This window comes from Lysobacter defluvii IMMIB APB-9 = DSM 18482, from assembly GCF_000423325.1.
In the GTDB taxonomy this organism is placed as follows: Bacteria; Pseudomonadota; Gammaproteobacteria; order Xanthomonadales; family Xanthomonadaceae; genus Novilysobacter; species Novilysobacter defluvii.
Genome location: NZ_AUHT01000007.1, coordinates 169,100 through 225,845, shown reverse-complemented (window position 1 = coordinate 225,845; position 56,746 = coordinate 169,100). Strand labels below are relative to the sequence as shown.

Annotated in this window: 46 protein-coding genes and 1 pseudogene (2 of these 47 cut by a window edge); 29 read left to right on the top strand and 18 right to left on the bottom strand. The window is 72.1% G+C overall.

Going from position 1 to position 56,746, the window contains the following annotated elements; translation table 11 throughout:
• The 3 genes and pseudogenes from G545_RS0107545 to G545_RS0107535 form a co-directional block, all read left to right on the top strand.
• A protein-coding gene (locus G545_RS0107545; RefSeq protein ID WP_027069851.1) for a M16 family metallopeptidase crosses the window boundary here: on the top strand, positions 1-1,851 show its 3' portion. It extends 1,014 nt beyond the left edge of the window; the window shows 1,851 of its 2,865 coding nt (coding positions 1,015-2,865); the start codon falls outside the window, past its left edge; the stop codon is at positions 1,849-1,851.
• Between the two features lie 108 nt (positions 1,852-1,959).
• A pseudogene (locus G545_RS14015) lies at positions 1,960-2,277 on the top strand (DUF4156 domain-containing protein); the annotation flags it as partial.
• A 164-nt stretch (positions 2,278-2,441) separates the two neighbouring features.
• The gene (locus G545_RS0107535; protein WP_027069850.1) at positions 2,442-3,458 is read left to right on the top strand and encodes a 3-oxoacyl-ACP synthase III; all 1,017 of its coding nucleotides are present in this window, start codon (positions 2,442-2,444) and stop codon (positions 3,456-3,458) included.
• Positions 3,459-3,496: 38 nt separating this feature from the next.
• Here the strand turns inward: G545_RS0107535 and G545_RS0107530 are convergent, their stop codons facing one another.
• Positions 3,497-4,309: a hypothetical protein gene (locus G545_RS0107530; RefSeq protein ID WP_027069849.1), complete on the bottom strand. Its 813-nt coding sequence runs from the start codon at positions 4,307-4,309 to the stop codon at positions 3,497-3,499.
• A 141-nt stretch (positions 4,310-4,450) separates the two neighbouring features.
• Between G545_RS0107530 and G545_RS0107525 the strand changes: the two genes are divergently transcribed.
• The 6 genes from G545_RS0107525 (at position 4,451) to G545_RS0107500 (ending at position 13,171) form a co-directional block, all read left to right on the top strand.
• Complete coding sequence (locus G545_RS0107525) at positions 4,451-5,344, top strand: M15 family metallopeptidase (RefSeq protein ID WP_244874620.1); 894 nt, start codon at positions 4,451-4,453, stop codon at positions 5,342-5,344.
• A gap of 148 nt (positions 5,345-5,492) precedes the next feature.
• On the top strand, positions 5,493-7,004 hold the full coding sequence (locus G545_RS0107520) for a hypothetical protein (protein WP_027069847.1): 1,512 nt from the start codon (positions 5,493-5,495) through the stop codon (positions 7,002-7,004).
• Positions 7,005-7,020: 16 nt separating this feature from the next.
• A complete protein-coding gene (tssM, locus tag G545_RS14010) occupies positions 7,021-10,776 on the top strand; it encodes a type VI secretion system membrane subunit TssM (protein WP_052106830.1) in 3,756 nt (1,251 codons plus the stop codon).
• Positions 10,776-11,783, top strand: a complete 1,008-nt coding sequence (tagF, locus tag G545_RS0107510) for a type VI secretion system-associated protein TagF (protein WP_036137655.1) — start codon at positions 10,776-10,778, stop codon at positions 11,781-11,783. Before tssM ends, tagF begins: the two co-directional genes overlap by 1 nt.
• A gap of 1 nt (position 11,784) precedes the next feature.
• Positions 11,785-12,585 (top strand): OmpA family protein, encoded by an 801-nt coding sequence (locus G545_RS0107505; RefSeq protein ID WP_052106829.1) that lies wholly within the window; start codon positions 11,785-11,787, stop codon positions 12,583-12,585.
• A 55-nt stretch (positions 12,586-12,640) separates the two neighbouring features.
• Complete coding sequence (locus G545_RS0107500; RefSeq protein ID WP_027069844.1) at positions 12,641-13,171, top strand: gamma carbonic anhydrase family protein; 531 nt, start codon at positions 12,641-12,643, stop codon at positions 13,169-13,171.
• Between the two features lie 54 nt (positions 13,172-13,225).
• On the opposite strand, the gene aroE is transcribed toward G545_RS0107500, so the two are convergent.
• The 4 genes from aroE to G545_RS0107480 form a co-directional block, all read right to left on the bottom strand.
• Positions 13,226-14,080, bottom strand: a complete 855-nt coding sequence (aroE, locus tag G545_RS0107495) for a shikimate dehydrogenase (RefSeq protein WP_027069843.1) — start codon at positions 14,078-14,080, stop codon at positions 13,226-13,228.
• Positions 14,081-14,207: 127 nt separating this feature from the next.
• Positions 14,208-15,200 carry a porphobilinogen synthase gene (gene hemB / locus G545_RS0107490; RefSeq protein WP_027069842.1) on the bottom strand — a complete coding sequence of 331 codons (993 nt, stop codon included), beginning with the start codon at positions 15,198-15,200 and terminating at the stop codon, positions 14,208-14,210.
• Between the two features lie 22 nt (positions 15,201-15,222).
• The gene (locus G545_RS0107485) at positions 15,223-15,471 is read right to left on the bottom strand and encodes a membrane protein (protein WP_036137738.1); all 249 of its coding nucleotides are present in this window, start codon (positions 15,469-15,471) and stop codon (positions 15,223-15,225) included.
• A gap of 56 nt (positions 15,472-15,527) precedes the next feature.
• Positions 15,528-16,517 carry a chorismate transformation enzyme, FkbO/Hyg5 family gene (locus G545_RS0107480; RefSeq protein ID WP_027069840.1) on the bottom strand — a complete coding sequence of 330 codons (990 nt, stop codon included), beginning with the start codon at positions 16,515-16,517 and terminating at the stop codon, positions 15,528-15,530.
• Positions 16,518-16,665: 148 nt separating this feature from the next.
• On the opposite strand from G545_RS0107480, the gene G545_RS0107475 reads away from it, so the two are divergent.
• The 9 genes from G545_RS0107475 (at position 16,666) to G545_RS0107435 (ending at position 23,715) form a co-directional block, all read left to right on the top strand.
• Entirely contained in the window at positions 16,666-16,935 is a 270-nt protein-coding gene (locus G545_RS0107475) for a phosphopantetheine-binding protein (RefSeq protein ID WP_027069839.1), read from the top strand.
• Positions 16,936-16,942: 7 nt separating this feature from the next.
• Complete coding sequence (locus G545_RS0107470) at positions 16,943-17,641, top strand: COG4648 family protein (RefSeq protein ID WP_052106840.1); 699 nt, start codon at positions 16,943-16,945, stop codon at positions 17,639-17,641.
• 39 nt (positions 17,642-17,680) lie between these two features.
• Complete coding sequence (locus G545_RS0107465; RefSeq protein ID WP_036137746.1) at positions 17,681-17,965, top strand: dehydratase; 285 nt, start codon at positions 17,681-17,683, stop codon at positions 17,963-17,965.
• On the top strand, positions 17,962-18,936 hold the full coding sequence (locus G545_RS0107460; protein ID WP_027069836.1) for an LpxL/LpxP family acyltransferase: 975 nt from the start codon (positions 17,962-17,964) through the stop codon (positions 18,934-18,936). Before G545_RS0107465 ends, G545_RS0107460 begins: the two co-directional genes overlap by 4 nt.
• On the top strand, positions 18,857-19,522 hold the full coding sequence (locus tag G545_RS0107455; protein ID WP_244874619.1) for a LolA-related protein: 666 nt from the start codon (positions 18,857-18,859) through the stop codon (positions 19,520-19,522). The genes G545_RS0107460 and G545_RS0107455 overlap by 80 nt, the downstream gene beginning before the upstream one ends.
• A complete protein-coding gene (locus G545_RS0107450) occupies positions 19,519-21,882 on the top strand; it encodes an MMPL family transporter (protein WP_027069834.1) in 2,364 nt (787 codons plus the stop codon). The genes G545_RS0107455 and G545_RS0107450 overlap by 4 nt, the downstream gene beginning before the upstream one ends.
• Complete coding sequence (locus tag G545_RS0107445) at positions 21,879-22,313, top strand: phosphotransferase (protein ID WP_027069833.1); 435 nt, start codon at positions 21,879-21,881, stop codon at positions 22,311-22,313. Before G545_RS0107450 ends, G545_RS0107445 begins: the two co-directional genes overlap by 4 nt.
• Before the next feature lie 122 nt (positions 22,314-22,435).
• Positions 22,436-23,164 carry a 3-oxoacyl-ACP reductase FabG gene (gene fabG, locus G545_RS0107440; protein ID WP_231553166.1) on the top strand — a complete coding sequence of 243 codons (729 nt, stop codon included), beginning with the start codon at positions 22,436-22,438 and terminating at the stop codon, positions 23,162-23,164.
• Between the two features lie 86 nt (positions 23,165-23,250).
• The gene (locus G545_RS0107435; protein ID WP_027069831.1) at positions 23,251-23,715 is read left to right on the top strand and encodes a hypothetical protein; all 465 of its coding nucleotides are present in this window, start codon (positions 23,251-23,253) and stop codon (positions 23,713-23,715) included.
• 18 nt (positions 23,716-23,733) lie between these two features.
• Here the strand turns inward: G545_RS0107435 and G545_RS0107430 are convergent, their stop codons facing one another.
• The 4 genes from G545_RS0107430 to G545_RS0107415 are packed head-to-tail and all read right to left on the bottom strand — an operon-like array spanning position 23,734 to position 28,208.
• On the bottom strand, positions 23,734-25,374 hold the full coding sequence (locus G545_RS0107430; RefSeq protein ID WP_027069830.1) for an NAD(P)/FAD-dependent oxidoreductase: 1,641 nt from the start codon (positions 25,372-25,374) through the stop codon (positions 23,734-23,736).
• Positions 25,371-26,198 carry a glycosyltransferase family 2 protein gene (locus G545_RS0107425; protein WP_027069829.1) on the bottom strand — a complete coding sequence of 276 codons (828 nt, stop codon included), beginning with the start codon at positions 26,196-26,198 and terminating at the stop codon, positions 25,371-25,373. The genes G545_RS0107430 and G545_RS0107425 overlap by 4 nt, the downstream gene beginning before the upstream one ends.
• A complete protein-coding gene (locus G545_RS0107420) occupies positions 26,188-27,009 on the bottom strand; it encodes a beta-ketoacyl synthase chain length factor (protein ID WP_407059630.1) in 822 nt (273 codons plus the stop codon). Before G545_RS0107420 ends, G545_RS0107425 begins: the two co-directional genes overlap by 11 nt.
• Positions 27,006-28,208, bottom strand: coding sequence for a beta-ketoacyl-[acyl-carrier-protein] synthase family protein (locus G545_RS0107415; RefSeq protein ID WP_027069827.1), 1,203 nt, complete (start codon positions 28,206-28,208; stop codon positions 27,006-27,008). The genes G545_RS0107420 and G545_RS0107415 overlap by 4 nt, the downstream gene beginning before the upstream one ends.
• Before the next feature lie 244 nt (positions 28,209-28,452).
• Here G545_RS0107415 and G545_RS0107410 point away from each other — a divergent pair, with 244 nt between their 5' ends.
• Complete coding sequence (locus tag G545_RS0107410) at positions 28,453-30,774, top strand: S9 family peptidase (protein ID WP_027069826.1); 2,322 nt, start codon at positions 28,453-28,455, stop codon at positions 30,772-30,774.
• 28 nt (positions 30,775-30,802) lie between these two features.
• Here G545_RS0107410 and G545_RS0107405 read toward each other — a convergent pair whose 3' ends face one another.
• Entirely contained in the window at positions 30,803-32,500 is a 1,698-nt protein-coding gene (locus G545_RS0107405) for an energy transducer TonB (protein ID WP_161625778.1), read from the bottom strand.
• 71 nt (positions 32,501-32,571) lie between these two features.
• On the opposite strand from G545_RS0107405, the gene G545_RS15625 reads away from it, so the two are divergent.
• The 3 genes from G545_RS15625 to uvrD are packed head-to-tail and all read left to right on the top strand — an operon-like array spanning position 32,572 to position 37,069.
• A complete protein-coding gene (locus tag G545_RS15625) occupies positions 32,572-33,111 on the top strand; it encodes a biliverdin-producing heme oxygenase (protein WP_154656536.1) in 540 nt (179 codons plus the stop codon).
• Complete coding sequence (locus tag G545_RS14005; protein ID WP_052106571.1) at positions 33,108-34,844, top strand: GAF domain-containing protein; 1,737 nt, start codon at positions 33,108-33,110, stop codon at positions 34,842-34,844. The genes G545_RS15625 and G545_RS14005 overlap by 4 nt, the downstream gene beginning before the upstream one ends.
• A gap of 26 nt (positions 34,845-34,870) precedes the next feature.
• On the top strand, positions 34,871-37,069 hold the full coding sequence (uvrD, locus tag G545_RS0107390; protein ID WP_027069823.1) for a DNA helicase II: 2,199 nt from the start codon (positions 34,871-34,873) through the stop codon (positions 37,067-37,069).
• An 87-nt stretch (positions 37,070-37,156) separates the two neighbouring features.
• On the opposite strand, the gene chaB is transcribed toward uvrD, so the two are convergent.
• The 4 genes from chaB to G545_RS0107370 all read right to left on the bottom strand — a co-directional run bounded on the left by chaB (position 37,157) and on the right by G545_RS0107370 (position 39,674).
• On the bottom strand, positions 37,157-37,384 hold the full coding sequence (gene chaB / locus G545_RS0107385; protein ID WP_027069822.1) for a putative cation transport regulator ChaB: 228 nt from the start codon (positions 37,382-37,384) through the stop codon (positions 37,157-37,159).
• A gap of 67 nt (positions 37,385-37,451) precedes the next feature.
• Positions 37,452-38,921, bottom strand: coding sequence for an MFS transporter (locus G545_RS0107380; RefSeq protein ID WP_269429825.1), 1,470 nt, complete (start codon positions 38,919-38,921; stop codon positions 37,452-37,454).
• A 41-nt stretch (positions 38,922-38,962) separates the two neighbouring features.
• Positions 38,963-39,358: a cupin domain-containing protein gene (locus G545_RS0107375; protein ID WP_027069820.1), complete on the bottom strand. Its 396-nt coding sequence runs from the start codon at positions 39,356-39,358 to the stop codon at positions 38,963-38,965.
• A gap of 25 nt (positions 39,359-39,383) precedes the next feature.
• Positions 39,384-39,674: a DUF2782 domain-containing protein gene (locus tag G545_RS0107370; protein WP_027069819.1), complete on the bottom strand. Its 291-nt coding sequence runs from the start codon at positions 39,672-39,674 to the stop codon at positions 39,384-39,386.
• 77 nt (positions 39,675-39,751) lie between these two features.
• Between G545_RS0107370 and polA the strand changes: the two genes are divergently transcribed.
• Positions 39,752-42,562, top strand: a complete 2,811-nt coding sequence (gene polA, locus G545_RS0107365; protein WP_027069818.1) for a DNA polymerase I — start codon at positions 39,752-39,754, stop codon at positions 42,560-42,562.
• A gap of 379 nt (positions 42,563-42,941) precedes the next feature.
• On the opposite strand, the gene hemF is transcribed toward polA, so the two are convergent.
• Together hemF and G545_RS0107355 are read right to left on the bottom strand one after the other, a co-directional pair.
• Complete coding sequence (gene hemF, locus G545_RS0107360) at positions 42,942-43,886, bottom strand: oxygen-dependent coproporphyrinogen oxidase (protein ID WP_027069817.1); 945 nt, start codon at positions 43,884-43,886, stop codon at positions 42,942-42,944.
• 68 nt (positions 43,887-43,954) lie between these two features.
• The gene (locus G545_RS0107355) at positions 43,955-46,354 is read right to left on the bottom strand and encodes a S9 family peptidase (RefSeq protein ID WP_027069816.1); all 2,400 of its coding nucleotides are present in this window, start codon (positions 46,352-46,354) and stop codon (positions 43,955-43,957) included.
• A 150-nt stretch (positions 46,355-46,504) separates the two neighbouring features.
• On the opposite strand from G545_RS0107355, the gene G545_RS0107350 reads away from it, so the two are divergent.
• From G545_RS0107350 to G545_RS0107340, 3 genes are all read left to right on the top strand, one after another.
• On the top strand, positions 46,505-46,777 hold the full coding sequence (locus G545_RS0107350; RefSeq protein WP_027069815.1) for a YcgL domain-containing protein: 273 nt from the start codon (positions 46,505-46,507) through the stop codon (positions 46,775-46,777).
• Positions 46,770-50,234, top strand: coding sequence for an ankyrin repeat domain-containing protein (locus tag G545_RS0107345; protein ID WP_027069814.1), 3,465 nt, complete (start codon positions 46,770-46,772; stop codon positions 50,232-50,234). The genes G545_RS0107350 and G545_RS0107345 overlap by 8 nt, the downstream gene beginning before the upstream one ends.
• A gap of 84 nt (positions 50,235-50,318) precedes the next feature.
• Positions 50,319-51,176 (top strand): energy transducer TonB, encoded by an 858-nt coding sequence (locus G545_RS0107340; RefSeq protein WP_036138667.1) that lies wholly within the window; start codon positions 50,319-50,321, stop codon positions 51,174-51,176.
• 109 nt (positions 51,177-51,285) lie between these two features.
• Here G545_RS0107340 and rho read toward each other — a convergent pair whose 3' ends face one another.
• On the bottom strand, positions 51,286-53,112 hold the full coding sequence (gene rho / locus G545_RS0107335; protein ID WP_027069812.1) for a transcription termination factor Rho: 1,827 nt from the start codon (positions 53,110-53,112) through the stop codon (positions 51,286-51,288).
• A gap of 254 nt (positions 53,113-53,366) precedes the next feature.
• A complete protein-coding gene (gene trxA, locus G545_RS0107330) occupies positions 53,367-53,693 on the bottom strand; it encodes a thioredoxin TrxA (RefSeq protein ID WP_027069811.1) in 327 nt (108 codons plus the stop codon).
• 221 nt (positions 53,694-53,914) lie between these two features.
• On the opposite strand from trxA, the gene rhlB reads away from it, so the two are divergent.
• The 3 genes from rhlB to ftsX all read left to right on the top strand — a co-directional run.
• On the top strand, positions 53,915-55,747 hold the full coding sequence (gene rhlB / locus G545_RS0107325) for an ATP-dependent RNA helicase RhlB (protein ID WP_027069810.1): 1,833 nt from the start codon (positions 53,915-53,917) through the stop codon (positions 55,745-55,747).
• Between the two features lie 69 nt (positions 55,748-55,816).
• A complete protein-coding gene (gene ftsE / locus G545_RS0107320) occupies positions 55,817-56,503 on the top strand; it encodes a cell division ATP-binding protein FtsE (RefSeq protein ID WP_027069809.1) in 687 nt (228 codons plus the stop codon).
• Positions 56,500-56,746, top strand: the beginning of a protein-coding gene (gene ftsX, locus G545_RS0107315; protein WP_027069808.1) for a permease-like cell division protein FtsX. Its footprint extends 692 nt past the window's final position; only the first 247 of its 939 coding nucleotides appear in the window; the start codon lies at positions 56,500-56,502; its stop codon lies beyond the right edge, outside the window. Before ftsE ends, ftsX begins: the two co-directional genes overlap by 4 nt.

Sequence of the window (56,746 nt, the reverse complement as noted above, 5' to 3'; positions counted from 1 at the left end):
TCGCAGCTGGGCTCGAACTTCATCGTCATGGCCAACGTCAAGGCAGGCGTCGAGCCGGAGCGGGTCGAGGCGATCATCGAGGAGGAGCTGCAGCGCCTGATCACCGGCGGCCTGACCGACGAGGAGCTGGAGCAGTCCAAGACCGTGTTCCGCAGCGGCTTCATCCGCGGCCTTGAGCGCATCGGCGGCTTTGGTGGCAAGGCCGACGCGCTGGCGCGCTGCGAGATCTACACCGGCAACCCGGGCTGCTTCCGCGAGCGGATGCAGAACATCGCCACGGCCACGCCCGCCGACCTGCAGGCGCTGGCCGGCAAGTGGCTGGACGAGGGTTCGCACACCCTGGTGATCGTCCCCGGCGAGCGCACCCCGCTGCCGGAGGAACCGGCGGTGGATCCGGAGCCGCTGGCGATCCCGGAGGTGGACCCGCAGTACTCGACCGTGCCCTCCACCGTCGACCGCAGCGCCGGGGTGCCGCTGCCGGAGAGTTTCCCGGAGCTGGTGTTCCCCGATCTGCAGCGCGCCACGCTGTCGAACGGGCTGCAGGTCATCCTGGCCGAGCGCCACACGGTGCCGGTGGTGCAGTTCAACCTGCTGATGGACGGCGGCTACAAGGCCGACGCCGCCGGCGGGCGTGAGCTGGGTACCTCCAGCTTTGCCATGGGCATGCTGGACGACGGCGCCGGCGAATACGACGCGCTGGGTTTCGCCGCGCGCGCCGAGTCGTTGGGCGCCAGCCTGTCCGCCGGCGCCTCGCTGGATGGCGGAAGTGCGTCGCTTTCCGCGCTGAAGGACCAGCTCGACCCGTCGCTGGAGCTGTTCTCGCAGATGCTGCGCGAGCCGCGCTTCGAGCAGTCGGAGATCGACCGGGTGCGGGCGAGCTGGATCGCCGGCATCCAGCAGGAGAAGGCCAACCCGAACTCCGCGGCGCTGCGCGTCCTGCCGCCGCTGCTGTACGGCGAGGGCCACGCCTACGCGATGCCGTTCAGCGGCTCGGGCACCGAGGAGTCGATCGCCGCGCTGACCCGCGAGGACCTGGTCGACTACCACCGCGACTGGGTGCGTCCGGAAGGCGCCACGCTGGTCGTGGTCGGCGACACCACCCTGGACGAGCTGGTGCCGATGCTCGAGCGGCACCTGGGCGACTGGCGCGGCGAGGGCGAGGCCCCGGCACCGGTCGAGGTGGAGCCGGTCGCGCTGCCAGAGGGGCCGCGCGTGTTCCTGATCGACCAGCCGGGCGCGGTGCAGGCCAACATCTTCGCCGGCCAGCTGGTGCCGTCGACCCGTTCGCCCGATGCCACCGAGTTCGAACTGGCCAACACCATCCTGGGCGGCCAGTTCAGCTCCCGCCTCAACATGAACCTGCGTGAGGACAAGCACTGGGCCTACGGCGCCTACAGCTTCGCCAGCGGGGCGGTGGGGCAGCGTCCGTGGATCGCGTTCTCGCCGGTGCAGATCGACCGTACCGCCGATGCGCTGGGCGAGCTGCAGCGCGAGATCAGCGAGTTCGCCACCGGCGTGGCGCCGCCGACCGTGGAGGAGACCGAGAAGGTGCGAGCCACCGAGATCCGCAGCCTCCCCGGCGCCTACGAGACCTCGCGCTCGGTCGCCAGCACCATCGCCGGCATCGTCCGCTACGACCGTCCCGACGACTACGTGTTCCAGCGCCGCGACGAGATCGCAGGGCTGACCGCGCAGCAGCTGGACGCGGTGGTGCAGCGCACCCTCGACCCCTCCGCCCTGACCTGGGTGGTCGTGGGCGACCTGGGCGAGATCGAGGTGCCCGTGCGCGAGCTGCAGCTGGGCGAGGTGCAGGTGCTCGACGCCGACGGCCGTCCGGTCTCCGCCGACTGACCGCGTGCCGCCGGCGCAGGCGACCGTGGGGACACGGTTCAGCCTGCGTCCGGCGGCGCCGTCCAGAATCCGAACCAACCAAAGTCCAACAGGAAACACGACATGCGCCTGCCCGTCCTGGTATCCGCCGCTCTTGCCGCCGCCGTGCTGTCGGCCGGCTGCACCTGGGTGCACATGGCGCCGGGCGCCAGTGCCGTGCGGGTCATGGCCGCCGGCAACCCCCCTGCCTGCGAGAAGCGTGGCGAAGTGGCGGTTTCGGTGAAGGACTCGGTCGCGTTCTACGACCGCAACCCGCTGCGCGTGCGGGAGGAGCTGGAAACCCTGGCGCGCAACGAGGCCCCCGGGCTGCAGGCCGACACCGTCCAGCCGCTGGGCCAGCCCGTGGACGGCGAGCAGCGCTTCGCGGCGTATCGCTGCGGTAGCAACCCGCCCGTCCCCGCGCCGGTGCAGGAGCGCCGCGGCGAGGCCACGACCTACCCGGTCGGCGGTTGACACGCCCCGCCGCCCGGCCCTGGCCGGGGGAGCGTTAATGCAGCCCCCCGCCCGAACCGTTAATCTGGCGTGATCCCTGCGGTACGGTTGCCCCGCCCATGCTCTTCCAACATGTTGCCATCGCCGGCCTGGCCCACATCGACGCTCCGCGCCGGCTGAGCTCGGTGGAGCTCAATGCCCGCCTGAAGCCCACGCTCGATCGCCTGGGCATCCGGGCCGACGTGTTCGGCGACATCGCCGGCGTGCACGAGCGGCGCCTGTGGGACGGCGACGTCACTGCGTCCGACGCGGCCACACTGGCCGGCGTCAAGGCGCTGGCGGACGCCGGCGTCGATCCGGACAAGGTCGGCCTGCTGGTGAACACCTCCGTCAGCCGCGATTACCTGGAGCCGTCCACTGCCTCGATCGTGTCCGGCAACCTTGGGCTGTCCGAGGACTGCCAGAACTTCGACGTCGCCAACGCCTGCCTGGCCTTCATCAACGGCATGGACATCGCCAGCCGGATGATCGAGCGCGGCGAGATCGACTACGCCCTGGTGGTCGACGGCGAGACCACCAACCTCGCGTACGAGAAGACGCTGGAGCGCATGATGCGCGCCGACTCCACCGCCGAGGACTTCAAGAGCGAGATGGCCACGCTCACCCTGGGCTCCGGTGCCGCGGCCATGGTGATGGCCCGCGCCGAGCTCGTCCCGGGCGCGCCGCGCTACCGCGGTGGCGTCAGCCGCGCGGCCACGCAATGGAACAAGCTGTGCCGCGGCAACCTGGACGGCATGGTCACCGACACCCGCATGCTGCTGGTGGAGGGGATCAAGCTGGCGCAGAAGACCTTCCAGGTCGCCGGGCAGAAGCTGGGCTGGGCCGCGGATGGGCTCGACGAGTACGTCATCCACCAGGTCAGCAAGGTCCACACCGCCGCCTTCACCAAGGCCATGGGCATCGACCCGCGCAAGGTGCTGACCATCTTCGGCGAGCACGGCAACATCGGACCGGCCTCGGTGCCGATCGTGCTCAGCAAGCTGCGCGAGATGGGCCGGCTGCAGAAGGGCCATCGCATCGGCCTGCTGGGCATCGGCTCGGGCCTGAACTGCTCGATGGCCGAGGTCGTCTGGTAACCACGGCCGCGTAGTACCCCCTGCGACGGGGGAAGACGCTACCCGGCCGGGCAGGCCGGGTCCCGCCCCGCGTACACCTCGCAGATGCGTGCCCGGCACGCCACCCCCTCGGTGGTGTTGGCCGGCGGGCAGTCGCGCAGGTTCATCTGGATCTGGAACGAGCGGAACTGCACGGGCGGGGTGGACGCTTGCGTGGCCGCCGCCGGCGTGGTCGTCGCCTCCTCCCGCGCCAGCCGCTCCACCATGCGGTCCATCGGCGTCTCCGGTCCGGGCGTGGAGTGGATGTGCCCGAGGAGCGTGGCCAGCAGTGCCTCCGAGCCATCTGCGGGCGGGACCTGGGCAGCACGCTCGCGCCGATCCACCGCGGCCGGTCGCGACCCGCCGAAGGGGTTGGGTGCATTGCCCGCCGGCGCCATCGCGGCGAAGGGCGAGGCGGCCGTGGTGGCGGGGCCTGCTCCCTCCAACCCGTCCACGGGGGCGGGCGCGTCCGCGCGTGCGGCCGGCGCGCGGGAAGGCCCGACGCCGCTGGTCGCCGCCGCGTCGTCGATGATCGTGGCTGCGCTGGACGGCTGAGGCGGTGCGGACCGGTCACCGCTTGCCGCAAGCGGCGGCAGCGTTTCTCTCCCGCCAGGTCCCTCCGGCCACGGCACCAGCAGGGCAACGGCGGCCAACGCGAGCACGACGGCCAGCAGCCACGACCACGCGCGTGGGGACGGCCGGGCGGTGCGGGCCGCCGCGTCGGCGGTGTCGATCGAGGGGAGGATGCGCTCGCGCGACCTCCGGGCGCCCGTGGGCTCCTTGCCGCCCGCCAGAAGGCTCGGGCGGCGGGTGATGGCATCGTGCCGTTCCACCTGGTCTCCTTTCCTGGCCGGTCGCCCGGCGCGCCGCGCGTGTGAGGGCGCGGGCGCCGGCATTCTGTGCCGTCCGGAACGGGGGCGTCAAACGCGGTGCTGGCCCCGCGGGCGCAGGGCAGTGACAATCCGCGCCGGACCATGGAGGGCCGACGGATGGTGCTATGGATGGCGGTGTTCTTCCTGCTGGGCGTCGCGCTGGCGTGGCTGGCGCTGTTCCCGGCGGCGCGCGACGGCGTGGGGGCGGGCCTTGGCCGCGCGTGGGGGCGGCTGGCGAGCGCAGGTGGCCGGGTGCAGGCCGTTTCCGGGCACCACGCCGGTGAGGCCGGGCGGGCGCTGGGCGCACGTGTCCGTTGGACCTGGCAGGCGCTGCAGCGGCATCGCGTCCCGGCCGTCGCGGCACTGGTCCTGTTGCTCGCCCCCGCCCTGGTGGTGATGACCGCGCGGCGGACGGTGGTGCTGGAACGGCTCGACCCCGGCGTCGTCGCCGAAGCCGACCGCCACGTGCTCGAGCTGCTGCGGGGCGAACGCCTGGCGCCGCCGCCCGAACTCCCGCCGGCCGTGTTCACCGCCGCCGAGGCGGAATTGCATCAGGCCGGCGCGGATGCCGCCACGCCGCAGGCGATCGCGAGCGCCGACCGGCGCTGGGACCGGGTCGCACCCGGGCTGCGCCAGAGCGTGCTCGCCATCCACCAGGCGATGGCGCGGCAGGGCTACCGCATGGTGCTCGTGGAGGGCTACCGGAGTCCGGAGCGGCAGGCCGCGCTGGCGCGCCGTGGCAGCGGGACCACCCTGGCCGGGGCGGGCCGCAGCTGCCACCAGTACGGCCTGGCCGTGGACAGCGCCCTGTATCGCGACGGCCGGCTGCAATGGGACATGGACGATCCGTGGACCCGCCGCGGCTACCTGCTCTACGGCCGGCTCGCGGTGGACGCCGGGCTGGAGTGGGGCGGCAACTGGCGCCGGCTCAGGGACTACGTGCACGTGGAGATGCGCGACGCCTGCCGCCGGGCGCGCCGCGCCGCAGGCTACTGACCCCGCGTGGGCGCGGGGTGAACCCCGCCGCCGGTCCTGCTATCTTCCCGCGTCGGCGCACGGAAGTCGCCGCATTCCCGTTTCCCGACGGGACCGCCAGGGAGCAAGGCATGTCCGCATCCAGTGCTGGTGCACACCGGAGTCTGTCGTGAGTGCGCGCGCGTTCCTGCGCGTGCTTGCACTCGCCGTGCTGGTATTCGGTGCCGCGTGGCTGGTGGCGGTGCTGTACTGGCGTGCGCGCGCCGTCGAGGTGACCGCGGGCCAGCTCGTGGGATGGCTGCTGGTGCTGCCGCTGCTGCTGTTCGCGGCGCTGCTGGCACTGCGCGCCATGCTGCGCCGCAGGCGCGCCCGGAACGTGGCACGGAGCGGGCAGGCCGTTGCCGGCGGGGAGAACGCTGCGGGCGATCCCGTGCGTCCTCCAGACCGGCCCCTGTACCTGCACGCGGCCGCCGTCCGCACCCGCGCCGGCGACGACCCCGCCGCGGTCGTCGCGGCGCTCGCACAACCCGTGCGGCCACCCCTTCATCCAGGCCTGCGCGACTCGATGGGGCTGCCGGTGTTCGCCGCTGCGGTCGACGAGGCCGATCCGGATCGCATGGCCGGCGTGCTCGCCGGAACGGCTGCCGGCATGCCGCCGCGGGCACTGCGTGCGCTGTCGCTCCTGGACGCGGTGGCGGAGGAGCTTTTCCTCGCGGCCCAATCGCTCCAGGCAAGCGCATCCTCAGCCATCGTCCACGATGCATTGGAACGCCGGGGGCTGCACCCCCACGCGCTGCACCATTCGCGTTCCGCGCAGGCACCGGAAGCCGCACCGGTCGCACCGCCGCTCCAGGTGCGGCTGCTGCTGCCGGCCGACTGGCCCGCGCCCGCCCACGTGGCCGCCGCGGCCCGGGTCGCGGAGGTTGCCCGCATCAGCGGGATGGCGGACGACGGGTTCACGGTGGTCCCGCACGCGAGCCGCGACGGGGGCGAGGCGTGGCGCCAGCTCGAGCGGATCGCCGCCGCGGACGGGGAGCGGGACATGCCGCATCTGCTGCTCGCGGCCGAGTCAATGCTCGACCCGGTCGTCGTGGAACGGCTGGAAGCCGGCAACCAGTTGCTGGTCAGCGGGCACCTGGAAGGCCGCATCCCGGGCGAGGCCGCGGCCGGCCTGCTCCTCGCCTCCTCGCCGGCCGCGCGCGTGGAGAACGAGGAGCCGGTGCGCGTGCACCGCGCCACCCGGGGCAAGGCAGCCGTCGGCCGCGCCGCCGCCGCGGGTTCCGCGTGGCTGCTGCAGGACGCGCTCGACATCGCGGCGCTGGAGCGCGGCGCCACGACGGTGTTCACGGATGCCGACCATCGTCCCAGCCGGGCCGTCGAGGCCGCCAGGGCGATCAACGGGGCATTGCCCGACGGGGAGCCGGGTAGCGTCGCGCGTCACCTCGGCCTGTCGTGTGGCGACATCGGGCTGGCCGCGCCGATGGTCCTGCTGGCCGCCGCCGCCGCCCAGGTACGCGCAACGGATCACCCCTCACTGGTGCTGAGCCTTGCGGACGGCGACGAACGCATCGCCCTCGCCGTGTCGCCCCTGCCCTCGCCGGCTTTGGAACCGGGTCCGGCAGGCGCGCCGGGCGCGAACGCCACCGCCACCGGTGCCGCCGCCGCGGCGGCCACCGCCTGAACATGGACGTGCCGCGATGAGAAGCTTCTGGATGAACCTGCGTTACTGGCTCGGCGACTACCGGGTGCTCGCCGCCCTGGCAGTGCTGGGCGCGGCCGTGGTGGCGTACTTCGGCAAGGACGGCCTGCTCGCCGCCGGCGGCTGGTTGCTGGCCCCGCTGGTCGCCGGGGCCCTGGCCTGGCTGCTCGTGCTCGCGGTGCGGCGCTACCGCGCACGCCGCGCCGCCGAGGGACTGGACGCGATGGTGGCGGGGCAGGCCGACCAGGCGGTCGCCGACGCCGAACCCGCGGGGAAGGCGCAGGCCGAGGCATTGCGCGAGCGCATGGGCGAGGCGGTCCGGGCGATCAAGTCCTCGCGCATCGGCCAGGCCAAGGGCACCGCGGCGCTGTACGAACTGCCGTGGTACGTGATCATCGGCAACCCCGCGGCCGGCAAGAGCACCGCGATCCTCAATTCCGGCCTGCGCTTTCCATTCGAGGACAACCGCAGCGCCGTGATCCACGGGCTGGGCGGCACCCGCAACTGCGACTGGTACTTCACCACCGAGGGGATCGTGCTCGATACCGCCGGGCGCTACTCGGTCAGCGCCGAGGACCGGCTGGAGTGGCTGACCTTCCTCGACCTGCTGAAGAAGCACCGCCCGCGCGCACCGATCAACGGGATCATCATCGCCGCCTCCATCGCCGAGCTGTCGGGCAGCAAGCCCGAGTTCGCCATCGACCTGGCCAAGAACCTGCGCCAGCGCGTGCAGGAGCTGACCGAGCGGCTGGAAGTGCACGCACCGGTGTACGTGGTGTTCACCAAGGCCGACCTGATCAATGGCTTCTCCGACTTCTTCCACGGGCTGGACCCGTCCGAGCGCGAGAACGCGTGGGGCGCCACGCTGCCCTATGAGGCCGGGTCGCAGGAGGACGCGCTGGCAAGTTTCGACCGCCACTTCGACGAGCTCGCCGAGGGCCTGCGCGAGGCCGGCCTGGCGCAGATGGCGATGGCGCGCGGGCGAGGGGTCGCGCCGGGGCTGCTGACCATGCCGATGGAGTTCAACGGCATCAAGCCGGCGCTGCGCACCTTCATCGCCACCCTGTTCGAGGACAACCCCTACCAGTTCAAGCCGGTGTTCCGCGGCTTCTATTTCACCAGCGCCCTGCAGGAGGGCGTGGCGGTGCAGCCGGCGACCGAGCGCGTCGAGCGGCAGTTCGCACTGGCCGGCGCCGAGGGGGGCGGACGGGAGCCGGTGGCGCCGGCGGATTCCAGCTATTTCCTGCAGGGGCTGTTCCGGCGCGTGATCTTCGCCGATCGCGGGCTGGTGCGGCAGTACTCCAGCCGCGGCCGCACCCGGTTGCGCCACGCCTCGTTCTTCGCCGCCGTCCTCGTGCTGGGCGCGGTGCTCGCGGCCTGGACCTGGTCCTACACGGGCAACCGCCAGCTGGTGGCCGACGTCGCGGCGGACCTGGAGCACGCTACGGCGGTGCAGGCCGGCTCGGTCGACCTCGGCTCCCGCATCCAGGCACTGCTGGTGCTGCAGGACCGCCTCGAGCAGCTCGAGCGCTACCGCAGCGAGCGCCCCCCGGGCCTGGGTTTCGGCCTGTACCAGGGCCGCGCGCTGGAGGCGAAGCTGCGTGCGGAGTACTTCCATGGCATGCGCCAGGTGATGCTGGAGCCGGTCACCGCGCGGCTGGAGGACTTTCTGGCGCAGGTGGTGGACAACCGGGCGTCGCTGCGCACGCCCGCGGTTCCGGCGGAAGGGGAGCCGGGACCCGGGGCGGACGAGCGCGGTGAGCCACGGCTGTACGAGGAAGCCTCCCCGATCGACCCGCAGGATGCCTACAACGCGCTCAAGGCCTACCTGATGCTCGCAGACCCGGCCCGGGTCGAGGCGCTGCACCTGGGCGATCAGCTGACCCGCTTCTGGCGTGGCTGGCTGGAGGCGAACCGGGGCGACATGCCGCGCGAGGAGATGCTGCGCGCGGCCGGCAGGCTGATGAGCTTCCACGTGCGCCAGTCCGGTGAGCCCGGGTGGCCGCGCACCGAGGCGCGCTACAGCCTGGTCGACGACAGCCGCCAGGCGCTGCGCGAGGTGATGCGGGGGGCATCGGCACGCGATCGCGTGTATGCGCAGATCAAGGCCCGTGCGGCCACCCGCTTCAGTCCGGTTACCGTGGCCGGGCTGCTCGGCGACGAACATTCCGGGGGCCTGCTGGTGGGCAGCCACCAGGTCCCCGGCGCCTTCACCCGCCGGGCGTGGGAGGAGTACGTATCCGACGCGATCGCCGAAGCGGCCGGAGCCGAACTCAGCAGCACCGACTGGGTGCTGGAGTCCACCGTGCAGAGCGACCTCACCCTCGCCGGCAGCCCGCAGCTGATCACCGCAGAGCTGGCCGCGCTATACAAGGCCGAGTACGCGCGCGAGTGGCAGCGCTTCGTCCAGGGCGTGAGCGTGGCCGGCTTCGGCGATTTCCCGGACGCGGTGGAGCGCATGAACAGCCTCGGTGATCCCGCCGCGTCGCCGCTGCGCGCGCTGCTGGAGGCGGTGCACCACGAGACGGTCTGGGACAACCCGGCCGCTGCCAGCGAACTGGCGGGCGTGGCGCGCGGGGGCCTCGTCGCCTGGTTCAACCGGGTGATCATGCGCCGCAACCCGACCGGCGTAGCCATGCAGGTGGATCCGGAAACCGGCCAGGCCGCACCGCCCGCGGCAGGCCCGGTCGGCACGCGGTTCTCCGGCCTGGCGCGCCTGCTGGCATCGCACGAGGGCGGCCCGCCACTGCTGGACCGTTACTTCGAATCACTCGGCGGGGTACGCAGCCGCTTCAACGCCATCCACAACCAGGGCGACCCCGGGCCCGGTGCCCGCAAGCTGATGCAGCAGACGCTGGACGGCGAGGGGTCGGAACTCTCCGCCACGCTGCGCCTGGTGGACGAGCACATGCTCAACGGACTGGCGGCGGAGGAGCGCGCCATGCTGCGTCCGTTGCTGTTGCGGCCGCTGGTGCAGGGCTTCGCGGCCCTGGTGGGCCCGACCGAGGACGAACTCAACCGGACCTGGATGGCGCAGGTCCACCAGCCGTTCGAGGACGGCATCGGCCGCCGCTACCCGTACGCGGCCGATGCGGACGTGGAGGCGGCGAAGGCCGACATCGACCGGATCTTCGGTCCCGCCGGCGCGATCGCCCGCTTCGGCGAGGACGCACTGGGGGCGCTGGTGATCCGCCGCGGCAACACGCTGGCGCCGCGCCGCTGGGCCGACATCGGCATCGGACTGGGTCCGGAGCTGGTCGCCGGCTATGGACAATGGGTCGGCGGCAGCGCGGCGGACGGCCCTCGGATGGTCTTCCAGGTGCTGCCGATGCCGGCGCGCGGGCGCGAGTACACGCTGGTGGTGGACGGCCAGCGCTTGCGCTACCGCAACACCCCGCCGCAGTGGCACACCTTCGAGCTGCCCGGGGACGGCGTGCCCGGCGTCGAGATCACGGCCGTCACCGGTGACGGGCGCGAGGTGCAGGTCTTCAACGCGCCCGGCAGCGGCGCGGCCGAGGCGATGTTCGCCGCCGCGGACGCGGCCGTGCTCGGCGACCAGCATTACCGCCTCGCCTGGAACCGCGACGGGGCCGAGGTCGCGGTCGAGCTGCGCATCATCAGCTCGGTGCAGCCCAACGCGACGCCCGGGGACTCGGTGGGGCTGCGCTTGCCCAGGCTCGTTGCCGGCGTGGGCACGGCGGGGCCCGGCGGAGCCGCGGGCACGGGCGTGTCGAGCCGGGCGGAAGCGAAGTGATGGCCGTGGCGGAGGCAAGGGAGCTGCAGCTGCCGATCGGCTGCTTCGGGAAGCTGCCCAGCCGTGGCGACTTCGTCGGCGGCGAGGGCAACCACCAGCTGATGCACATGCTGGACCGCTGGAGCGGACACGCATTGGAGCTGATGGCGCGCAATCCCTCCTGGCGCCAGTTGTACGACGAGGCGGAGCCTTTGCACTTCGCCTTCCTGGGCTCCGGCAACCGGGTGGCGGTGGGCGGGCACTTCGTCCCGAGCCGCGACGCCTCGGGACGTCGCTTCCCGTTCCTGCTGGCTGCCCGGCTGGAAGTGCCGCGGCCGCTGGCCTTCATCGGCCGCAGCGCGCTGGCCCTCTCGCGGCCCTGGTCGCTGATGGAAAGGCTCGGTCGGCAGGCGCTCGAAGCGGACGATCCGGCACCGGCGCTGCGGGAAATCGGCGCGGCGAGGGTCGGGATCGAGGCGGGGACCCGCGCTTGGGACGCCGCCTTCGACGACTTCCTGGACCTCCAGGACGTCGCCGCGCTCGAGGCCCTGCTCCAGCGGCCGGGGCGGCCGCCGCTCCTGTTGCGGCAGGTGCTGCCCGCGCTCGGCCTGTTGCTGCAGCCCGTGGCGGCCGCAGGTGGCGGCGTGGACAAGGGCCTGTCGCTGCCGCTCCCCGCCGACCCGTTGTACCGGCCCCTGGTGGCGGCGTTCTGGCTCGACCTGGTGTCGGGCTTCCTCGCCCGCGCGGACTTCGAGCTGGTGCTGCTGCTGAGCGGAGGGACCGCGCACCTGGGGCAGGACCCGTGCCTGCTGCTGGGCTTCAACGGCGCCGACGGCCGCACGCTGCACGGCGCCCTGGACCGGAGCGAGGCGGCGACGCGGTTCGTCGACCTCGCGGACGCGGAGTGGGTGGACGGGCAACTTTCCGGCGACTACGCCTTGGCCAAGCTGGCAAGCCACCTCGACCGCGGCGACCTGGCATTGCGCACCGCGCGTGCGGCCTTCAACCGCACTTTCCTGGGGATCTGACATGGACACCGTATCCTCCCGCGACTGCTTCCGGACCACCGCCGCGCGTGCCGTGCTGCTGACCACGCTCCTGCTGGCCGCGCCCGCTGCGCCCGCGCAGCCGGCGGGTGCGGCGCCGGTCGTCGTTGCCGGCACGGTGCCGGACGAGGCCACCCGCGCGGCGATCCTCGGCAGGCTGCACGCGTTGTACGGCGCCGCCCGCGTGGTGGACCGCATCGAAGTCGACGGCGTGGTCGCGCCCGCCAACTGGAGCGCGCGCGTGGCGGCGATGCTGGATCCCGCGATCACCGGTGTCAGCGGTGGCGAGCTGGCGATCGAGGGCAACAGCGTCCGCATCCGCGGCAACGTGGCCAACGAGGCGGTGCGGCAGCAGGTGGCGAGCGTGCTGGCCACCGCCGCGGGACCGGGCTACCAGGTCCGCAACGGCCTGCTTGCCACCGGGGGCGGGAGCCAGGCGGTGCTCGACCAGGCGCTGGCGGACCGCATCATCGAGTTCCGCAGCGGCAGTGCCGAGCTGACCGCCGGAGGGCGCGCGATCCTCGACGAGATGGCCGCGGCGCTGGTGCGGATCGGCCGCCAGCAGGTGCAGGTGATCGGCCACACCGACAGCGTCGGGCCGCGCCAGGCCAACGTCGCCCTGAGCCTGCAACGGGCGATCGCGGTGAAGGAGTACCTCGAAGCCGCCGGCGTGGATGCCGACAACCTGGGGGTGCAGGGCTTCGGGCCCGACCGGCCCGTGGCCGGCAACGACACCGAGGAAGGCCGGGCCCGGAACCGGCGGATCGAGTTCCGGGTGCTGTAGGCGTTCCCGGCCGCGGCCCGGCGGCCCCGCGCGATTCGCCGGCTACAATCCACCCATGAACATCCGATCCTTCCAGGGGCACGAACCCGTGCTCGGCGAGCGCGTCTACGTCGACCCCGCCGCCACCGTCATCGGCCGCGTGGAGCTGGGCGACGACGTGTCGATCTGGCCCGGCTGCGTGGTCCGCGGCGACGTCAACTACATCCGCATCGGCGACCGCACCAACGTGCAGGACGGCACGGTCATCCACGTCAGCCATGATGGACCGTACACGCAACCGGGTGGGTTCCCGACCGAGATCGGGACCGACGTCACCATCGGGCACGGCGCGATCGTGCACGCCTGCCGCATCGGCAACTACTGCCTGATCGGCATGGGGGCGCGGATCCTGGACGGCGCGGTGATCGAGGACCACGCCTTCGTCGGTGCCGGCGCACTGGTGGCGCCGGGCAAGGTCGTGCGCAGTGGCGAGCTGTGGCTGGGAAATCCGGCGCGCATGGCGCGCAAGCTGTCGGATGCTGAGCTGGAGCAGCTGCGGTACAGCGCGGGGCATTACGTGCGGTTGAAGGATATGTACCTGGGGTAGGAGCGGCCCTCACCCCGGCCCTCTCCCGCAAGCGGGAGAGGGGGAAACGCGATGTCAGTCGGAGGCCAAGGGGAAGCCGAACTCCTTGCGTAGTTCCTCGTATACCTCGTCGGTATACGGGCGCTTGCCGTGCCAGATGCGGAAGCTGTCGGCGGCCTGCTCGACCAGCATGCCCAGGCCGTCGAACAGGCGGTCGGCGCCGGCGGCACGTGCCCAGGCCAGGAAGCCGACCGCGGCCCGGCCGTAGGACAGGTCCACCACGTCGGTGCGCGGGGTGAGCATCTTCCCCGGGAGCGCGACGGGATCGCCGTCGCCCGCGTCGTGACCCATCGAGGTGGCGTTGATGATCAGGTCGAACGGGCCGAGGTCGTCCATGTCTTCGTAGTAGCGCGGGTGCACGCGGGCCGGGTCGGCCAGCAGGTCGGCCAGCGCATCGGTGCGCGCGTCGGTGCGGTTGACGATGAACAGCGCCGAGATTCCCGCGTCCAGCAGCGCCGGTGCGACCCCGTGCGCGGCCCCGCCGGCGCCGATCAGCAGCACCTTGCGACCGCGCAGGTCCTGGCGGCGGCGCTCGGTCAGGTCGCGCACCAGGCCGCTGCCGTCGGTGTTGTGGCCGCGCCAGCCATCGCCGGTCCAGGCCATCGTGTTGACCACGCCGCAGCGCTGCGCGGTGGGACCCAGCTCGGTGCACAGCGCATGGGCGGCGCGCTTGTGCGGCAGGGTGACGTTGAGGCCGCGCCCTCCGTCGGCGGCGAAGGCGGCAACCCGGTCGGGCAGCTGCTCCGGCGGGCAGTCGATCGTGCCGTACTCCAGCGCGATCCCGAGCTGCCGCCCGAAGGCCTGGTGGATGCGCGGCGACAGCGAGTGGGCCACGGGGTGGCCGACGACGGCGTAGCGGTCTGCGGACATGGCGACTCCTGCGGTGGCGTGGCCGGGCCGGTCCCGGCCGTGACGCTGGCAGTCTAGGCCGGCGTGCGTGCAGTCGTCGTCCCCGAAGCGGTTGGCGGAATCGCGCCGCCGACGTACGCCGCCGCGCTCAGCCCTCGCGCAGCCAGCGCGCCGCGTCCATCGCGAAGTAGGTCAGCACCCCGTCGGCACCGGCGCGCTTGAACCCGAGCAGCGCCTCGAGCGTGCACTTGCGCTCGTCCAGCCAGCCGTTCTCGAAGGCGCCGCGCAGCATCGCGTACTCGCCGCTGACCTGGTAGGCGAAGGTCGGTACGCCGAACTCGTCCTTCACCCTGCGCACGATGTCCAGGTACGGCATGCCGGGCTTGACCATGACCATGTCCGCGCCTTCCTCCAGGTCGCGGGCGACCTCGTGCAGCGCCTCATCGGAATTGCCCGGGTCCATCTGGTAGGTGCGCTTGTCGGCCGCGCCCAATGCACTGGCCGAACCGACCGCGTCGCGGAACGGCCCGTAGAAGGCGCTGGCGTATTTGGCGCTGTAGGCCAGGATGCGGGTGTGGATGTGGCCGTCCTGCTCCAGCGCGCTGCGGATGGCGGCGATGCGCCCGTCCATCATGTCGCTGGGGGCGACCACGTCGGCGCCGGCCTCGGCGTGGGACAGCGCCTGCCTGACCAGCACCTCGACGGTTTCGTCGTTGAGCACGTAGCCGCTGTCGTCCACCAGCCCGTCCTGGCCGTGGCTGGTGTACGGATCCAGCGCGACGTCGGTGACGACGCCGAGTTCCGGGAAGCGCTCCTTGAGGGCACGGACCGCGCGCTGGCACAGGCCTTCCGGGTCCCAGGCCGCTTCGGCGGTGGCGGACTTCGCCTCCGGCGCGGTGACCGGGAACAGCGCCAGCGCGGGGATGCGCAATTCGCTCGCCTGCTCGGCGACCTTCAGCAGCTCGTCGATCGACAGCCGCTCGATGCCGGGCATCGACGGCACCGGGGCGCGCCCGGAAGGCTCGTGCACGAAGACCGGGTAGATCAGGTCGTCGGCGGTGAGGACCGACTCGCGCATCAGGCGGCGCGAGAACTCGTCGCGGCGCATCCGCCGCGGGCGGGAGAAGGGATGCGTGCTCATGGGGCGATTGTACGCCCCGGGCTCAGATGATCCCGCCGCCGATGGACAGCCGGAAGATGGCCACCACGATCACCACGGCGTTGAGCAGCAGGCCGGTCTTGGCCCGCCCGCGCTTGCCCGGCGAGGTCACCGCCATGCCGATGGCGCCGATGATGGCCCCGATGGCGGCGAACGGGATCAGGAACCAGTTCCCCCAGCCCAGGAACGGGATCAGGGCCAGGACCATCCACAGCAGCGACACGATGCCCCACAGCAGGCTGATCAGTCCCATCGGCGTTCCCTCACAAGGTCGGTGCGGCAAGCATAGCGCCAGCGGGCGCGGCCGGTTCAGCGCGGCGCGTCGTGGACGCCGTCGATCTCGATGCGCAGCTCGCGCCGGCATACCGCTGCATGCAGCAGCACGTAGGGGACCTCCGGGCCGAGCCGCTCGCGCAGCAGGGCGTCGGCGGTCGCGAGTGCGCCGGCATCGCGGATGTAGACCTTGAGCCGGGAGCCCGGGCCGAAGCCGGGAGGCAGCGAAGGCCGGTGCTCCCGGGCGGCGCCGATCAGGGCGCGGAAGTTCGCGAGGGTTTCATCCAGCTGGGTTTCCAGCGAATCCACGTGGCGCGATTCATGGCCGACGATGGCCGCGGTGCCGGACAGCAGCAGGGGCATGTCGCTGCCGTCGGGCGGCAGCATCGCCCGCGCGAAGCTGGGGGGCTGGGGTCCGTAGCGGCGCGGGTAGCGGTAGGCGCTGAGCTGGCGCGGGTTCTCCAGCGGCGTGCCGGGCGTGGTGGCCGCCAGCCAGTAGACCTGCAGGGTCCGGCGCCCGTCGAGCCGGCCGATCGCCGTGGCCGCCGGGAGCATCGCGGTGTCGAAGCGGCCCAGCCCGTCGGCCCGGCCGACGCAGAAGCGGCGGTAGCGCTCCGCATCGTCCTCGCCCAGGGTGATCGCGTCCAGGTAGTTCCACACGCGCAGCAGGTGCGGATGGCCGTGGCCGGCGACGAAGCCGAGCATGCGCCGGTAGGCGGCGGCCGCGGCCGCTTCCAGTCCACCGGCGCCCGCCTCGTCCAGTTCGATCGCGCCGAACTGCAGCCCGCCGCCCTCGGCCCAGCGCACGTCGCCGTCGCGTCCGTGCCGGACCGGGCCGGTGGTCCGCCAGACCTCGAGCGGAGCGGGGCCGTGGGGCTCCAGGCCGACGCGCAGGTAACGCGGGTCGTCCACCGCGGCCGCGCCCGGGCCGAAGCCCAGCACCGCCAGCACGTCCTCGCCGGCGAGCAGGGAACCAGGATCGGAGTGGGTGTAGTCGACCGCCAGGCGGTACCCGTTGCCCGGCATTGCGGCGCTGGCTCCAGGGCCGCGACTTGCTGCTTGGATCATCCGGCGATGATACGCGGCGCGGCAATGCCGGTCGCGTGGAGGCCTTGCGCCAGCGCGGGGTTTCGCTGATCGTTGGCGCGTTCGTCATTCCCCGGAAGCCGTACCGATGTCTGCACAGAGCCCTGCCGAGAACGAGCTGGCCCGCCTGCTGGTGGAGAGCCTCAACCTGGAGGAGGTCGAGCCCGGGGAGATCGAACCGGAGGCGCCGCTGTTCGGTGAAGGGCTGGGCCTGGACTCCATCGACGCGCTGGAACTGTCGCTGGCCATCAACAAGCACTATGGCGTCCAGCTGCGCTCGGACGGCGAGGCCAACCGCCGGATCTTCGCGTCCCTGCGCGCCCTTTCGGCGCACGTGGAGCAAAGCCGCGCGGCCTGATCCGGCCATGGGGCCGCTGTTGCCGCTGCGCCTGCTGCTGGCGGTCGCCTATCCGCTGCTTGCCCACGCCGCCAGCGTCCGGCATGACGCGGTGCTCGCCTCCCTGGCACTGCTGGACCTGGTGGTGGTGATGGCGCTGGTGCCGCTGGCGCGGGGCCGTCCGTGGGCCTGGATGCTGCTGTCTGCCAGCGCACTGTTCCTGTGGTCGGTGCGCGCGGGGCCGCTTCCGGAGCTGCTGCTGCTGTTCCCGCCGATGCTGTTCACCGGCGTGGTGGGCTGGTGGTTCGCCCGTTCGCTCGGCCAGGGCGGCACGCCGGTCATCATCCGGATCGTGGCGGCGCTGGAAGAGTGCCGGCCGGCGGACCTGCCCGCCGACGTGGCGCGCTACGCACGCCGGCTGACCGCGGCCTGGGCCGGCCTGCTGCTGGCGATGACCGCCGCCAGCCTGGCGCTGGCGCTGCTCGCGGAACCCGACGGCCTGCTGCTGCGGATGGGGTATGCCCCGCCGCTGCAGGTGTCGCGGGCGACCTGGTCCACGGTGGCCAACCTGCTCGACCACGGCCTGATCGCCGCCTTCTTCGTGGCCGAGTTTGTGTGGCGGCAGTTCCGCTTTCCGGACCGCCGGCAGGGGCCGGTCGCCTACGCGAGAGCGATGGCGCGGCTGGGACCGGCGTTCTGGCGCGGGCTGTTCCGCCAGGCGCGGTAGCGGGCTGGCTTATCCTTGCCGGTGCAAGCGGAGCGGTACGTGCCAGACACCTTCACCATCGCCGGAGACCACCCCTGCCTGCCCGGGCACTTCCCGGGCCGGCCCGTCGTGCCCGGCGTGGTGCTGCTGGAACAGGTGCTGGCCCGCATCGGCGCCGGGCACGGTCCACTGCGGCTGCCCAGGGTGAAGTTCGCCCGTCCCCTGCTGCCGGGCGAGCCGGCGCGCATCGAGCTGGACGGCGCGGCGCCGCGCTGGCGCTTCCGCGTGCTGCGCGGCGACGAGCTGCTGGCCAGCGGGGAAGTGCGCGCGGACGGTCTGGCATGAGCGCGGCCTGGAAGCACCGTCCCGAAGGCGGCGGCTGGTTGGCGCTCTGGTTGATCCGCGGGATCGCCCGGTACGGCGGCCGCGCGGTGTCCCGTGCGCTGCTGTTGCCGATCACCCTGTATTTCCTCGCCATGAGGGGCCCGGAGCGCCGGGCCTCGAGGACCTGGCTGCAACGGGTGACCGGCCGCCAGGCAGGCCTGTGGCAGGTCGCGCGGCACATCCATTGTTTTGCCAGCACGATCCTGGACCGGGTGTTCCTGCTTGGCGGGGAGCTGGATCGTTTCGACGTCCGGGTCCGGGGTGCCGACGCGCTGCACCGCCAGCTGGACCAGGGGCGTGGCGTGCTCATGTTCGGGTCGCACCTGGGCAGCTTCGAGGTGCTGCGGGTGCTTGCCCACAGCCGACCGGAGATGCGCCTGCGGGTGGTGCTCGACGTCGCCCACAACCCTGCGATCACGCTGCTGCTGGATGCGCTCAACCCGGAGGTGGCGCGTACCGTCATCGATGCCGGCCAGGACGGGCCCTCGGTCGCGCTGGCGATCCACGAGGCGCTGGAGGAGGGGGCCCTGGTCGCGCTGCTGGTCGACCGGGTCCACGAAGGGCAGGCCGGGATCGGCGCGGAGTTCCTGGGCCGGCCCGCGCCGTTCCCGCAGGCACCGTGGCTGATCGCCGCGGCGACCGGCGCACCGGTGGTGCTCGGCTTCGGGCTGTACCGTGGGGGCAGGTGCTACGAGGTGGTGTTCGAGCCGTTCAGCGACGGCATCCGCATGCGCAGGCAGGATCGGCGCGAAGCACTGGCGGCGCTGGTGTCCACCTACGCCGCGCGCCTGGAGCACCATGCGCGCGCGGCGCCGTACAACTGGTTCAACTTCTATGACTTCTGGCAGGACGATGAAGCACGCGACGACCGCATTCCCGCTGGCCCTGCTGCTGGCACTGGCGAGCACGTGGCCGGGCCTGGCCGGGGCTGAGCAGCGCCAGGACGAGGGTGTCGACGCCGGCTGGATCCTGGAGCGGCTGGTGCGTCCGGCGCCGTCGCGCACGCCCTTCGTCGAGCTCCGCCACTCGCGCCTGCTGAAGACGCCGCTGCGACTTTCGGGCGAGTACCGGCGGCCGGCCGCGGGGACCCTCGTCCGCGAGGTCCATTCGCCGTACCGGGAGACCACGACCCTGGAGGGCGGCGAGGCCGTGATCGAGCGCGAGGGGCGTGCGCCGAGGCGGGTGCAGCTCGACCGTGCGCCGGAGCTGGCGGGCCTGGGCGGGAGCTTCGAGGCGCTGCTGGCCGGTGACGGCCGCGCTCTGGAGCGCGAGTTCGAGCTGCGCGCCGAAGGCAGCCAGGCGCGCTGGACCCTGCACCTGGTGCCAAAGGACCCGGCGCTGCGGGAGCTGGGCCGCATCGCACTGCAGGGACGGGGCAGCGAGCTGCGTTGCATCGAGGCCATCGCGCCCGGCGGCGGCGAGCCCCAGCGCACGCTCCTCGCCGGCGCCGCGGTGGACGCGCACGACGTCGACGACGCACGGGCGCTCGCCGCGCTGTGCCACCCGCCCCGGCGATGAGCCACACCGCGCGCTGGGCGCTTGCCCTTGCCTGGATCGCGCTGCTGGTGCTCGCCGGCGCCTGGCTGTCGCGCAACCTGGAGGTTGCAGGCGACCTGCGCCGCTTCATGCCCGAGCCGCGCACCCCGGAGCAGAAGCTGCTGGTCGAGGGCGTCGGCGAAGGCCCGGGTTCGCGCCTGCTGCTGGTCGCGCTGGAGGGCGACGCCCCGGAAGTCCTTGCCGCGCAGTCGGCCGCACTGGCCGAGGCGCTCTCCGCCGACCCGCACTTCGCACTGGTCGCCAACGGCGGCACGGCGTCGCTGGAGCAGGTGCCCGACTCACTGCGGCCGTACCGATACCTGTTGTCGCCGACCCTGGACTCGCACGCGCTGGACGAGGCGTACCTGCGCAGCGAGCTGCAGGCGCGGCTGCAGGACCTGGGCTCCCCGGCCGGGCACCTGGTCGAGCCACTGCTGCCGGCGGACCCGACGCTGGAAGTGCTCGCACTGGCGGAACAGTGGCAGGGCGCCGCGTCCCCGCGCCGCCTGCACGGCGTGTGGTTCGACCACGCCGGCGAACGCGCGCTGCTGCTGGCGCAGACCGGCGCCGCCGGGTTCGATCCGGACGGGCAGGCCCGGGCGCTCGACGCCCTGCGGGCGGCCTTCGACCAGGCCCGGGGCGACTCGGCCGCCAGGTTGGTGGTGACCGGGCCGGGCGCATTCTCGGTCGAGGTGGGGGGGCACACCCGCGCGGAGGCCGCGCGCCTGGGCAGCCTGGATTCGGTCGCGTTCGTATTGCTGCTGCTGATCGCCTACCGCAGCTGGCGGGCGCCGCTGTTGGGCGCGTTGCCCCTGGTGAGCGGAGGACTGGCCGGTCTGGTGGCGGTGGTCGCCGGCTTCGAGGCGGTGCATGGCATCACCCTGGCGTTCGGCTTCACCCTGGTGGGGGTCGCACAGGACTACCCGATCCACCTTTTCAGCAACCAGCGGGCCGCCGCCTCGCCCTGGGACAGCGTGCGTGCGCTATGGCCGGCGCTTGCGGTGGGCGTGGTCGCGACCTGCATCGCCTACCTCGCGTTCTTCGCGGCCGGGGTGGAGGGGCTATCGCAGCTGGCCGTGTTCACGATCACCGGCCTGGCGGTGGCCGCGCTCTCGACGCGCTACGTGCTGCCGGCATTGCTGGACGACGGGCACGGGCGCGGGGCCTTCGCCGACCCGGCCGCCTCGCCGCGGATGCAGGCGCTCTGGATCCGCCTGCAGTCGCTGCCCAGGCTGGGCGTCACTGGTGCGATCGTGCTGGCGATCATCGCCGTCGGCGTGGTGTGGTGGCGGCCGGGGCCCTTCTGGCAAAACGACCTCTCGCGCCTGACCCCTGTGCCGGAGGCCTCGCTGCGCGCGGACGAAGAGCTGCGGCGCGAGCTGCGCGCGCCGGACGTGCGCCACCTCGCGGTGGTCCCGGGGACGGACGGCGAGGCGGTGCTGCAGGCGTCCGAGGCCCTGCTGCCGGTGCTGGAAGGGCTGCGGCGCGATGGCGTCCTGGCCGGCTATGACCTGGCGGCGCGCTACCTGCCGAGCGCCGCGACCCAGCGTGCCCGCCAGGCACGGCTGCCGGGGCCGGACCAGCTGGCGCGGGCGCTGGAGGCGGCCAGCACCGACACGCCGTTCCGGAGCGACGTCTTCGAGCCGTTCCTGGCCGACGTGGAGGCTGCGCGCACGGCGGAGCCGCTCACGCCGGGTGACCTGGCCGGCACGCCGCTTGCCGCGCCCGTGGAAGGCCTGCTGATGCCGAACGGCGAGGGAGCCATCGGCCTTGTTTCGCTCAGCGGCATCACCGACCCGCGCACGCTCGAGCTTGCGCTGGAGGCGAGCGGCGCGCGGCTGCTGGACCTGAAGTCGGCGTCGGAGTCGCTGGTGGTCGAGTACCGCAGCAGGCTGCTGTGGACGCTGCTGGCCGCCTTCGTGCTGCTGGCGCTGGTAGTGGCCGGCGCGCTGCGCTCGGGGTCGCGGGTGCTTCGCGTGCTGGCGCCGATGGTGCTGACCACCCTGGTGGTGGTGGCGCTCCTGCGGGCCCTGGGGGTGGAGCTCAACCTGTTCCATCTCGTCGCGTTGATCCTTGCCGCCGGACTGGGGCTCGACTACGCACTGTTCTTCGACCACGCGGGCGACTCGCGCGACGCCCAGGTGCGCACCCTGCATGCGGTGATCGTCTGCAGCCTCACCACCTTCCTGGTGTTCGCGGTGTTGGCCTCTTCGTCGATCCCGGTGCTGCGCGCGATCGGAAGCACGGTCGCACTGGGCGTCGCCGGGAACTTCGTCCTCTCGGTCCTCGTGTCCCGCCGGCCCGCGGCGGAGCCGCAACCACGAACAGGAGCGCCAGCATGAATGCACGCGTCGATGCGGCTGCAATCGAGGCCCTGGTCCCCCACGCGGGGTCGATGTCCTTGTGGGACGAGGTGCTGGACTGGAGCGGCGAGCGCATCGTGCTGCGCGCCTGGCGCCATCGCGACCCCGCCCACCCGCTGCGCTCCAACGGCCGCCTGCATGCCGTGCACCTGTGCGAGTACGGCGCCCAGGCCATGGCGGTCCATGGCGGCCTGCGCGCCTCGGCCGGCGGCGGCACCGCGCGCCCGGGCCTGCTCGTCGGCCTGCGCGCGGTCGAGCTGCACGTGGAACGCATCGACGATCTCCCCGGCGACCTGGAATGCGAGGCCGAACTGCTCATGGAGAGCCCCGCCGGCTGGCAATACCGCTTCACCCTGCGCCACGCCGGCACCCTGCTCGCCACCGGCGAATCCACCGTCATGCCGACCTGACCCACGACCACGCTGTTCCCGGTTCCCGGTTCCCGGTTCCCGGTTCCCGGTTCCCGGTTCCCCGTTCCCCGTTCCCCGTTCCCCGTTCCCCGTTCCCCGTTCCCCGAGCCAACGCCATGCCCATGCCCCACCCCAAGCGCGCCCTCGTCACCGGTGCCAGCGGCGACCTCGGCAGCGCCATCGCCAGCCGCCTGGCCGCCGATGGCATGCACGTGGTCGTGCACGCCAACAGCAACCTCGCCCGTGCGCAGGAACTCGTGGATGCCATCCACCACGAGGGCGGAAGTGCCGAAGCAGTGGCCTTCGATGTCACCGACGAGGCCGCCTCACTCCAGGCGATCGAGCGGCTGCTGGAGGACGGCCCGGTCCAGGTGGTGGTCAACAACGCCGGCATCCACGACGACGCGCCCATGGCCGGGATGCAGGCCGCGCAGTGGAAACGGGTGGTGGACGTGTCGCTGCACGGCTTCTTCAACGTGACCCAGCCGCTGCTGCTGCCGATGGCACGGGGACGCTGGGGGCGGGTGGTCAGCGTGTCGTCGGTGGCGGCGGTGCTGGGCAACCGCGGCCAGACCAACTACGCCGCGGCCAAGGCCGGCCTGCACGGGGCTTCGAAGTCGCTTGCGCGCGAGATGGCCAGTCGCGGCATCACCGTCAACGTGGTCGCGCCGGGCGTCATCGAGGGGCGGATGACCGCCGATGCGTTCCCCGCCGAAATGGTGAAGCAGCTGGTGCCCGCCGGCCGCGCGGGAAAGCCGGAGGAGGTCGCCGCGCTGGTGGCGTTCCTGTGCTCGGAAGAAGCCGCCTACATCAGCGGGCAGGTCATCGGCGTCAACGGCGGGATGGGCTGACCGGACGCATCCGGCAGGTTCACCCTGCAGTGTCGCGGGCGGCGCGATACTCGCCGCATCCGGCCCGGCGGACCGAGGAGACACTGATGAAACTGCGAGCGGCAATGGTGCTGTGCATGGCGCTGGTGGCGAGCGGGTGTGCCAGTACGTCCAAGGTGATGCTGGGGCCCGCGCGCCCGGCGATCTCGCCCGAGCAGGTGCAGGTCTACTACACCCCTCCACCCGGGCGGTACGACGAGATCGCACTCCTGGAAGCCTCCAGCGGTGGCTTCACCTACGGGGAGCAGAACAAGATGAACGCCGTGATCGGCAAGCTGCGGACCGCAGCCGCCGAACTCGGCGCGAACGGCGTGCTGTTCCAGGGCACCGCCCAGGGCTACAGCGGCAGCAGCATCGGCGTCGGAGTGGGCAGCGGGAGCTTCGGCGGGCGCAGTTACACCAGCGGCGGCGTCGGCGTGAACGTCAGCCCCAGCCCGAAGGTTGGTGCCGGCATCGCCATCTACGTCCACGAGCCGCAGCGTCCGGCCAACGCGCCGCCACCGGTCGACTGACCGGCGGCGCCCCGTCGCTCAGGCGACCGCCGCCTCGCTGGCGTACCACTGCGGCCCCAGCAACGGGGTCGCGGCGTCGGAGGCGGCCGTGATCCCGCGGTCGTCGATCCCGGGGTGTTGCGCCCTCGCGCGCGCCAGCAGCTCCGAGGCCAACCGGTCCATCAGCGCCACGTTGCCGCGGATCCGCGACACGAACGCGTCGTCGTCGAGCTCGTCGGAGAGCGCGCGGTTCAGCTCGCGGAACCACTCCATGCGGGACTGGTCCAGTTCGCGGCCGTCCAGCGGCCCGAGCGGGCCGGCGCCCCCGGCGCTGTTGCGGGCGCCCCAGTCGCGCAGCATCGCCTGCATCGCCCGGTTGAGCTCGCCCGCACGCTCCAGCGTCGGCCGCAGGCGGCCCAGCACCGGCAGCGCCGCCGTCCTGCCGCTGGTGTACAGCGGCGCCAGGATCGACCAGTAGTAGGTGTAGTCCCAGATCACCTTCAGCGGCATCACCAGCGCATCGCCGAACAGGGCGTACTGGTCCTGGTAGAGGCTCAGCGTGCTCTCGTAGAAGGAGAAGTACAGCTGCTGGTAGACGGCCGCGTGCGCACCGATGGGCTTGCCGGCGCGCTCGGCCGCCACCAGCTCGCAGATGTAGCCGTTGCTGATGGCGATGAAGTCGCTGCCGGGCGAGTAGAACGGGTCCAGGAACAGGCCCGCCTCCCCGGTCAGCGCCCAGCGGTCCGCCGAGAACACCTGCCTGCAGCCGTAGGAGAAGTGGCGCAGGAAGCGGAAGTCCTGCACCTCGTGGCGCCCGTCCTCCAGCACCGCGGCGACCCCGGGCTGGTGCGCGCGCAGCCACGCCATCGCCTTCCCGTGGGTGTTCATCGTCTCCAGCGGGTGCATCTTCGCGTCGCAGACGATGCCCAGGGAATGCGACCCGGAGGCGAGCGGGATCAGCCAGAACCAGTAGCCGGGGCCGCACATGTGGTTGGTCGACTGCCAGCGCCGGGGCGGCGTGCAGCGGCCGCGCCACGCGGGGTCGCTGGACCAGTCGTTGGGGTCGATGTGCCCCCGGACCCGCCACCAGGCGGCATTGGCATCGTGGTCGTTGGGCAGTGCCAGCCCGAGTTTGCGCTTGAGCAGTCCGGCGCGGCCGCTGGCGTCCACGACCCAGCGCGCCGCAAGGGCGTGGTCGGCTCCGTCGTGCTGGAAGCGGACTTCGTGCGGCTGGTCGCCTTCGGCGAGATCCACCCCGCGTACCGTCGCGCCGTCGAGGAACTCGACGCCCATCGAGCGCGCGTGCTCGCCGAGGAAGTTCTCGAACCGGCCCCGGTCCAGCTGCCAGGACGGTGTGGGCAGCAGCCGGCTGACGCCCAGCTCGGTGCAGCGGTCGAGCTGTTCGCGGCCCTCGCTGAAGAAGAAGCGGAAGCCGAACTTGCGGATCTGCGCCGCGTCCAGGTGCTCGCGCAGGCCGAGCACGTTGGCGAAGTAGTGGGCGCCGATCTCGACCGTCGACTCGCCGACCTTGAACGCGGCCTCGCGCACCGGGTGCCGGTTCCGCTCCAGCACCGTGACCCGGATGGACGGGTCGCGCTGCCGCAGCTGCAGGGCCAGGCAAAGTCCCGCAAGGCCTCCGCCGAGGATGGCGACGTCGGCACTGCGGGACGCGACGGTCATCTGCTGGTCGCCTCCCGCGGCGTGGCGGCGACGGCGAACTCACCGCTTGGGTCGTCGATCAGCGGCGGGTTGGCACGCGCGCTGCGCCACGCGTCCCAGATCCCCCCCTGGCGCAACACGGTGGCCACCACGTGGGTCGTGATGCGGGTGAAGTCGCGCAGCGGGCGGAAATGGCTCGCGCGGAACTGCGGCTCCTGGTCGGCGGCCGCCTCGGTGGCGTGCACGCAGGCATAGCGCGACTCGATCGGGACCGAAACACAGCGCATGCCCAGCTCGCGCGCCGCGGAGATGAGGATCTGCGATTCGAAGACGAAGTCCTCGCCGGGCAGGTCGCCAAGCGCGACCACCTCGGCGGGATACAGGCGCTGCCCGCTCTGGGTGTCGGCGATCTGGTAGCCGGTGCCCCAGGCGATGCCCCAGTCCCCGAAGGCGTTGGCCAGGCGCCGGTAGCGGGGCTGCTGCGAGCGCTTGCGCAGGCGCGCGCCGATCACGATGTGGCGCGGATAGCGCCGGGCCGCGTCCAGCATGCGGGGGATGTCCGCGGCCGAATGCTGTCCGTCGCCGTCCATGGTCAGCACGCCGGCGACGCCCTGCCGGAGTGCCTCGGCGAAACCGTCGCGCAGGCTGGCGCCCTTGCCGAGGCGCTCGCGGTGGCGCAGCAGCGTGATCGGGAGGTCCCGGATCTTCTCGACCGTGTCGTCGTCGGAACCGTCGTCGACGACGATGACGTTGCGGCATTCGGCCAGCGCGCCCTGCACGACCTCCCGGATGCGCAGTGATTCGTTCAGTGCGGGGATCACCACCGCGATGGAGTCACGATTCATGCGCGGCACCTTGCATGGGCTGGTGTTCAGCAAGGGTGATTTCCAGGCTGCGGCCCGTGCCCGGATCCAGCGAGGCATGCGGCGAACCGCAGGCAAGGGCATCGAACAGGGGCAGCATCGGCGCGCTGGCGTTACCCCGGGCATGCCGTGCCAGCGGCCCCGGCCCGGCGGCGCCTCCCCGCACCGCTTCCACTACGCGGACCTGCATCACCGTCGCACCTGGGCGAGGGTCGCGGCCGAGCACCATCGCGCCGCCCAACAGGCCCGTGCTGCGTACCACCGCGCCCAGCGGCCCGACCGCGGCACCGTCGTAGCCCACCAGCAGCACGGCCTCCGTGCCGCCCGCCAGCTGTGCCAGCGCCTCCAGCAGTCCCTGCGCGAAGCTCGCGTCCCCCGCGCTCAACGCAGTGGCCGGATGCATCGCGCCGGTGCCGATCGTCCAGTAACCGGCGGCCGCGTTGTGCACGGAGTTGTGGAAGCGGGTGGGCGATATCGTGGCCGGATCGTCGGCGAGCGTCGCGCACATGTAGTCCGCGATCACCAGGTCGCCCTGGCTGGACGCGAACACCGACGGCAGGCTGGCTGCGTCGCGGCCCGAGGCCTGGCAGGCGGCGAGCGCGACCTCGAGTGCGACCGCGACGGTCTCCGGTGCGCGGCGGCGCTCGTTTGCGGCGAGCAGCCGGGGAGAAGGCTTGCGCGGACCGTCCGCGTCGATCGCCCCGCCTCGTGCGAAGGCGCACGCGGCCTCCCAGGTCGGCAGTCCCGGCGCCCAGAACCCGACCCCTTCCACGGTGCAGGCGAGCACCGTCATCGGCCGAACACCAGCGAGCAGTTGTTTCCGCCGAAGCCGAATGAATTGTTCATTGCGAAGTCGATCCGTGTGTTGGCCGCCTCCGTGCGTACCTGCGGACCGCAGGCCGGGTCGGGCGTGTCGCAGCCGAGAGTGCCGGGCAGGAAGCCTTCGCGCAGCGCGAGCAGCGCGACCACCGATTCCACGATCCCGGCCGCGCCGAGGGTGTGCCCGGTCCAGGCCTTGGTCGAGGAGGCGTGCACGGTACCGGGGAACATCGCCGCCACCGCGGCCGCCTCGACGCGATCGTTGGCAGGCGTCGCGGTGCCGTGCAGGTTGAGGTAGTCCAGGTCGGCCGCGTCGATGCCGGCCCGCGCCAGTGCGTCGCGCATCGCCAGGCGCGCACCGGCGCCTTCCGGATGCGGATGCGACATGTGGTGCGCATCACTGGACTCGCCATAGCCGCGCAGCTTCAGTGAGTCGTCGCCGGGCCTGGCACGTTCGAGCAGGGCGAATCCGCCGGCCTCGCCAAGGGACAGGCCGTTGCGCTCGGCATCGAAGGGGCGGCAGCGCTCGCGCGCCACCAGCTGCAAAGAGTTGAAGCCGTACAGGACGCTGCCGCACAGCGTGTCGACGCCGCCGACCAGGACCGCGTCGGCCAGCCCCGCGTGCAGCAGCCGCGCGCCCTGCGCAAACACCTTGGCACTCGACGAGCACGCGGTCGCGACCGTCATGCATGGTCCCTGCAGCCCCGTCGCCTCCTGGACGAAGGCGCCCAGCGCGTGGACGGTATGGACCGCGCGGCGCGCCAGGTCGGGCGGGAAGGACGGCGTGCCGTCCGGACCGGGTTCGAGGCGCGTGTACGCCTCCTCGGTGGCACCGATGGCCGAGGTGGAGGTGCCCACGACGATTGCCACGCGTGCGGCGCCATGGCGGCGGGTGGCGGCCTCGATCTCCCCGGCCAGGCCATCCGCCTGCAGCGCCATCCAGGCGAGCCGGTTGTTGCGGCATTCCCAGTGCGCCAGGTGCGCCGGCAGCGGCGCGTCCTCGAGTCCTTCCACACGTCCGATCCAGCAGGGAAGCGGGGCGCCGTCCACCAGCGGGCCGAAGTCGTTGGGGCGCAGTCCGGTGCGGCCGGAACGCAGGCCCGCCAACTGCGCGGCGGCGCCCGTCCCCATCGCGGTGGTCGCGGTCCAGGCGCGCACAGCGACGGGTTCCATCGCGGCCGGCAACGGGGACCGGACCTCGGCAGCGGCTTCAGCGTGAGGCGGGACGGATGCGGGCGACGAGGACGGCACGGGTCTCCTGGACAACAAGCGGGCTCCCCACCCGCGCGGCCCGGGCAGTATGCCAGCGCCGCCGGACGCCCGCGGCAACGGATTCAGGGCGGCAGGGCGGTCCCGCGGCCGCTGATCCGGGTAAGGTTGGGCGGATGCGTCCAGCTCTGTTTCCACGGGGACCCCGATGACCAATACCCACGCCGGCTTCCTCGGCGCCGCCCTCGGCTGCCTGGTCGCCACCTCGGCCGCCGCCTCGCCCGTCCAGCCCCACGCGCCCACGATGCTGACCGAAGACGACTACGCCCGGGCCGAAGCCTTCCTCGGCCACAACACCACGCCCCTGCTCGACCATGCGGTGACCCGGGTCGAGTGGCTCGACGGCGAGCGCTTCTGGTACCGCGAGCGGGACGCGGACGGGGTCCGCTACCGGATCTTCGACGTCTCCGCGGGCGAGGCGCGCGATGCGTTCGACCACGACGCAATCGCCGCGGCGCTCCCCGCGCCGGGCGAGGGCACCCGGAAGGCCGGCGACCTGGACATCCGGTCCATCGAGCTCGCCGGAGACGACCGGCTCCGGCTGCTCGTGGATGGCACGCACTACCTGTGTGGCATCGATGCCGGCGCCACCTGCGAGGCGATCGGCCTGCCCGGCGGCGACGAGCCCGTAACCGAGTCTCCCGATGGTCGCCTGGGTGCCTTCATCCGCGACTGGAACCTGTGGGTGCGCGACCTGCGGACCGGTGAGGAGACGCAGCTCACCACCGACGGCGCCGAGCACCATGGCTACGCCACCGACAATGCGGGCTGGACCCACAGCGACCGCGCGATCCTGGTCTGGTCGCCCGATTCGACGAAGATCGCCACCTTCCGCCTCGACCAGCGCGAGGTGAACGAAATGGTGCTGGTCCGCGCCCGTCCGGGTGCGCCGGAGATCGAGCGCTGGAAGTACCCGTTCGCCGGGGACCAGCACGTCAACATGATCGAGCGCGTGGTCATCGACGTGCCGGCGCGGGAGCTCGTGCGGCTGGACATGGAGCCGGACTTCCACCGCTCCACGCTGTGTGACCACATCAGCTGCAGCGGCGGCTGGGAGGACGTGCAGTGGGCGCCGGACGGCAGCACGCTGGCCTTCGCCTCCACCTCGCGCGACCATCGCGACACCTGGGTGCGCATCGCCGACGCCGCGACCGGCGAGGTGCGCACGGTGTACCACGAGCACGTGCCGACCTACTTCGAGAGCGGCAACGGCAAGGTCAACTGGCACTACCTGCCCGGCAGCGGGGAGTTCCTCTGGTTCTCCGAGCGCAGCGACTGGGGACACCTCTACCTGTATGGCCTGGACGGCGAGCTCAAGCACGCCGTGACCGGCGGCGAGGGCAACGTTACCCAGGTGTTGCGGGTGGACCCGGAGACCAGGACGGTGTGGTTCCGCGGCGTCGGCATGGAGACGGGCCGCGACCCGTACTACCAGCATTTCTACAAGGTGGGTCTCGACGGGGGCGAGCCGGTGCTGCTCACCCCGGAGGACGCCGACCACGCCGTGTTCCTGTCGCCGGACGGCGGCCACTTCGTCGATGCGTACTCCACGCCTTCCACGCCGCCGGTGACGGTGCTGCGCAGCAGCGACGACGGGCGCGTGGTGGCGACCGTCGCCGAGGCCGACGCCAGCCGGCTGTACGCGGCCGGCTGGGTCCCGCCCGAGTCGTTCACGGTCAAGGCGCGCGATGGCGTGACCGACCTGCATGGGATGCTGTTCAAGCCGACGGGCTTCGATGCCTCGCGCAAGTACCCGGTGGTCAACTACATCTACCCCGGCCCGCAGACCGGCTCGGTCGGGTCGCGCAGCTTCAGCCCGGCCCGCCGCGACCACCAGGCGCTGGCCGAGCTGGGCTTCATCGTGGTTGCCATCGACGGCCTGGGCACCCCATGGCGCTCCAAGTCCTTCCACGATGCCTTCAACGGCGACATTGGCGACAACACGTTGCCTGACCAGGTCGCCGGGCTGAAGCAGCTGGCGGATCGCCACCCGTGGATCGACCTCGATCGCGTTGGCGTGTGGGGCCACTCCGGCGGCGGCTATGCGACCGCCGACGCCCTCTTCAGCTATCCCGACTTCTACAAGGTCGGCGTCTCCCAGGCCGGCAACCACGACAACCGCGCCTACGAGGATGACTGGATCGAGAAGTGGATGGACCTGGAGGTCGCGGACGGCGACGGCGGCGAGATCTACGCCGACCAGGCCAACCAGGCCCGCGCCGGCAACCTCAAGGGCAAGCTGCTGCTGGCCCACGGCATGATGGACGACAACGTCCCGGCGACGAACACCCTGCTGGTGGTCGACGCGCTGATCAAGGCCAACAAGGACTTCGACCTGCTCCTGTTCCCGCACGCCCGGCACGGTTTCGGCGAGGACGACGGCTACATGACCCGCCGGCGCTGGGACTACTTCGTCCGGCACCTGATGGGGGCGGAGCCGCCGGCGCAGTACCGGATGAAGGGGCGGTAGCCGGGCGGGCCCGCCCCCGGCGCCGTCCTCAGTACAGCAGGTCGAAACCCCGCGGCGCGGCATCCGGCGGCGGTGCGTCGCAGTGGTACATGTCCAGGTAGAGGCTGGTGCTGGAATCCCCGCAGTCCAGTTCGTAGTGGTCGACCATGTGGTAGTCGGGGTCTCCGGCCTCGAGGCCCTGGTAGGCCGATGCGGCCGCGAGCCAGCGGGCGAGGTGCGCCTCCAGGACCGCCTCCGGGATCGGCGCGCGGGGACCGACGCTGCCCACCCTGCGGAACTCCGGGTGCTGCCGGTTCGGGCATACCAGGCGGGCGAGGTAGCGCCGCTGTCCTTCCGGTTTGCAGACCTCGATCGGATGCGACTGCAACAGTCCCCAGTCGTCGGGGCTGGCCGGGGGCACGGCGGGTCCGACCAGCTGGAACGGGAACACCTGCCGCAGTTGGCGCAGCGGTACCGGGCGCCCCTGGAGCCGGGCCGGCTCGAATCGCCACTGCGCCAGTGCCGCCAGCGCGGACTCGCCCATCGCCGGGTGGGTCGCCTCTTCCACTACGGCATTGACCACCCGGCCGTCCGCGTCGAGGTCGAACAGGACTGACGCGGAGCCCTCGATTTCCGCCAGCACCGCGGCTGGCGGGTATACGGGTGCGACGCCCTGTACCAGGCGGGGCGGCGTGTCGCAGGCACCCTCGTCGCAGGGGCCGACGGCCAGTTCGTCGACCTGCTGGTTGTAGGTGTCGACGGGGATTGCCGTACCACCGCGGGACTCGATGTTGTCGCCCCGGCTTTCCACCGGGCCGCCGTCGCGGACCGGCATCGCGCCGATGCCCTGTAGCGCTGCGACCAGCGCCTCCCGGTTGCCCTCGTCGGGCCACCCCTGCACGCGTTCGACTACATCGCCGTTGCGGAGGAAGTAGAACGTCGGGGTTTGCCCGACCTCGATGAAGCTCCATGTCGGCGGGCTGTCGATCAGTGCGATCCGCTGGGCAGGCTGCGCGGACTGCCAGCGCTCGATCGCGTCCAGCGGCAGGTTGCCCGGGGGAGCGACGATCCAGGTCGCGTGGCGCTCGAACAGGGGACCCAGCTCCGGATCATCCCGGATGGCCCCGGAGGCGGCTTGCGAGAACCCGCACGAGGGATGCGAGACCACGAGTACCTGGTACTCCGCGTCGAGGTCGACGGACTCGCGGACCAGCATGCCGCGGCCCGCATCCCACACCAGTACGGGGGGGTCGCCCCCCGGCTGCGTGGTCCGGTCCTCGACTGCGGGCACCCGCCGGGCTTCCAGGTCCGGGTGCGCGTCATGGAATGCGCGCGCTTCATCGAGCAACCGTGCGGCGACGAGGGCAGCGTGCACGGTTTCGAGCTGTTGCGCGGTCGCCAGCGAGCGGCGCTCAAGCTCGCTGGCGAGCGACAGCAGCTCCCTCGCCGGTGCCGCGCCACTCGAGTGGAAGGCGACGACCTCCAGCGCCCCGAACATCGCCGCCAGGGCCTGGTCATCCATGGCCGAGGGACGAGCGCCGCCATACGCCTCGAGGTAACGCTCGCGGAGGGCCTCGGCGATCCGCGTGGGGGACATTTCACCCGAGACACTGTCGACCCAATCCAGGAGCGATCCGGCGTCCACGGACTGCACGACCGGTGCCGCGGGCGCTTCGTTCGCCGGCGCGACGGAAAGCGCGTGGCCGGCGGTCAACAGTGCTGCGGCAAGCACGAGCGTCGTTCGCATTCCCCATCCCCTTCTGCGTCGTCCGTTCCCTGTCGGGACTCTATACGTCGCGCGTGCCGTATGCTGCCCACATGTCCCCCCTACTTCCATTGCGCGAGCTGTTGCGGCAGGCAACGGCCGCGGCCCACGCGAGGGTGGATGCGCAGGTCGGTCCGCTGGACTCGCACGCGGCGTACGTCGACTACCTGAAGGGCATGCGCGGGTTCCTGGCCGCTGCGGCGGCGGTGCTGGACCGGGAGCCGGCGCTGCCGCCACTCCTGCAGGCGCTGGACCGGGACCTGGAGTCCGCCGGGGCCTGTGTCCACGGTGTCGATCCGGGTGCGCCCGTCGGCGCAGACGAAGCCGGGCGGCTCGGCTGGGGGTATGTGACCGCCGGTGCCTCGGTCGGCGCGCGCATGCTGCGCCGGCGGGTGGTGCAGCTGCAGCCGCTGCCGCGTTGTGAATTCCTGGCCGGGTACGCCGACAGTGGCCTGTGGCCCGAGTGCCTGCAGCGGCTGTCGGAAGCGGGCCTCGATGCGGAGGGGCGCGACCGCTGCGTCGCCGCCGCACGGCTTGCGTTCGAAGCCGCCGAGCACTCCTTTTCCCGCGCCCTGGAGGCGCCGTCGCGATGAGCCATTCCTCCGCCCGATCCCCCCTCACCGCGGATTGCCTGACCGAACCGGTCCAGTACGCCGGCGCCATCCAGGCCCACGGCTACCTCGTCAGTTGCAGCCGGTCGGACTGGACCATCCGCCATGTCTCGGAGAACCTGGGCGGGCTGCTGGGGGTGCCGACGGAGTCGCTCCCGGGCATGCCGTTGCAGGAGTTCGTCGAAGCGGACGTGCTGCAGCGCATCTCCGACGCGGTTGCCGCCGCCGGCGTCGACACCGCGCAGCGCGTGTGCACCGCCAACATCGGGGCGCTGATGACCGTCTGCGACGTGACCGCCCACGCGGCGCAGGACCTGCTGCACATCGAACTGGAGCCGCAGCCGCGCGACGCGGGCAGGCTGCCGCCGACTGCGCTGGCGCAGCGCATGATCTCCGGGCTGGACGTGGCGGGGGACTGGCCGGGCTTCTTCGGCGCGGTCGCGCGGCAGGTGCACGAGCTGACCGGCTATGACCGGGTGATGGTGTACCGGTTCCGCGAGGACGACTCCGGCGAGGTGATCGCGGAGGTGCATGCCGACGGCATGGAGCCCTACCTGGGCCTGCGCTACCCGGCGACCGACATCCCGCCGCCGGCCCGGCGCCTGTACCTGCGCAACCGCATCCGCATCATCCCCGACGCCAGCTACACCCCGGTGCCCGTCCTGCCCGCCACCGCGGGCGATGAACCCCTGGACATGAGCCAGCACGTGCTGCGCAGCGTCGCGCCGGTGCACCTGGAGTACCTGCGCAACATGGGCGTGGCGGCCTCGATGTCGATCTCCATCATCAGCGGCGGCCGGCTCTGGGGCCTGGTCGCCTGCCACCATCGCAGCCCCCGCAGGGTGCCGGCGGCGACCCGGGTGGCGGCGGACCTGTTCGGCATGTTCGTGTCGATGCGCGTCGCCGCGCGCGAGCAGGAACTGGCGGTCGAACGGTTCGACCGGGCGCAGCAGCTGCGCGATGCGCTGGTGCTGCGGCTGGCGAGCGCCAGCGACTTCGACCTGGCGCTGTCTGGCGAGTTGGCACAGGCCCGTGGCGTGCTCGAATGCGACGGCGCCATGCTGCGGCTGGGAGGGCGTTGGCACCAGGACGGGCTCGTGCCCACGGGTGAGCTGTCCTCCCTGCTCGGGTGGGCGGCAGCCGGCGAGGGCGCGCCCGTGCCGCACACCGATGCCGCAGCCGACTGGGAAGGTCCGGGGCTGGACGCCCACGGCCTGGCTGGCGTGCTGGCGATTCCCCTCGGGGCACCGGGGGAGTGGCTGTTCCTGTTCCGGTGCGGGCAGGCGGGGCAGGTCCACTGGGCCGGCGAGCCGCACAAGGCGATGGTGCCGACCGACGACGGCGTGCGCCTGGCGCCGCGGCGCAGCTTCGCCCTGTGGAAGGAAGAGGTCCGGGGGCGGAGCCGGCCCTGGAGCCGTGCCGACCTGCACGGCGCCGAGCGGCTGCACCAGATCCTGCGCGAGCAGCGCAGCCGCGCCCGCGCCCGCGGGGCAGAGCTGGCGGAGCTGGAGGACCGCTACCAGAGGCGCCGGCTGCAGGAGCAGAAGGCGCGGCTGGACGGGGTCTCCAGCCTGCTGGCCGGGCTGGTCGATGTGGAGGTGGGCGACGTCGAGCGGCTCGAGCGGCAGATCGGACGGCTGGAAGGTGAACTGCGTGGGCTGATCCGCCAGTCCGCGCGTGCCCGGGGCGAGCCGGCGGACGCGCCCCCGGCCTGACCGGCCCGCGCCGGTAGAATGGCGCGATGGACGTTTCCCACCTGCTCGACGGGCTGAACCCGGCCCAGCGCGAGGCCGTGTCCGCGCCCCCCGGCCACTACCTGGTCCTCGCCGGCGCCGGCTCCGGCAAGACCCGCGTGCTGACCCACCGCATCGCCTGGCTGCACGAGGTCTTCGGGGTGCCGCGACACGGCATCCTCGCGGTGACCTTCACCAACAAGGCGGCGGCGGAGATGCGCCACCGCGTTGATGCCCAGCTGGGCGGCGGCACCCGCGGCATGTGGATCGGGACCTTCCATGGCATCGCCCACCGCCTGCTGCGACTGCACTGGCGCGAGGCGAAGCTTCCGGAAGGCTTCCAGGTGCTGGACTCCGACGACCAGCTGCGGCTGGTGAAGCGCGTCGTGCAGGCGCTGGAGCTGGACGACAGCCGTTTCCCGCCGCGCCAGATCGCCTGGTGGATCAACGCACAGAAGGACGAAGGGCGCCGTCCGCAGCACCTGCAGGCGGCCCCGGGAGACCTGTGGGCCGACGTGATGCGGCGCTGCTACGAGGCCTACCAGGAGCGTTGCGAGCGCGCCGGCCTGGTCGACTTCGCCGAGCTGCTGCTGCGCGCCCACGAGCTGCTGCGCGACAACCCGGCGCTGCTGGCGCACTACCGCCATCGCTTCGGCGAGATCCTGGTCGACGAGTTCCAGGACACCAACGCCATCCAGTACGCGTTCGTGCGGGTGCTGGCAGGCGACTCCGGCCGCGTGTTCGTCGTGGGCGACGACGACCAGTCGATCTACGGATGGCGCGGGGCCAAGGTGGAGAACGTGCAGAAGTTCCTGAAGGACTTCACGCTGCCCGATGGAACCGGCGCGAAGACCATCCGCCTGGAGCAGAACTACCGGTCCTCGGCCAACATCCTCGATGCCGCCAACGCGGTCATCGCACACAACCCGGACCGGCTGGGCAAGAAGCTGTGGACCGACAGCGGCAGCGGCGAGCCGATCGACCTGTACGCGGCCTACAACGAGATCGACGAGGCCCGCTTCGTGGTCGAGCGCCTGCGGCAGTGGGTGCGCGACGGTGGCAGCCATGGCGAGGTCGCCATCCTGTACCGCAGCAACGCCCAGTCACGTGCTTTCGAAGAGGCGCTGCTGGCCGAGCAGGTGCCGTACCGGGTCTACGGGGGCCAGCGCTTCTTCGAGCGCGCGGAGATCAAGGACACGCTCGCCTACCTGCGGCTGGTGGCCAACCGCAGCGACGACGCCGCCTTCGAGCGCGCGGTGAACACCCCGGCGCGCGGCATCGGCCAGCGCACCCTGGACGAGGTCCGCCAACGCGCCCGTGCCGATGGCGCGCCGCTATGGGCGGCCGCGCGCTGGCTGAGCGAGGAGCCGGTGCTGGCCGCGCGTGCCCGCAATGCACTGGCCGGCTTCCTGCAGCTGGTCGACACGCTGGAGGCGGAGATCGCCGACATGCCGCTGCAGGAGAAGATCGACCACGTGCTGGCCCGCTCCGGACTGCGCGAGCACTACGCACGCGAGAGCAAGGGCCAGCTCGACTCGCGCACCGACAACCTCGACGAACTGGTCTCGGTCGCCTCGCGCTTCACCCGCGCCGAGGAGGACGAAGACGAGGAGACGATGCCCGAGCTGGTCGCCTTCCTCTCCTACGCCGCCCTGGAGGCCGGCGAGGGGCAGGCCGAGGCCGGCGAGGAGGGCGTGCAGCTGATGACCCTGCACAGCGCCAAGGGCCTGGAGTTCCCGCTGGTGTTCCTGGGCGGGCTGGAAGAGGGCCTGTTCCCCAACAGCAAGTCGGTCGAGGAAGCGGGGCGGCTGGAGGAGGAGCGCAGGTTGGCCTACGTCGGGATCACCCGCGCCCGCGAGAAGCTGGTGCTCAGCTACGCCGAAGCGCGGCGGATCCACGGCATGGACATGTACGGCGTGCCCTCCCGTTTCCTGCGCGAGATTCCGCCGGCCCTGCTGCACGAGGTGCGGCCGAAGGTGCAGGTCTCGCGCCCGGTGGCCGGGGCCGCCCCGCGCCGGAACTTCGGCCACGCCGCGGTGGAAGCCCCGCCGATGCCCCTGGGCGCCAACGTGCGCCACGCCAAGTTCGGCACCGGCGTGGTCACCGACTTCGAGGGCAGCGGCGCGCACGCCCGGGTGCAGGTCAACTTCGACGAGGCCGGCAGCAAGTGGCTGGTGCTGGCCTACGCGAACCTGCAGCCCGCGTGACGTCACGCCCGCGAACGCGGGCATCCATGGGCGTGCGGCCTCGCGTCAGTGGATTCCCGCGTTCGCGGGAATGACGGTGCGCGGCCCCTACTTCGCGTGCCATTTGTCGTCGTCGCCCTTCTCGTACTTCTGCTTGACCGCCGCCCAGGCGACCTTGTGCGCGGTTTCCTCGCGCGAGGCGTCGCCACGGCGGTCGTCGGCGTCCTTGTACTCGTCCCAGGCGCTGTTGAACGCCTCCTTGTAGATCTCCTGCGCGTGCTTCGGGACGTTGTCGCGCACGGAGTCGGGGAGGTCGGAGATGCGGTCGTAGGGCATGGGGCTGCTCCGTCGAGTGGGGGGCTTTCAACTATCGGCACGCGTGGCGAAAGCCGGTGCGAAGGAGTCAGGTCGCCGACCGCTGCTCCGCCTTCGGCTCCGCCACTTCGCGGCCCTCGCGCGCCCGCGACGCCATCTCGGCGCCCGCATCCTTCGGCAGCTTCGCCATCATCCACGCCGAGGTCGCCGACACCACGCCGATGCTCAGGAACGCGAAGGTGAAGTTGATCGCCGCGCTGGTCGGCTCGCCCGTGGCCAGGCTCGAGACCGTCAGGGCATAGCCGCCGAGCGTGATCCCCAGCGCCAGGGAGACCTGCTGCGCCATGGCCGCGAAGCTGCTGGCCTGGCTCATGCGGTCCTGGTCGACCTCGGCATAGGCGATCGCGTTGAGGCTGGTGAACTGCAGCGAGCGGAAGCAGCCGGACACCAGCAGGATCCCCACCATCAGCGGGTAGGGCGTGTCGGCGCGGAACAGGCCGAACACGCACAGCATCAGCGAGGCGACCAGCGCGTTGGTGACCAGCACCCGGCGGAAGCCGAAGTGGTTGAGGATGCGCCCGGCAATGGTCTTCATGAACATCGCGCCGGCCGCGGAAGTGAAGGTGATCAGCCCCGATTCGAATGGACTCAGCCCGAAGCTGGTCTGCAGCATCAGCGGCAGCAGGAACGGCAGCGCGCCGACGCCGATGCGGAACAGCGAGCCGCCGATCACGCCGGTACGGAAGGTCACCCGCTTCAGCAGCCGCAGGTCGATCAGCGGATGCGGGTGGCGCAGCGAGTGCCAAACGTACGCGGCCAGCAGGGCGAGGCCGGCCAGTAGCGCGCCCGCCGCCAGCGGCACGCTGACCAGGTGCCGGCCGAGGGTGGAAAAGCCGAACATGGCCAGCGCCAGCCCGCTTGCCGAAAGCGAGAACCCGCGCCAGTCCAGCGGCTTCACCGGCTGCTTCAGCAGCGGGATGAAGCGCCAGGCGAGCCAGATTCCCAGCAGCCCCATCGGGATGTTGATCAGGAAGATCCAGCGCCAGTCGGCGTAGGTCGTGATCAGCCCACCCACCACGGGTCCCAGCATCGGGCCCAGCAGCGCCGGGATCGACAGCCAGCTCAGCGCCTGCACCAGCTCGGCCTTGGACACGCTGCGCAACAGCACCAGGCGGCCGACCGGGACCATCATCGCCCCGCCACAGCCCTGCAGGAACCGCGCGGCCACCAGGGCCTCCAGCGACTGCGAGGCCGCACTGGCCACCGAGCCGAGCAGGAACACCCCGATCGCGGTCATGAACACCGGCCGCGCGCCGAAGCGGTCGGCCACCCAGCCGCTCACCGGGATGAACACCGCCAGCGCCAGCATGTAGATGGTCAGCGCCAGCTTGAGCGCGACCGGTTCGACGCCGAACTCGGCCGCGATCACCGGCAGCGAAGTGGTGATCGCCGTCGAGTCCATGGTCTCGATGAACAGCGCGGTGGCGATGATCAGTGGCAGCAGGCGTTCGCGGCGCAAGGCTCCGTCCGGTGTGGGCTGGGCTTGAAACGACGACAGCCGGCGCGGGGCCGGCTGTCGGGAGTCACCACGGTCGCGGACTACTCCGTCGTACGCCCGTCGAAGTGCTCGTCCTCGGACTCGGCGTCGGGCTTGTCGGGGTGGACCACGTCCAGGCGGTGCTCCGGCGGCCCGTACAGGGTGTACAGCTTCAGCGGTGAATCGCCGGTATTGATGACGTTGTGGCGGGCGCCCGCCGGCACCACCACGGCGAAGTCATCTTCGACCCTGTGGGTGGTGCCGTCGATCACGACCTCGCCCTCGCCTTCCTCGATGCGCAGGAACTGGTCGTGGCCCTCGTGCACCTCCGCGCCGATCTCCTCGCCCGGCTTGAGGGTCATCAGCACCAGCTGCATGTGCTTGCCGGTGTAGAGCACGCGGCGGAAGTCGCTGTTGTCCTTCGTCAGTTTCTCGATGTCGTCGACAAAGCCTTTCATCTCGGCTGCTTCTCCTTGGGGGATGTCAGTTCCACTCGAACAGCTTCCAGTACACCGCGGGGACGTTCTCGTCCGGGTTGCCATCGCGATCGCTGTCCATCAGGTAGTAGACGGGGCCGCGCGCGGGAGTGACCTTCACCACCTGCAGGCGGCCGTTGACCCGGTACTCCTCGATCACGTCGCCGTTGTCGGCGACCGTGCGGGTCACCTCGGGGTTCTGCAGGGCCAGGGTCGGGTCTTCGCCGGGCAGCGGCGCGGTGGTGGCGCAGGCGGCCAGCAGCAGGGCGGACAGGGCGGTGGCGACGGTGGTGCGCATGGCGGGACTCCTGTCGGGCGGACCCGTTCAGCATACGCTGCCGGGGTGGCCGCGGATGTCCACGTAGAATCGACCGGATGAAAAGACTGGTCCTGATCGACGGCTCGAGCTACCTGTACCGGGCCTTCCACGCACTGCCGCCGCTGAGCAACGAGGCCGGCGAACCCACCGGCGCCCTGTTCGGCGTGGTCAACATGCTGCGCGCGACGCTGAAGGAGAAGCCCGACTACGTCGCCTTCGTGGTCGACGCGCCCGGCAGGACCTTCCGCGACGACCTGGACGCCGAGTACAAGGCCAACCGCCCGCCGATGCCCGACGAGCTGCGCAGCCAGGTGCAGCCCATGTGCGACATCGTCGACGCGCTGGGGATCGACATCCTGCGCATCGAAGGGGTGGAGGCCGACGACGTGATCGGCACCCTGGCGGTGCAGGCGGCCGACGCCGGGGTCGACGTGACGGTGTCGACCAGCGACAAGGACTTCGCCCAGCTGGTGCGGCCCTGCGTGAATCCGGACGGGGGAGCCTGCGCCGGCATCGCGCTGGTCAACACGATGAGCGGCAGCCGGCTGGACAGCGAGGAGGCGGTGATCGGCAAGCACGGCGTGCGGCCCGACCAGATCATCGACTACCTGGCGTTGATGGGGGACAAGATCGACAACATCCCCGGTGTCGAGAAGTGCGGACCCAAGACCGCGGCCAAGTGGCTGGCCGAGTACGGCGACCTGGACGGGGTGATCGCCAACGCCCATGCCATCAAGGGCAAGATCGGCGAGAACCTGCGCGCGGCGCTGGACCGGCTGCCGCTCAACCGCGCGCTGACGACGATCCGGTTGGATGTTCCGCTCGACGTGCGCCACGACCAGCTGCTGCTGCGAGAGCCGCACGTCGACAAGCTGCGCGCGCTGTACGCCCGCTACGGCTTCCGCCAGGCGCTGCGCGAGCTGGAGGCCGGCAATGGCGGGGCCAGCGTGGAGGCCGATCCGGTCGGCGACCGGGTGGGCCTGCGTGCCACCGCGGCGGGGTACGCGCGAAACGGCGCCGCCCCCGCGCCCGAGGTGGATCCGGCCCTGGCCGCGCCCGGTGAGTACGAACTGGTGCTCACCCGCGAGCGGCTCGACCACTGGGTGGGGCAGGTCGAATCCGCCGACGTGTTCGCCTTCGACGTGGAGACCGATTCGCTGGACGCGCTGTGCGCGCGCCTGGTGGGCATCAGCCTGGCGGTGGAGCCCGGCAGCGCCTGTTACATCCCGGTCGGCCATGGCTACCCGGGGGCGCCCGCGCAGCTTTCGGCCGAGGAGGTCCTGGACGCGCTGCGCCCGGTACTGGAGGACCCGGCCAGGCGCAAGCTCGGCCACCACGGCAAGTACGACCTGCACGTGCTGCGCTGCCATGGATTGCGCGTGGCCGGCTACGCCGACGACACGATGCTGGAAAGCTTCGTGCTCAACGCCACCGCCACCCGCCACGACATGGACTCGCTGGCCAGCCGCTACCTCGGCTACACCACGCTCACCTACGCCGACGTGGCGGGCAAGGGGGCCAAGCAGATCACCTTCGACCAGGTGGGGGTGGACGAGGCGCTGCGCTACGCCGCCGAGGACGCGGACATCACCCTGCGCCTGCACCGGGTGCTGGGTCCGAAGCTCGCCGCGATCCCCAGCCTGGAAAAGGTGTACCGCGGCATCGAGATGCCGCTGGTGCCGATCCTGGAACGGATCGAGGCCAACGGCGTGCTGGTGGACGGCGACGAGCTGCGGCGCCAGTCCGCCGACCTGGGTGCGCGGATGCTCGCCGCCCGGAACAAGGCGACGGAGTTGGCCGGGCGCGCCTTCAACCTGGACTCCCCCAAGCAGGTCTGCGCGCTGCTGTACGACGAACTGGGCCTGCCGGCGCTGGTGAAGACCCCGAAGGGGCAGCCGTCCGCCAACGAGGAGGCGCTGGAGGCGATCGCCGAACTGCACGAGCTCCCACGGGTGATCCTGGAGTACCGCAGCCTGGCCAAGCTGATCGGCACCTACACCGACAAGCTGCCGCAGATGATCAACGCCGGCACCGGCCGGCTGCACACCAGCTACCACCAGGCGGGCGCGGCGACGGGGCGGCTCGCGTCCTCGGATCCGAACCTGCAGAACATCCCGATCCGCACCGCCGATGGCCGTCGCATCCGCAGGGCCTTCGTCGCCCCGCCGGGCCGGCGCATCGTCGCCTGCGACTACTCGCAGATCGAGCTGCGGATCATGGCCCACCTGTCCGGCGACGCGGGGCTGCTGCAGGCCTTCTCGGCCGGGCAGGACATCCACCGCGCCACCGCGGCGGAGGTGTTCGGCAAGCCTGTAGACGCGGTCGAGCCGGGAGAGCGGAGGGCCGCCAAGGCGATCAACTTCGGCCTGATCTACGGGATGAGCGCGTTCGGCCTGGCCAAGCAGATCGGGGTGTCACGCGGCGAGGCGCAGGACTACATCGGCCTGTACTTCAGTCGGTACCCGGGCGTGCGCGAGTACATGGACCGGACCCGCGAGCAGGCCCGCGAGCAGGGGTACGTGGAGACCGTGTTCGGCCGGCGCCTGTACCTGGACAACATCCACGCCCGCAACCAGGGCCTGCGCGCCGGCGCCGAGCGGGCGGCGATCAACGCGCCGATGCAGGGCACGGCGGCCGACATCATCAAGCGGGCGATGATCGACATCGATGCCTGGCTGGCGGACGGGCACCGCGACCAGGCACTCATGATCCTGCAGGTGCACGACGAGCTGGTGTTCGAGGTCGCCGAAGGCTTCGTCGACACCCTCCTCGCCGAGGTGCCGCGGCGCATGTCCGCGGCGGCCGAGCTGGCGGTGCCGCTGCTGGTGGAAAGTGGCGTGGGCGCCAACTGGGACGAGGCGCATTGAGTGCCCCGCGAAGGTGTCGCAGGCGGGCAATTCCTGCCGCTTGTTGACAAAACTGAACAGGCGTGCTTGACCATGCGCCAACCTCTGAATTGCTCCTGAATCCTTGCTGCGCCGGGGCCGATGCCTTCACGTGCCGTGCATGTTTCAAATGGTCATATAGCCCTCGACAGGTGCAACGCCTGTCGCCGATCTCTCCCTCCCCTGGAGTGATCCCGGGAACGGAATTACGACCCCTCCCCAGGTCTCCGTTCCCAACCCCAGCCCCGCCGGCCCCCCTCCGGCGGGGCTTTTTGTTGGGCGCGCGAAAAGGCCGCGGCAGGCGCCGCCGCCGCGCCGCTCCAGGCCGCCCCGACCGGGCGTGGACGCGACGCGCCTGCGCTTACCCCGGCTGCAGCTCGGCCAGCCAGTCCCGCGGGCGGAGGTAGTCCTGCAGCCGCGCCTCGGGGCTGTCCGGCTCGGGCCGGTAGCCATACTCCCAGCGCACCAGCGGCGGCAGGCTCATCAGGATCGACTCGCTGCGGCCGCCGGACTGCAGGCCGAAGTGCGTGCCGCGGTCCCAGACCAGGTTGAACTCGACGTAGCGCCCGCGGCGGTAGAGCTGGAACTGGCGCTCTCGTTCGCCGTACTGGCTGTCCCGGCGGCGCTCCACGATGGGCAGGTAGGCGTCCAGGAAACCGTCGCCCACCGCGCGCATGTAGCCGAAGTCGGACTCGAAGTCGTCGCACAGGTCGTCGAAGAACAGGCCGCCCACGCCGCGGGTCTCGCCGCGGTGGCCGAGGAAGAAGTACTCGTCGCACCAGCGCTTGTGCGCCTGGTAGCGCGCCTCGCCGCCGTACGGGCCGCACAGGTCGCGGGCGGTGCGGTGCCAGTGCAGCACGTCCTCGTCGAAGGGATAGAACGGGGTCAGGTCGAAGCCGCCGCCGAACCACCAGGCCACCGTCTCGCCGTCCCGCTGCGCGCGGAAGTGGCGCACGTTGGCGTGGGTGGTCGGCAGGTAGGGGTTGCGCGGGTGGAACACCAGCGACACGCCCACGGCGCGCCAGGAGGCGCCCGCGAGCTCCGGGCGGTTGGCGGTGGCCGAGGGCGGCAGGCGGGTGCCCGACACGTCCGAGAAGCCGATCCCGGCCTGCTCGAACACCGCGCCCTCGCGGAGGATCCGGGTACGTCCCCCGCCGGCGAGGCCGCCGTTGGGGCGGTCATCCGGGCGTGTCCAGGCATCCTCGGCAAAGCGCGCCCGGCCGTCGGCCTGTTCGATCGCCGCGCAGATGCGGTCCTGCAACCCGGTCAGGTAGTCCCGGACGCGGTCGAAGTCTTGGTCGCTCATGGCGACGCATTGTAGCGACGGGCCGGTGGAGGCGCCGCGGCTGCGCGGCGCCCCCGGTCCGCGGGGCCTTACTGCAGCACGTCCTCGAACAGCTCGAGGATGCGGCGGTACTCGTCGTACCAGCTGTCCGGATGCACGAAGCCGTGGCGCTCCAGCGGGTAGCTGGCCAGCTCCCACTTGTCCTTGCGCAGCTCGATGAGGCGCTGGGCCAGCATCACCGAATCCTTGTAGAACACGTTGTTGTCGATCATCCCGTGGGCGATCAGCAGGTGGTCCTGCAGGCCCTCGGCCAGCTCGATCGGCGAGGAGCGCAGGTAGGCCTCCGGGTCGAGCTCGGGGGTGTTGAGGATGTTCGAGGTGTACTGGTGGTTGTACTGCGACCAGTCGGTCACCGGGCGCAGCGCGGCGCCGGCCTTGAACGCGCCCGGCTCCTTGAACAGCGCCATGAAGGTCAGGAAGCCGCCGTAGCTGCCGCCGTAGATGCCGGCGCGGTCCACGTCGCCCTGCCTGTGCTCGCCCAGCCAGGCCAGCCCGTCCAGGTAGTCCTGCAGCTCCGGGGTGCCCATGTCGCGGTAGATCGCGGTGCGCCAGTCGCGGCCGTAGCCCTCGCTGGCGCGGAAGTCCAGGTCCAGCACGATGAAGCCGCGGTCCACCAGCAGGTTGTGGAACATCTGCTCGCGGAAGTAGTTCGGGTAGCGCGCGTGGACGTTCTGCAGGTAGCCCGCACCGTGCACGAACATCACCACCGGGTACTTGCGGCCCGGCTCCATCTGTTCGGGGCCGTAGTACTTGCCCCAGATGGTGCCGGCGCCGTCGGTCGAGGGGATCTGCACGATCTCCGGCTGGATCCACTTGCGGGCGCGGAACTCGGCCGTGCGCGTGTCGGTGAGCTGGCGGGCGCTGCCGCCGGCGGCGTCCACCACCGAAATCTGCGGGGGCAGGTAGGCGCGCGAGTGGCGGACCAGCAGCTTCGAGCCGTCGGGCGACAGGACGAAGTTCTCCACGCCGTCCAGCGCCGTGACCTCGCGGACCTCGCCGCCGTCGCGGTCGACGGCGCAGACCTCGTAGTCGCCCGGCCAGGCGCGGTTGCAGGTGAAGTAGAAGGTCGAGCCGTCCGCCGACAGCTCCGGCGCGGAGACTTCCCACTGGCCGGAGGTGAGGGCGCGCGGGGCGCGGTTGCCCTCCGCCAGGTACAGGTGCGAGTACCCGCTCTGCTCCGACAGCAGCCACAGCGCGCCGTCGGCCGTCCAGCCGAAGTCGTTGAAGCCCCAGTTGATCCAGGCCGGGTCGGTCAGGCGGTGCCGGGTCTCCAGCGTGGCCTTGTCGACGGCGCCGGCGGTGGGGGCGAGGGTGGCGATCCAGCGATCCTTGTTGTCGACCGCGCGCAGGAGCACCGCGGCGGTGCTGCCGTCGTCGCGCCAGGCGATCGCCGGACCGGAACCGATCGCGTTGCGCTCCACGCGTACCGCACGGTTGCCTTCCAGCGGCGGCAGCTCGGCCTTCTCGCGCAGGTCGGCCAGCGGGTCGGTGCCGATGCCGGGAAGACCGTCCAGGGAGAGCTTCGCGACCTCGCCGGTGGCGGTCTCCACCAGCCACAGCTGGTGGGGCAGCGGGGCGTTGCGGCCGACGCGGGTGCGGACTTCCTCGAACTCCTCGTAGCCGGACTCGGTGACGTACATCGGCATCTGGCCGCGCTTGCCCTTGTCGGCGCCCTTGGCCTCGGTCACCACCAGCAGCCAGCTGGCGTCCGGGGACAGGGCGCTGTCGACGATGACGACGTCCTCGCCCAGGTACGCCGGCGGCGGCGCACGGGTCGGGTCGACGGCGCGCCAGGCTTCTTCCTGTTCGCGAACGGCCTCGCTGCGGGCGCGCTCGGTGGCCAGGGTCTCGATCAGGCGCAGCTGGCGGTCGCGCAGGTCGTCGGGGCGCGGTTCCGTCGCGGGGTCCTTGGCGGCCTCCACCAGCGCCGCCTGCGACAGGCCGGTGCCCGGCTGCCACTGGAACCAGTCGTTGCCGGCGCGGAACACGAGGTTCCCGTCGCGGCTCCACTGCGGCCGCGACTCGCGCTGGTCGGTGCGGGTCACCTGGGTCAGGGCGCCGCTGCGCAGGTCGCGGACGAACACGTCGCCGTTGCGCACGAAGGCCATGCGGCTGCGCGTGGCGTCATAGGCGGGCAGCGGGCCGTCGAGTCCTGCGCGCGCGGCACCGTCCACGCGCTCGGGGGTGCCGCCGTCCACGGGGGCCTGCCAGGTGTCGCGGATGTGCTCGCCTTCCCGCTTGAGGTTGTACTGGATGCGCTGGCCGTCCCACGCCCACCAGGCCGCCTCGACCGGCGGGCCGATCCAGTCCGGGTCCGCCATGGCCTGGTCCAGGGTGATCGGGGTCGGGCCGGTGCTGCCGGGGGTCTGCGCGAGCGCGCACGGGGAGGCGCCCAGGAGCAGGGCGAATGCAAGGAGGCTGGGGCGCATCTGGGATACCGGGAGTACGGGAAACCCGCGGAGGGTAGCAGCGTGGAACCAGCGGGCTCGCGGGCCGTTGGTCACGCGGCCGGCCTTGCCGTATTCGCCCTCCCGCGGGTTCTCGGTATCCTGTTCCACAGCCCCGCCGCGCAGTACCCCATGCACGCCTACGTCTACAAGAGCCTGCGCAAGGACGACACCTACGTGTTCCTTGCCGCACGCGACGCGTTCGACCGCATCCCGGCGGCGGTTCGCGAGTCCCTCGGCCGGCTCGAACCGGTGCTCGAGGTCGAGCTTCATCCCGGGCGGCGGCTGGCACGCGCGGACGCAAGCCAGGTGATGGCGGCGCTGGATTCCCGCGGGTTCTACCTGCAGGTTCCGCCGCGGCCGGAGCTGGATCCGCTGACGGAGGACTGGGGCACCGATGCCTGAGCCCGGCGCCCACACCCGCTTCGTGGCCGCGCTGCTGGCGATTGCGGTCGTCCTGTCCGCCGTGGCCGCGGCCGCGCCGCTGGCGGCGGCCCCCGCGGCCTGGCTGCTGCAACCGGTGCTGGCGCTGACGGCCCGCGCGCTGCGCCTGCGTCAGTCGCCCGGGGCTTCTGCCCTGCGCAGCACCTTGCCCCCGCTGCTCGCGCTGTGGGGACTCGGCCCGGCGGGGTTCTCGCTGCTGGTGGCGTGGCCGTTCTCGGCGGTGCTGGAGCGGGGCACGCTCGGTCCGGTCCTGCTGGCCAGTGCCGCAACCGGTGCGGCGCTGCTGGTGCTGTGGCGGCTATGGCCGCTGTGGCAGGGAATCGAGCGCGACGGCGGCTCGCTGGGCGACCACCGCCGGGCGCTACCGGGGCTGGAGCCCGGCGCCTGGCGCGGAGCCGGCGTGGCCGCTGGCATCGCGCTGGTCGCGGCGCTGGTACTGCTGCTCGCCTGGCCGGGCCTGTTCGCCGGGGGCGCGCGTTGGGTGCTGGCAGGACTCCTGCTGGCGGCGTCGGCCGCGCTCCACCAGTGGCTGCAGTACATCGCCCCGGCCCCTGCGATGAGCTGGCTGGATCCGGGCGAAGAAGCGGAGGCGCCGGCCGCGGACGGCGACAGCGGACCGGCCGGTGGAGCGGACAGCGCATCCGTGCCGCCCAGCCCGATCGCTGCAGTGCTGTCGGAGACGGAGCCGGAGCCGGCAGGGGCGGAAGTTGCCGGGAGCGGACGCGAAGCCGGTGCAGCGGCCGCCGGGGAGGGCGCACCCGCTCCCGCCGCCCGCCCGTCGGCCCCGCTGGAGCCGGCGCTGTACGAGGCGGCGCGCAATGGCCGCGTCGAGCGTGCGCTCGAGCTCCTGGAGCAGGGTGCCGATCCGCACGCGCTGCCACCACCGGAGGCCCGGGACCAGCGCAGCCTGGCCGCGCTCGCGGCGGTGTTGCCCGACCTGCGGCTGCTGCGCGCCCTGATTGGCCGTGGCGTGGACCTCAACCTGGCCCATGCCGGGCTGAGCCCCCTGCTGGCGGCCACGCGCGACAGCTGGCACGGCCGTCCCGACGCGGTGACGACGCTGCTCGCCAATGGCGCCGACCCACGTGCCAGCGATGGCGAGGGCAGCACGCCACTGCACTTTGCCTCCCGCAGCTCGGATCCCGGCGTGGCCGCGCTGCTGCTGGATGCCGCCGCCGAGCTGGAAGCGGCCAACGACGACGGCTGGACGCCCCTCGGGATCGCCTGCGCCGCCGGGAACTGGCGCCTGGCGAGATTCCTGCTCGAGCGTGGTGCCCGTGCGGAACCCGAGGGTGGCCAGCCGGCGCTGCTCGCCGCCGCGGCGGTGGAAGACGACGACCCCGCGGGAGTCGCACTCCTGCTGAAGCACAAGGCACGGGCGGGTGCCGCGGGGCGGGGTGCCCGCACGGCACTGCACGAGGCGGCACTTTCCGGCCACTACGTGATCGCCGAAGCCCTGCTCGCGGCCGGTGCGGATCCGGCCGCACGGGACGACCGCGACCTGCAGCCGATCCACGAGGCGGCCCGTGGCGGGCACCTGCAGGTGCTGGAACTGCTGCTCGGCAAGCTGGACCAGGACGACGTGGCCGCCGCCGTGCTGTTGCCGGACGACGAAGGGCGCGACCTGCTGATGCACGTCGCCGGGCTGGAGGGTGCCACTCCGGAACTGCTGCGCAGGCTGGTCGACGCGGGCGCGGATCCGGCGCGGCGCGACGACGAGGGTCGCAGCGCCCTGGACCGGGTGCTGGATGCCCGACGCTGGCCGTTGGTGGGCGTGCTGGACCCGTCGCGCGTGCTCCCGGGGGCTGGCGAGGACTCCGACGGTGAGTCGGGCCAGGCCCCGTTGACCCTGCTCCGCGAGGCGCTCGCCGAAGGCCGCGAGGCCGGCCTGGCCGACGTGGCCGCCCGGCTGACGCCCCGTGAACTCGGCGCGCTCCTGCACGACGGCGGCGCGCCGCTGCCCCCGCACCAGGTCGAATGGCTGCTGGCCCGCGGCGCCAGCGCCGAGGTCCGCGACGGGATGGGCAATACGCCGCTGTTCGACTGGCTGGCACACGGGCCGGCGGCGATCGGATCCCTGCGCGCGCTGCTGGCGCGCGCGGTGTCGCCGGCAGGCGCCGGCGGCCTGGCCCGTTACCTCGGTGCCTGTGCGGCCGGGAACGGCCGCGCCCGTGCAGCGCAGGCGGAGGCGTTCGCGCTGGAGCTGCTCGACCATGGCGCCGACCCGTTCGGTGCGGGCCCCGCCGGCGACCCGCCGCTGGCGCTGGCGATCCGCCTCGGGTGGGACCGGCTTGCCACGCGCCTGCTCGAGTCCGGTGCCGACCCCGACCTGCGCGACAGCCATGGCATGGGGCCGCTGCACCTGGCGGCGGCGCTGGGCCGCGAGTCCATGCTGCAGCAGCTGATCGCCTGGGGCGCCGATCCGGACCTGCTCGCCGCCGACGGCCAGAGCCCGCTCGGGGTGGCATTGTCCGCCGGTCGGCGCGACCTGGCGGACTGGCTGGACTGGCGCGGCTGGCCGCTCCCGCGCCGCCGCCTGCGGTCCGCGGACGTGCCCGCGGCCGCCATCGTCGGCGACGTCGATGCGGTGCGCCGGCTGCTCGACCTCGGCCTGCCGGTGGAGGCGGTCGACCGCCAGGGCTGCACCGCGCTGTTGCGCGCGGCGGGCGGCGGCCACGGTGCCTTGGTCGACCTGCTGCTGGCCCGCGGCGCCGATGCATCGTGCACCGCCGACACCGGTGCCACGCCGCTCTCGGCGGCGGTGAGCATGCGCCAGGCCGGCATCGTCGACCAGCTGATAGGCGCCGGCGCACGGATCGAACAGCGTCTGCCCGGGGGACTCACCGCCCTGATGCTCTCGTGCGCCCTCGGACTTCCGGACATGGCCGCGCGCCTGCTTGGGGCCGGCGCCGACATCCACGCCCGCGATGACGAGAACCGCACCGCGCTGCATTGTGCGGCCATGTTCGGTTTCGCCACGGTCGACCGGGCCCGCCTGCTGGCCTTGCTCGACACCCTGCTGCTGGCCGGCGCGGAGTCCGACCTCGAGGTCGACGCCGGCGGCGCCACCCCGCTGCTGCTGTTGCTGGGTGCCCGCGCCGAGCCCGGTACCAGCGCCGACGAGCAGGTGCTGCTGGCCGGGCTGGAACTGCTGCTCGACAACGATGCCCGGCTGGACGTGCGCGACCCGCGCGGTTTCGGGCCGCTGCACTTGGCCGCCCTGCACGGGCTGCTGGACGTCGCGCGCTGGCTGCTGCGCCACGGCGCCGACCCGGGCCAGCGCGACGGCCTCAACCGCACCCCGCGCGAGATCGCGGTGATGCGCGGCTTCGTCGACATCGCCGCGGAGATCGAGCCGCCGGCGGCACCGGGGACCGGCGACGTTTCGATGGCCCGCTTCCTGCGCGACCGCAACTAGGGACCACAGCCTCGCCGGATTGCGGGTGGGCAGGCGCCCCGCTAACGTGGGCGCTTCCAGGAGGCGGACGCAAGGGGGCAGGAGATGCACCTGAAAGGATGGCTCGTGGCCTGCGCCACGGTGTTGTTGCTGCTGGCCCCGGCGGCCGGGGCAAGGAAGCTGGATCCGGAACTGCTCGCGCAAGCGGAGGCGAGCATGATCGTGACGGGCAGGATCGATATCGCACCCGACGGGAGTGTTGACGGTTTCGACCTGGACCGTGCAGGGGAGCTGCCCGACTACATCGTCGGGTTCATCGGCGACACCGTTCCGGAATGGCGCTTCGAACCGGTACTGCAGGACGGTCAGCCAGTCCATGCCCGGGCGACGATGACCCTGCGGCTGCTTGGAACGCCAATCGATGGAGGCTCACTGAAGATCTCGATGAAAGGTGCCAGCTTCGGTGAGGGCGGAGACCCCGCGGTGCCGCGCAGCCAGCGCATGAAGCCGCCGGCCTATCCTGCCGGTGCGCTCCGCTCCAACGTGCAGGGTGACGTGTACCTGCTGCTCAAGGTCGACCTGGCGGGCAAGGTGGAAGAGGTGGCAGTGGAGCAGGTGAACCTGCGCACCATCGTCGTCGGGCGTCGCGCGGAGAACTTCCGCAAGCAGCTGGCTGCTGCGGCGGTGGGCGCCGCCCGTCGGTGGCGCTTCACCGAGACGGCGCCAGGCGATGTTCCCGACCGGGGCTACTGGACCTTCCGTTTGCCGGTGACCTACTCGCTGGGAGGAGTACCCCAGCCGCGCTATGGGCAGTGGCAACCCTACTTCCCGGGCGAGCGCCATACCAGGCCCGAATGGGTCGGTGGAGATGACGGTGGCGGCAGTGCGGATGCACTCGTGGCCGGACACCCGCATGCAATCGGGACCGGGCCGAAGCTGTTGACTCCGCTGGCGGAAGGCTGACTGGCGGAAAGCCGATGGCCCCGGTCAATGCAGAACGCCCCGCGATGCGGGGCGTTCCTGTTTCCGATGCGGTGGATTCCCGCGTGCGCGGGAATGACGCCGCGGTGCCTCAGCGCTTCATCGAGGCGAAGAACTCGTCGTTGCTCTTGGAGTTCTTCATCTTGTCGAGCAGGAACTCCATCGCGCCGATCTCGTCCATGCCGTGCAGCAGCTTGCGCAGGATCCAGATCTTCTGCAGCAGCTCGGGCTCGATCAGGTAGTCCTCGCGGCGGGTGCCGGAGCGGTTGATGTCGATCGCCGGGTAGACGCGCTTCTCGGCGATGCGGCGGTTGAGGTGGACCTCGGAGTTGCCGGTGCCCTTGAACTCCTCGTAGATCACCTCGTCCATCTTGCTGCCGGTGTCGACCAGCGCGGTGGCGATGATGGTCAGGCTGCCGCCTTCCTCGACGTTGCGGGCGGCACCGAAGAAGCGCTTCGGACGGTGCAGGGCGTTGGCGTCCACGCCGCCCGACAGCACCTTGCCGGAGCTGGGCACCACGTTGTTGTAGGCGCGGGCCAGGCGGGTGATGGAGTCGAGCAGGATCACCACGTCCTTCTTGTGCTCGACCAGGCGCTTGGCGCGCTCGATCACCATCTCGGCGACCTGCACGTGGCGGGCGGCCGGCTCGTCGAAGGTCGAGCTGATGACCTCGCCGCGCACGGTGCGCTGCATCTCGGTGACTTCCTCGGGCCGCTCGTCGATGAGCAGCACGATCATGTGCACGTCGGGATGGTTGTGGGTGATGGCGGTCGCGACCTGCTGCATCATCATCGTCTTGCCGGCCTTGGGCGGGCTGACGATCAGGGCGCGCTGCCCCTTGCCCTGCGGGGCCATGAGGTCGAGGATGCGGCCGGTGATGTCCTCGGTCGAGCCGTCGCCGCGCTCGAGCTTGAACTTGCGGCGCGGGAACAGCGCGGTCAGGTTCTCGAACAGCACCTTGCCCTTGCTGGCCTCGACCGGCTCGCCGTTGATGGTGTCGACCACCGCCAGCGCGAAGTAGCGCTCGCCGTCCTTCGGCCAGCGGATGCGGCCGGCGATGTGGTCGCCGGTGCGCAGGTTGAAGCGGCGGATCTGGCTGGGCGAGATGTAGGTGTCGTCCGGGCCGGCCAGGTAGCTGGCCTCGGCGGCGCGCAGGAAGCCGAAGCCGTCGGGCAGGATCTCCAGCACGCCATCGGCGGCCACGCCCTCGCCGTGGCGCGTGAGCACCTTCAGCACGGCGAAGATCACGTCCTGCTTGCGGGCGCGGGCGACGCCCTCGGAGATGCTGAGCTGTTCGGCGATCTCCAGCAGCTTGTGCGCCGGCATCCGCTTCAGGTCGGTCAGCGAATAGGTCGGGAACCCCTCGGGCACCTGCGGGTTCGGGCGCGGGACGAAATTCTCGTTGCCGTCGTCGGCCGGCAGGCCGTCGCGGTCGCGCCCGCGGCTGCGGTCACGGCGGTTGCGGTTGCGATCGCGGCGGTTGTTGCGGCCGCCGGCGTCCTGGCGCTGCGGGTTGTTGTCGCGGCGCTGCTGGCCGTCGCCGGAGCTGTCGCCGCGGCCCTCGCCACCGTTGCCGTCGTTTGCGTCACTGCCGCCGCCGTTCCCGCCACTCCGCTCGTCGGAGCGCGCCTTGGCGCCGGAGCCCCCCGCTGGTGCAGGAGATTCCGCCGCCGGGGCGGGGGCGGGGGCCGGGGCCGGAGCGGGTGCAGGCGAGGGGGCAGCGGCCGGTGCCGGAGCTGGCGCCGGGGCTGGTGCGGGCGCAGCGGCCGGAGCCGGAGCCGGGGCAGGCGCCGGAGCCTGGACGGCTTCGCCGCTCGCCGCTGCGGCCGCCTTGCTGGCAGTGGTCTTCGATGCGCGCTTGCGCACGCGCTTCTCTGCGCTCGCGCCGGTATCGGCGTCGGAGGTGTTCTCGGACAAGCGGGGTTTCCTCGCCAAGGGGAGTCCGCCCGCGGCAGGCAGCCGGCAGGGCGTTACTGGGGACGGTTGATCAGGTGATCCGGAGGGCGCGGCGATCGGACCTCGCGGGCTCCCTGTACAGGGGCCGCGGCAGCCGACAGGCGCCGGTATTCGCGAAGCTAGCACCGCCCATGCCGCGGCGCAAGCGCCAGCGGCGGGGCCGGGGGGTGCGGTTCACCGCCATGGCGGCCGTGCCGCCGACGGCGCGGGGGCGGTCAGAGGGCCTTGTCGATCATCTGCGCGAGCTGGGCCTTGCCCACCGCGCCGATCTGGGTCGCCTGCACCTGGCCGTCTTTGAACAGCAGCAGCATCGGGATCGAGCGCACGTGGTACTTCATCGCCGTGGCGCGGTTGTGGTCGACGTTGACCTTGGCCACCTTGACCCTGCCGGCGTATTCCTCGGCCAGCTGGTCCAGGGCCGGGGCGATCATCCGGCACGGGCCGCACCATTCGGCCCAGAAGTCGACCAGCACCGGCTCGGACGACTGCAGAACGGCGGTATCGAAATCGGCATCGCCGACCTGCATGACTTTATCGCTCACGGAACTCACTCCTGCGGGAATTGCTGCATCCACCCTGTACGCCCAAGGCGTGGCGCGACGGCCGGGCAGGCGCTACGTTAGACTGGGCTGTTTCGCGACGGCGTCAAGGCCGCCGCACGCTGCGGTCAGGGACGTATCTGGCCGACCCCCGGCAGTCTGCATTCGCCGACGCCACCCACGCAAGCGCGCCCCGGGCGCCGCCTTGCCTTCCGGCCGTACGCATGAGCGACAAACCACTTACCGACATCTCGTTCTCCTCCTTCGACCTCCACCCGGCGCTGCAGGCCGGCCTGGAATCCGCCGGCTTCACCCGCTGCACCCCGATCCAGGCCATGACGCTGCCGGTCGCGCTCAAGGGCGGCGACGTGGCCGGCCAGGCCCAGACCGGCACCGGCAAGACCCTGGCCTTCCTGGTCGCGGTCATCAACCGGCTGCTGACCCGCCCGGCGCTGGCCGAGCGCAAGCCCGAGGACCCGCGGGCGCTGATCCTCGCCCCCACCCGCGAACTGGCGATCCAGATCCACAAGGACGCGGTGAAGCTGGGCGACGAGATCGGCCTGCGCTTCGCACTGGTCTACGGCGGGGTGGACTACGACAAGCAGCGCTCGCTGCTGCAGTCCGGCGTCGACGTGATCATCGCCACCCCGGGCCGGCTGATCGATTACGTCAAGCAGCACAAGGTGGTCAGCCTGCACGCCTGCGAGATCTGCGTGCTCGACGAAGCCGACCGGATGTTCGACCTGGGCTTCATCAAGGACATCCGCTTCCTGCTGCGCCGGATGCCGATCCGCACCGAGCGCCAGACCCTGCTGTTCAGCGCCACCCTCAGCCACCGCGTGCTGGAGCTGGCCTACGAGCACATGAACGAGCCGGAGAAGATGGTGGTCGAGTCCGAGACCATCACCGCCGCCCGGGTCCGGCAGACCATGTACTTCCCTGCCGACGAGGAGAAGCTGCCGCTGCTGCTGGGCCTGCTGTCGCGCAGCGAGGGCGCGCGGACCATGGTGTTCGTCAACACCAAGGTCTTCGTCGAGCGCGTGGCGCGGGCGCTGGAGCGCGCCGGCTACCGCGTCGGCGTGCTGTCGGGCGACGTGCCGCAGAAGAAGCGCGAGACCCTGCTCAACCGCTTCCAGAAGGGCCAGCTGGAGATCCTGGTCGCCACCGACGTGGCCGCCCGCGGCCTGCACATCGACGGCGTCAAGTACGTCTACAACTACGACCTGCCCTTCGACGCCGAGGACTACGTCCACCGCATCGGCCGCACTGCGCGGCTGGGCGAGGAGGGCGATGCGATCAGCTTCGCCTGCGAGCGCTACGCGATGGGGCTGCCCGACATCGAGGCCTACATCGAGCAGAAGATCCCGACCGCCCCGGTCGAGGCCGACCTGCTGGTGGCGCTGCCGCGTCCGGAGCGCCCCCGCGCCGACGGCGAGGAAGGCGAGAGCGTCAGCGAGATCTTCCGCGAGGCGCGCGAGCAGCGTGCCGCGGACGAGGCCCGTCGTGGCGGCGGGCGCCGCACCGAGGGCCGCCGTGACGGCGGTGGCCGTGGCGCCGGTGGTGGGCGCGGCGAGGGCGGTGGCGAGCGTCGCCGTCCGCGCCGCCGCCCGGCCGGTGAAGAAGCGGCGGCCGCTCCGGAAGTCGCGGGCCAGGAGCAGCAGTCCGCGACCGCGGCACCCGCGGCTCCGGCCAGCAATGCAGGCCCGCGGCCCGAGGGCGAGGCACCGCGCAAGCGTCGCCGGCGTCGCCGCAAGCCTGCCGGTGAACGCACCGGGGAGGCGTCCGGCCAGGCCGCTGGAGCGAGCGCCGCCGGTGAGCGCGGCGCGCAACCGGCGCGTGCGGACGGCGGGGACCGGCCGTCCCGTCCACGTGGCGAGGCAGCCGGGAAGCCGCGCGGCCCGCGCGGGCAGGGTGCCGGCTCGAAGGCCCCGGCCGAGGCTCCGGCCCGGACTTCCGCCCCGGCAGCCGCGCCCAGCTCGGCCGCACAGGCGAAGCCCGGCCTGGTCGGGCGCATCAGCCGCGGCATCCGTTCGCTGCTGGGCGGCGGCAAGGACTGACAACGCTGGCCGTGGACGGCGTTCGGCCTTAGCCTTCGCCTGTCCCGGCCACCGCGCAGCGTCCACCGCATGCCTGTCCTGCGTTTCGACAACGTCAGCAAGCAGTACCCCGGAGGGCAGCAGGCGCTCTCCGATGTCGGCTTCCAGGTCGATGCCGGCGAGATGCTGTTCGTCACCGGCCACTCCGGTGCCGGCAAGAGCACGCTGCTCAAGCTGATCCACCTGGCCGAGCGCCCCAGCCGGGGCGCGGTGCTGTTCGACGATCGCAACCTGCTGCGGGTCCGCGGCCGCCAGGTCGCGCTGCACCGGCGGCGGGTCGGCGTGGTGTTCCAGGACCACCGCCTGCTGGCCGACCGCACCGTGGCCGAGAACGTGGGGCTGCCGCTGCTGTTGCAGGGCCTGCGCCGCGGCGAGATCGCCAAGCGCGTGCGGGCGGTGCTGGACCGGGTCAGCCTGGGGACCCGCGCCACGGCGCTGCCGGCGCAGCTGTCGGCGGGCGAGCAGCAGCGCGTCGGCATCGCCCGGGCGATCGTGTCCGAGCCGGCGCTGCTGGTGGCCGACGAGCCCACCGGCAACCTCGATCCGACCCTCGCGGCGGAGATCATGGCGCTGTTCGAGTCGCTGCCCGAGCGCGGCACCAGCGTGCTGGTCGCCAGCCACGACCTGGCGCTGGTCAAGCGCATGCGCAAGCGGGTGCTGGTCCTGGACAAGGGCCGGCTGGTCGACGACATCCAGCCCGAGGACCTGGCCGAATGAACGCGCCCGCCCCGGCCCGCGGCCGCTCGCCGGTCTCCACCTGGTTCGACCACCACGCCTACAGCCTGGTCGCGAGCCTCGGGCGCATGCTGCGCCGCCCCTGGTCAACGCTGCTGACCGTCGGGGTCATGGCGATCGCGCTGGCGCTGCCGCTGGGCCTGCTCGCCTCCCTGGCCAACATCGAGCGCTTCGCCGGCGACGTCCAACAGGCGCGCGAGGTCAGTGTCTTCCTCGGGACCGAAG

Excerpts from the sequence above, each read along its gene's own strand:
- G545_RS0107535 (WP_027069850.1), top strand. The coding sequence starts at position 2,442 with ATGCTCTTCCAACATGTTGCCATCGCCGGCCTGGCCCACATCGACGCT.
- G545_RS0107525 (WP_244874620.1), top strand. The coding sequence starts at position 4,451 with ATGGAGGGCCGACGGATGGTGCTATGGATGGCGGTGTTCTTCCTGCTG.
- tssM (WP_052106830.1), top strand. The coding sequence starts at position 7,021 with ATGAGAAGCTTCTGGATGAACCTGCGTTACTGGCTCGGCGACTACCGG.
- tagF (WP_036137655.1), top strand. The coding sequence starts at position 10,776 with ATGGCCGTGGCGGAGGCAAGGGAGCTGCAGCTGCCGATCGGCTGCTTC.
- G545_RS0107505 (WP_052106829.1), top strand. The coding sequence starts at position 11,785 with ATGGACACCGTATCCTCCCGCGACTGCTTCCGGACCACCGCCGCGCGT.
- G545_RS0107500 (WP_027069844.1), top strand. The coding sequence starts at position 12,641 with ATGAACATCCGATCCTTCCAGGGGCACGAACCCGTGCTCGGCGAGCGC.
- aroE (WP_027069843.1), bottom strand. The coding sequence starts at position 14,080 with ATGTCCGCAGACCGCTACGCCGTCGTCGGCCACCCCGTGGCCCACTCG.
- hemB (WP_027069842.1), bottom strand. The coding sequence starts at position 15,200 with ATGAGCACGCATCCCTTCTCCCGCCCGCGGCGGATGCGCCGCGACGAG.
- G545_RS0107485 (WP_036137738.1), bottom strand. The coding sequence starts at position 15,471 with ATGGGACTGATCAGCCTGCTGTGGGGCATCGTGTCGCTGCTGTGGATG.
- G545_RS0107480 (WP_027069840.1), bottom strand. The coding sequence starts at position 16,517 with ATGCCGGGCAACGGGTACCGCCTGGCGGTCGACTACACCCACTCCGAT.
- G545_RS0107475 (WP_027069839.1), top strand. The coding sequence starts at position 16,666 with ATGTCTGCACAGAGCCCTGCCGAGAACGAGCTGGCCCGCCTGCTGGTG.
- G545_RS0107470 (WP_052106840.1), top strand. The coding sequence starts at position 16,943 with ATGGGGCCGCTGTTGCCGCTGCGCCTGCTGCTGGCGGTCGCCTATCCG.
- G545_RS0107460 (WP_027069836.1), top strand. The coding sequence starts at position 17,962 with ATGAGCGCGGCCTGGAAGCACCGTCCCGAAGGCGGCGGCTGGTTGGCG.
- G545_RS0107455 (WP_244874619.1), top strand. The coding sequence starts at position 18,857 with ATGAAGCACGCGACGACCGCATTCCCGCTGGCCCTGCTGCTGGCACTG.
- G545_RS0107450 (WP_027069834.1), top strand. The coding sequence starts at position 19,519 with ATGAGCCACACCGCGCGCTGGGCGCTTGCCCTTGCCTGGATCGCGCTG.
- G545_RS0107445 (WP_027069833.1), top strand. The coding sequence starts at position 21,879 with ATGAATGCACGCGTCGATGCGGCTGCAATCGAGGCCCTGGTCCCCCAC.
- fabG (WP_231553166.1), top strand. The coding sequence starts at position 22,436 with ATGCCCCACCCCAAGCGCGCCCTCGTCACCGGTGCCAGCGGCGACCTC.
- G545_RS0107435 (WP_027069831.1), top strand. The coding sequence starts at position 23,251 with ATGAAACTGCGAGCGGCAATGGTGCTGTGCATGGCGCTGGTGGCGAGC.
- G545_RS0107430 (WP_027069830.1), bottom strand. The coding sequence starts at position 25,374 with ATGACCGTCGCGTCCCGCAGTGCCGACGTCGCCATCCTCGGCGGAGGC.
- G545_RS0107425 (WP_027069829.1), bottom strand. The coding sequence starts at position 26,198 with ATGAATCGTGACTCCATCGCGGTGGTGATCCCCGCACTGAACGAATCA.
- G545_RS0107420 (WP_407059630.1), bottom strand. The coding sequence starts at position 27,009 with ATGACGGTGCTCGCCTGCACCGTGGAAGGGGTCGGGTTCTGGGCGCCG.
- G545_RS0107415 (WP_027069827.1), bottom strand. The coding sequence starts at position 28,208 with ATGGAACCCGTCGCTGTGCGCGCCTGGACCGCGACCACCGCGATGGGG.
- G545_RS0107410 (WP_027069826.1), top strand. The coding sequence starts at position 28,453 with ATGACCAATACCCACGCCGGCTTCCTCGGCGCCGCCCTCGGCTGCCTG.
- G545_RS0107405 (WP_161625778.1), bottom strand. The coding sequence starts at position 32,500 with ATGCGAACGACGCTCGTGCTTGCCGCAGCACTGTTGACCGCCGGCCAC.
- G545_RS15625 (WP_154656536.1), top strand. The coding sequence starts at position 32,572 with ATGTCCCCCCTACTTCCATTGCGCGAGCTGTTGCGGCAGGCAACGGCC.
- G545_RS14005 (WP_052106571.1), top strand. The coding sequence starts at position 33,108 with ATGAGCCATTCCTCCGCCCGATCCCCCCTCACCGCGGATTGCCTGACC.
- uvrD (WP_027069823.1), top strand. The coding sequence starts at position 34,871 with ATGGACGTTTCCCACCTGCTCGACGGGCTGAACCCGGCCCAGCGCGAG.
- chaB (WP_027069822.1), bottom strand. The coding sequence starts at position 37,384 with ATGCCCTACGACCGCATCTCCGACCTCCCCGACTCCGTGCGCGACAAC.
- G545_RS0107375 (WP_027069820.1), bottom strand. The coding sequence starts at position 39,358 with ATGAAAGGCTTTGTCGACGACATCGAGAAACTGACGAAGGACAACAGC.
- G545_RS0107370 (WP_027069819.1), bottom strand. The coding sequence starts at position 39,674 with ATGCGCACCACCGTCGCCACCGCCCTGTCCGCCCTGCTGCTGGCCGCC.
- polA (WP_027069818.1), top strand. The coding sequence starts at position 39,752 with ATGAAAAGACTGGTCCTGATCGACGGCTCGAGCTACCTGTACCGGGCC.
- hemF (WP_027069817.1), bottom strand. The coding sequence starts at position 43,886 with ATGAGCGACCAAGACTTCGACCGCGTCCGGGACTACCTGACCGGGTTG.
- G545_RS0107355 (WP_027069816.1), bottom strand. The coding sequence starts at position 46,354 with ATGCGCCCCAGCCTCCTTGCATTCGCCCTGCTCCTGGGCGCCTCCCCG.
- G545_RS0107350 (WP_027069815.1), top strand. The coding sequence starts at position 46,505 with ATGCACGCCTACGTCTACAAGAGCCTGCGCAAGGACGACACCTACGTG.
- G545_RS0107345 (WP_027069814.1), top strand. The coding sequence starts at position 46,770 with ATGCCTGAGCCCGGCGCCCACACCCGCTTCGTGGCCGCGCTGCTGGCG.
- G545_RS0107340 (WP_036138667.1), top strand. The coding sequence starts at position 50,319 with ATGCACCTGAAAGGATGGCTCGTGGCCTGCGCCACGGTGTTGTTGCTG.
- rhlB (WP_027069810.1), top strand. The coding sequence starts at position 53,915 with ATGAGCGACAAACCACTTACCGACATCTCGTTCTCCTCCTTCGACCTC.
- ftsE (WP_027069809.1), top strand. The coding sequence starts at position 55,817 with ATGCCTGTCCTGCGTTTCGACAACGTCAGCAAGCAGTACCCCGGAGGG.